Consider the following 56,244-nt stretch of genomic DNA (forward strand, 5'->3'; position numbering starts at 1 on the left):
GCCGCGCTGGTCTGCGTCGAGAGCGAGGACCTCCACACGCTCGCGACGGCGCTGCTCGCGCGCGAGCTGCGTCCCGGTCTCCGGGTGGTCGTGCAGCTGCGCAACGCCGCGGTCGGCCGCGCTCTCGGTGACGTCGGGGTCGCCGTCCTCGACGTGGCCGGGCTGGCCGCGCCCTCCATCGTCGAGGCGTGCCTCCGCACCGGTTCGTGGACGCTCGCGCTCGGCGAGCTCGAGTTCCGCGTCGTCGAGACGGTGGTCCTCACCGACGGCACGCTGCGTGACCTGTACGGCGACCTCGCGCCGCTCGCGGTCGTGCGCGCCGACGACGGCCACGCCGCGCTGACCCCGGGCCGCGACACCGCGGTCCGCGCCGGCGACAGCATCGTGGTCGTCGGCACGCCGGAGGAGGTGGCGGCCGCCGGCCTCGGGGCACGCCGACGTGCTCGCGCGGAGCCAGCCGTCCCTGCCTTCGTCGGCGCGCGAGCGCCGCGCCCGCCCCGACCCCCGGGAGCGCGCCGCTCGCTGGTGCGCGACCTGGTCGCCGACGTCGACCGCAGGATCAAGCTCGCGCTGGTGGCCCTCGTGGGGCTCGTCGGGGTGTCGATGGCCGTGCTCCTGGTCGGCTACGAGGAGCCGTCGGGCCGCCGGATGTCGCCGATCGACGCGCTCTACTTCACGGTCGAGACCATCGGGACGGTCGGGTTCGGCGACTTCTACTTCCGCGACCAGCACGCCTGGCTCCGGATCTGGGCGATCTGCCTGATGCTCGTCGGCGCGACCCTCGCCACGGTCTTCTTCGCGCTCCTCACGAACGCCCTGATCGGCCGGCGTCTCGAGGAGACCCTCGGGCGACGCCGGATCACCGGGCTCGACGACCACGTGATCGTCATCGGCTCCGGGTCGATCGGCGTCGCGGTCGTCGACGGTCTCCGCGCGGCCGGTGTCGAGGTCGTGGTCGTGGAGGCCGACGACGGCAACCGCTTCCTCGACCACCTCCGCCGGAGCAAGGTGCCGGTGGTCGTCGGCGACGCGACCCTGCCCGAGACCCTCTCCACCCTCCACCTCGAGACGGCGCGCGCGATCGCCGTCCTGACCAGCGACGACCTCGCCAACATCGAGACGGGCCTGGCCGTCCGCGACCTGCTCGGCGACCGCTGGACCGACGTACCCGTCGCCCTCCGGCTCTTCGACCGCCGGCTGGCGAGCACGGTCGCCGGCAGCTTCGACTTCCGCTTCGTCCGGTCACCGGCCGCCCTCGCCGCCCCGTGGTTCGTCGGCGCCGCCCTCGGCCTCGACGTCATCGACACGTTCTACGTCGGCGACCTCCCGATGCTCGTCGCCCGGCTCACCATCCCCGAGAAGAGCGGGCTCGACGGGCTCGCGATGCGCGACCTCGAGGCCCGGATCCTCGTGGTCTCCCTGGTCCGCAGCAACGGCGCGGCCGAGCACCCGCCGCGGCGCGACACCCGTTTCGCCGCCGGCGACGTGGCCTACCTGGTCGGGCCGCACGAGGAGCTGCTCCAGCTGTTGCGCACCGACGCGCTCGCTCCGGCCGCCCTCTCGACGACCCTGGACGCCTGACCTCTGCTTGGATCTGCTCATGAGGCGAGCGGTGCAGGGGATGCTGGTGGCGGCGATCGTGATCGACATCGCCTACTGGTCGATCTGGTTCACCGACCGCGACGTGCTCGCCAGTGAGCACCGGCAGGCCTACTACGAGTTCGAGAACGCCTTCCCGCTCGCCGACCTGTGGCTCGGCATCGCCTGCGTGATGGCGCTGGTCACCCTGACCCGGCGTACGCCGATGGCGCTCTTCTGGCTGATCGCCGCGGGCTCGTCGGGCATGTACCTCTTCGGCATGGACTTCCTCTACGACCTCGAGCACGGCATCTTCTGGTCCGGGGGCGGTGGGGCCGTCGAGGCCTGCATCGTCTTCATCACCCTGGTGTTCTCGGTGACCGCGCTGCGCTACGGCTGGACCCGGCGCTCGGAGCTGCTCGGCGGTTAGGTCCGCAGGGGAGACTGGTCGGATGGACTCCACCCGCACGACCCTGCTCGAGAAGAAGACCGAGCTCGAGGACCAGATGGCCGTGCTCGAGGCGCCCCCGGGTGAGCGCGGTGAGATCTCCTTCGGCAAGCGCGTCGGCGAAGGCACCTCCATCGCGGTCGACCGGCTCTCCCAGGTCGCGGTGCACGACAAGCTCCAGATCACCATGGCCGACGTCGAGCGGGCGCTGGTCAAGGTCGACGAGGGCACGTACGGCGTCTGCGACGTCTGCGAGCAGCCGATCGGCGACGCCCGGCTCGAGGCGCTGCCGTGGGCGACCCTGTGCGTGGAGGACGCGGGCAAACGCTGATTCGTGGGCGCCGCCGTACGCCCGTAGACTCGCCGCCCGTGGCACTCACCATCGGCATCGTCGGACTCCCCAACGCGGGCAAGTCCACCCTCTTCAACGCCCTGACCAAGAACGACGTCCTCGCGGCGAACTACCCGTTCGCGACCATCGAGCCGAACGTCGGTGTCGTCGGCGTCCCGGACGACCGGCTGCCGAAGCTCGCGGAGATCTTCGGCTCCGCCAAGATCCTCCCCGCGACCGTCGAGTTCGTCGACATCGCCGGCATCGTGAAGGGCGCCTCGGCGGGTGAGGGCCTGGGCAACAAGTTCCTCTCCCACATCCGCGAGGCCTCCGCGATCTGCCAGGTGACCCGGGTCTTCCGCGACGAGGACGTCACCCACGTCGACGGTGAGGTCAACCCCGGCTCCGACATCTCCACGATCCAGACCGAGCTGATCCTGGCCGACCTGCAGACCGTCGAGAACGCCCTGCCCCGGTTGGAGAAGGAAGCCAAGATCAAGAAGGAGACGGCGCCCAAGGCGGCCGCCGTCCGTGAGGCGCTCGAGGCGCTCGAGGCCGGTACGCCGATCATCGCGACGAAGATCGACCGGGCCCTGATCCGGGAGCTGTCGCTGCTGACCGCCAAGCCGTTCATCTACGTCTTCAACTGCGACAACGACGAGCTGTCCGACGAGACCCTGCTCCAGCAGATGCGCGACCTGGTCGCCCCTGCCGAGGCGATCTTCCTGGACGCGAAGTTCGAGTCCGAGCTCGTCGAGCTCGACGACGACGCCGAGGCCCGCGAGATGCTCGCCGAGATGGGCATCACCGAGCCGGGCCTGGAGACGCTCGCCCGTGTCGGATTCGACACCCTGGGCCTGCAGACCTACCTCACGGCAGGTCCCAAGGAGACCCGGGCCTGGACGATCCCGAAGGGCGCCACCGCCCCCGAGGCCGCCGGTGTGATCCACACCGACTTCCAGCGCGGCTTCATCAAGGCCGAGATCGTCTCCTTCGACGACCTGGTCGCGCTGGGCTCCATGCAGAAGGCCAAGGAGGCCGGCAAGGTCCGCATGGAGGGCAAGGACTACGTGATGGTCGACGGCGACGTGGTGGAGTTCCGCTTCAACGTCTGAGGCGCTGCGCGCTTGCGCGGGCGCGACGGGCGGCTCGAAACCTGACCCTGCTGAAGGAGCGCCGTGACAGCCGACTGGGAGTTCACGGACGCCTGGGTCTTCGCGGCGATCGCGGTCTACGCCCGCCCGTGCTCCCTGCTCGAGCTGATCGGGTCGGCCGACTGGATCAACCACGCCGTCGTGCTGCAGGACGAGCTCGAGAGCGCCCTCGGCAAGCTCACGGCGTCTGAGCTGGTCCGCGTCTACGAGGACTGGACGTTCGAGCTCACCGACGACGGCGCCAGCCTCTGGTCCGGGGGAGTGCGGGACCTGCAGTCCCAGCTCCAGGTGGTCCTCGACCGCCTGACGCTCATCGAGCCCCTCCGGACGACGGTGCGGGTCCCTCTCGGCGTGATGACTGCGGCGCTGGAGGAGTACCGACGCGACTGATCACGTGACGTTCGCCTGGCGTTCCGGCGCCCGTGGGGAGGCGTTGCGACGAGGACCCGAACGTACGGCCTGGATCTCGGAGCCACGCCGATCGAAGGACCCTCCCTTGTCACGTCTTCGTCACTCGCTGAGCGCTGCGCTGGCAGGCGCCCTCGGCGCTGTCGCGCTCGTCGCCCTCGCGCCCGCCGCGCACGCGGCCACCGATCCGAACTGGTCGGACATCGTGATCAACGAGATCACCTCGGAGAACGGCGGCAGCGGCTACGCGCCGCTCGCCGGCGCCGCGAGCGGGGCCAAGGACGACCTCGTCGAGCTCTACAACAAGGGCACGCACGACGTCAGCCTCGCGGGCTGGAAGCAGATCGACAGCGGTGCCGCTGGCTCGGCGACCGTCTTCTCGGCGGGGCTCTACGTGGACGGCGTCCTCGCCACGACCATCCCCGCTGGTGGGTACGGCGTCTTCTCGTCGGGCTCGGGCCTCAGCAGCGGCGGCGATGCCGTCAAGATCTACACCCCCGACGGCGACCTGGTGGACTCGCTGACCTACCTCGCCGGCCAGGCGGGCGAGGACCTCCCCAACACCGCGGCATCCGCCGGCTACCACGCGCTCGCCGCCTGCCCGGACGGCAGCAACAGCTTCCTCGAGGTGCCGACCCCGAGCTTCGGCGGCTCCAACGCCACGGCCTGCACGAACGGCATCACGCCCGTGGGGAGCGCTGCGCCGGAGGCCCCGTGCCAGACGGAGAACGGCGGCACCGCGCCGGGCACCGTCCCGGCCGGGGTCGTGACGTGGCCCGGCGGGCAGACGCCCGCGACGGCCGACGCCCAGTGCGCGTGGGTGACGACCGCCTCGGGCCAGGACCTGAGCGGTCTCGCCTTCGACCCGACCGACGCGAACGTCCTCTACGGCGTCAAGAACAAGAACCACGTCTTCCGCCTGGTGAGGTCGAGCGGCAGCTGGGTCAAGGACACCGCCAACGGCTGGTCGGCGGGCAAGGACCTGTTCTTCCCCGGCGGCACCGGCCTGCCGGACACCGAGGGCCTCACGGTCGGTCCGGACGGCGCGCTCTACGTCACGACCGAGCGCGACAACGCGGCCTCGGGCGTCCCGCTCGACTCGATCCTGAGGTTCGACCCGACCTCGACCGACGCCTCGCTGACGGCCACCGACAAGTGGGACCTGACCGCGTCCCTCGGCCTCGACCCGAGCACCGACGCCAACCTGGGCTTCGAGGGCGTCACCTTCGTGCCCGACAGCTTCCTGGTCGCGTCCGGCTTCAAGACCGATGGCGGGACTCCGTACGACCCGGCCGCGTACCCCGCCAAGGCCCTCGCCGGCCTGTTCTTCGGCGCCGTCGAGAAGACCGGGCACCTGCGGGCCTACGTCCTCAACACCGACCACACCTACGTCCAGCTCGCCGACGTCGACACCGGGATGGCCGGTGTCATGGACGCGCAGTACGACGCGGACCTGGGCCGGATCTGGGCCCACTGCGACAACACCTGCGGCAACGCGACCACGCTGCTCGAGATCGGCAGTGACGGGCACTTCGCTCGCGACCGCTCGTACAGCACGCCGACCAACCTGCCCAACTACAACCTCGAGGGCTTCGCCGTCGCGCCGGTCTCGACGGCGATCGGCGGCACCCGCGAGGTCCTGTGGACCGACGACGGCAACCGGTTCGGCCACTCGCTGTGGAGCGGCACGGTCGACGTCGCCCTGGGGCTTTCCCAGACGAGGACGCCGGACCCGACGATCAGCGGCACGCCGGTGTTCGGCAACGTCCTGACCGCGAACGTCGGCACGTGGGACCCCGGGGTCACGACGCACTACGCGTGGAAGGACGGCAGCACGGTGCTGGCCACCGACCGCCCGCTGACGCTCGACGACCCCGCGTTGGCCGGCAGGACGGTCACGCTCGCGGTCACCGGCACCAGGCCTGGGTTCACCGACGCGACCACGACCGCGACGGCGGCGATCGGCGGCGCTGTGCTCAGCGGCCCGACGCCGGTCATCGTCGGCACGCCCGGGTTCGGGCAGACCCTGACCGCCGACGTCGGGAGCTGGGGCGCCGGGGTCACCACGCACTACGTGTGGCGGACGAGCGGCGGCACGGTCCTGGCGACCGACGGTCCCGTGACGCTGACCGACCCGGCACTCGTCGGCAAGACGATCACGCTCTCGGTCACCGGCACCAAGCCCGGCTACCAGGCCGCCACCACGACGGCCTCGGCCCTCGTCGCCGGAGCAACGCTGACGGCGCCGACGCCCACGGTCAGCGGTACGCCGAAGGTCGGCCAGACCCTCTCCGTGGCTGCCGGCAGCTGGGGTCCGGGCACCGTGCAGCTCACCTACGCGTGGCTCGCCGACGGCCTGCCGATCCCCGGCGCCACCGGGACCACCCTGGATCTCGGCATCGACCAGGTCGGCTCGTCGATCACCGTCCGGGTCACCGGCGCGGAGGCCGGGTACGTGACCAGGACCGTCGCCTCTGCTCCGACCGCCGAGGTCAGGCGCGGCACGATCACGACGTCGAAGCCGACGATCGAGGGCGCCGCCAAGGTGGGCAAGAAGCTCACCGCCGACGCGGGCGACTGGAGCGCCGACGGGGCACCCGTGACGCTCACCTACAGGTGGTACGCCGCTGGCAAGCTGCTCGACGCCGACGGGTCGAAGCTGAAGCTGACCAAGGCCCTCCAGGGCATGAAGATCAAGGTCAAGGTCATCGGCACCGCAGACGGCTACACCAAGGCCACGGAGACCTCGGCGGAGACCGCGAAGGTCAGGTGACACCGGGTTCCAGGGGGCCGTGCCACGATCGGGGCATGGCCCTCTGGAACGACCGGATCCTGCCCCGAGTCATCGACCGGTCCCTGTCGACCGGCGACGTGATGAAGGAGCGCGGGCGCGTCTGCGCCGCGCTGCGTGGGCGGGTCATCGAGATCGGCTTCGGGTCGGGCCTCAACGTCGAGAAGTACCCCGACGCGGTCGAGTCGGTCAGCGCCGTCGAGCCGTCCGACGAGGCCTGGCGCCTGTCGGCCGCACGGCGGGAGGCGTCCCGCGTCCCGATCACGCGGTCCCAGCTCGACGGCCAGTCGCTCGACCAACCCGACGGCTCGTACGACGCCGCGCTCTCGACGTACACGCTCTGCACGATCCCCGATGCGGCGCTCGCGCTGCGAGAGCTGCGCCGGGTGCTGAGGCCGGGCGGCGTGCTGGTCTTCCTCGAGCACGGTCTGGCGCCCGAGCCCGGGGTCGCGCGCTGGCAGCACCGGCTGGACCCGGTGCAGCGGAGGGTCGCGGGTGGCTGCCACCTGTCGCGCGACATCCCGGCCCTGGTCACCTCCGCCGGGTTCGAGATCACCGGCCTCGAGCAGCGCTACCTGCCGGGGCCGAGGCTCGGGCGGCCGTGGACCTACGGGTACGGCGGCAGCGCGGTCCGCGACTGACGGATCAGGCGGCGTCGGAGCCGAGGATCTCCAGGCGGACCCGGGCCCAGGTGCTGGCGCGTGCGTGGTCGCTGACCTGGGCGGGGCCGGCGGTGCGGAGCTCCTGCTCGGCGCGGGCGCGCCACGCCGCTCCGTGGGCGCCGGACCGGCACGCGCGGAAGTCGTCGAGCCAGCCGGCGACCCAGTCCTGGGTGTCGACGGAAGTGGTCATGCCCGTCCTATCGGCCGGGTCGAGCCGGTCTTGACCCGTTGCGGCACGATGGCCTCATGACTTCCACTTCGCCTGCCTACCAGAGTGTGAACCCGGCGACCGGAGAGGTGCTCGAGACCTTCGACCCGTCGACCGATGCCGAGGTCGAGGCCGCCCTCGCTGCGAGCCACGCCGCCTACCTCACGTGGCGCGACGTCCCGATCGAGAAGCGTGCCGAGGTCGTGACCCGGATCGGTGAGCTCTTCGTCGAGCGGGCCGACGCCCTCGCGGAGCTCGCGACCAAGGAGATGGGCAAGCCGCTCGCCGAGGCGGGCGAGGAGGCGGCGTTCTGCGGCGACATCTTCGGCTACTTCGCCGACGAGGGTCCGACCCTGGCGGCGGACCAGCCGATCAAGACCTTCTCCGGCGGCCGCGCCGTGGTCCAGAAGCTCCCGATCGGTCCGCTCCTCGGGATCATGCCGTGGAACTACCCCTTCTACCAGGTGGCCCGGTTCGCGGCGCCCAACCTGATGCTGGGCAACACGATCGTGCTCAAGCACGCCGAGTCCGTGCCGGCCTGTGCGCTGGCGATCGAGCAGATCTTCAAGGACGCGGGGCTGCCCGAGGGTGCCTACATCAACCTGTTCGCGACCCACGAGCAGATCGAGACGGTCATCGGCGACGCGCGGATCGCCGGCGTCTCGCTCACCGGCTCCGAACGCGCCGGCAAGGTCGTCGCGGCGCTCGCCGGCCAGAACCTCAAGAAGTGCGTCCTCGAGCTCGGCGGTTCCGACCCGTACGTCGTCCTCGACACCGCCGATGTCGAGGCTGCGGCCGACACCGCGTGGGACACCCGGATCAGCAACACCGGCCAGGCGTGCAACTCCAACAAGCGGATGATCGTGATGGACGACGTCTTCGACGGCTTCGTATCGCGACTGACCGAGCGCGCCAAGGACCTGCGCCCCGGCGACCCGATGGCGGGGGAGGACGGCACGTTCGCTCCGCTCTCGTCGCGCGCGGCCGCCGAACGCCTGAACGAGCAGGTGCAGGACGCGGTCGCCAAGGGCGCCACGCTCCACGCCGGCGGCGTGCTCGGCGACGGCCCGGCGGCGTACTACTCCCCGGCGGTGCTGACCGGTATCACCAAGGAGATGCGGGCGTACGCCGAGGAGCTCTTCGGTCCGGTCGCGGTCGTCTACTCCGTCTCCGACGACGACCAGGCGCTCGAGCTGGCCAACGACACCGTCTACGGGCTCGGCGGCGCGGTGTTCAGCACCGACGAGGCCCGGGCGGAGCGGCTCGCCCAGCGGCTCGAGGTCGGCATGTCCAACGTCAACACTCCTGCCGGTGAGGGCGCGGAGGTGCCGTTCGGCGGCGTGAAGCGCAGCGGCTTCGGGCGCGAGCTCGGCCCGCTCGGCATGGACGAGTTCGTCAACAAGCGGATGTTCTACATCGGCGACCCGGAGTAGTCGCCATCCCCGAGACAGCGGAGCTCGTGGTCGTCGGGAGCGTCAACGTCGATCGAAGGATCGGCGTGCCGACGCTCCCGGCGCCCGGCGAGACCGTGCTCGCCACGACCGTCGAGCAGCTTAGCGGTGGCAAGGGCGCCAACCAGGCGGTCGCGTCGGCCCGGCTGGGACGCCGTACGGCGATCGTGGGTGCGGTCGGCGACGACGAGCACGGCGGGTGGCTGCGCGACCGGTTGACGGACGAGGGCGTGGACACCGAGCACCTGCTCGTGGTGCCTGGCGAGTCCGGCGTCGCCCTGGTGTTCGTCGACCCGGCGGGCGAGAACAGCATCGTCGTCACCCCGGGCGCCAACGCCGGTCTGACCGCGACCGCGGTCGGCACCGCCGCGGACGTGCTGAGGAGCGCCGCCGCCGTGCTGGTGCAGTGCGAGATCCCGGTGGCCGCGGTCGCGGAGGCGGTGCGGCTCGCGGGCGGACTGGTCGTGCTCAACCCGGCGCCGGCCGTCTCGCTGCCCGACGACCTCTGGGCCCGCGTCGACGTGGTGGTGCCCAACCGCGGCGAGCTCGCGCTGCTGACCGGTCTCGACCCCGATGCCGACCTGGTGACGATGGCGCGGGCGCTGCCCTGCGACCGCGTGGTCGTCACCCTCGGAGGTGACGGCGCCCTGGTGGTCGACGGCGACCACGTCGAGGCCGTCCCCGCGCCGGTCGTCGAGGTCGTCGACACGACCGGCGCCGGCGACTGCTTCTGCGCGGCGCTCGCCGATGCGCTCGTGGGCGGCGCGTCGCTCGTCGAGGGGACCCGGCGGGCCGTCGAGGCCGCGGCCCTCAGCGTGCAGCGGGTCGGGGCCCAGCCCCGGTAGTCAGCCCAGCGCCTCGATCAGAGGACGTGCGTCGGGAGCGTCCTCGGGTGCCTGGAGGATGACCGTGTCCGCACCCGCCGCGGCGAGCTCGTCGATCCACTCGCCGACGTGGTCGAGGCCCGTGCGCGGGTCGACCTCGGTGTAGGCGTAGACCAGGGACTCCGTGCCGACCAGCTCCCGTGCCCGGCGTACGACGGCGGGGTCGACGACCGAGTCCAGCACGATCCCGTCCGAGACCTCGCCCGCGAGCCGGATCGTGCGCTCGCCACGACCCCCGAGCAGCAGCCGCGGTGGTGTCGCCGGTGGCCAGTCGAGGGCGACGCGATCGAGACGGACGTAGCGACCGTCGGTGTCGACCGTCTCCCCGGCGAGCAGCGCCCGGACCGCGGTGGTGTGCTCGCGGAGCAGGGTCATCGGTGACTCGACGGCCGCGCCCACCTGGGCCATCCACTCCTGGACGCCGTGGCCGAGCGCCACGGTGAACCGGTCGGGAAAGGCCCGGGCCAGGGTGGCGATCTCCATCGCCGCGAGCGCCGGGTTGCGGAAGGGCACCGGCAGCAGCCCGACGGCGACGTGCAGGCGCGAGGACCAGGAGAGCGCGAGGGCGGCTGCGGTCAGCCCACCCTCGAGGAAGCAGTCCTCCCACAGCCAGAGCTCGGCGACGCCGGCCGCGTCGGCCAGCTCCACCACCGCCCGGAGCTCCTCGGGCGGGGACTGCGGACGGAAGATCACGCCGGTCGTGGTCACGGAGCCACGGTCTCACGGCGACGAATGCGCTGCCGGACGGGCGGGTACGACGCACGACGGCCCTGATCCGCCGTACCCGCATCGAGGAGGTCACGTGACCACCGTGAGCGAACCCCGCCAGCCCCTCACCAGCGACCAGCGCAACGCCTTCACCGCGGCCCTGCTCGGCTGGACGATGGACGCCTTCGACTACTTCATCGTCGTCCTCGTCTACGCCGACATCGCGGCCGACTTCGGCATCTCGAAGGAGAAGGTGGCGTTCCTGACGACGGCGACGCTGCTGATGCGCCCGGTCGGCGCCCTGATCTTCGGCATGTGGGCCGACCGGGTCGGTCGCCGGATCCCGCTGATCGTCGACGTCTGCTTCTACTCGACGGTCGGCTTCCTCTGCGCCTTCGCGCCGAACTTCACCGTGCTGATCCTGCTCCGCTTCCTCTACGGCATCGGCATGGGCGGCGAGTGGGGCCTCGGTGCCGCGCTGGCGATGGAGAAGATCCCGACCGCTCGACGCGGCTTCTTCTCGGGCGTGCTCCAGCAGGGCTACGCGCTCGGCTACCTGCTCGCAGCCGTGTCCTACCTGGTGATCAGCGAGGTCTTCGACCTGTCCTGGCGCTACCTCTTCGCGCTGTCGATCGTCCCCGCTCTGATCAGCCTGCTGATCCGGACCCGGGTCCAGGAGTCGGAGGCCTGGGAGGAGAGCCGCGAGCAGATGAAGGTCACCCAGACCAGCGTCCGCGACGTCTTCCTCAACGCCAAGATCGTGCGCCGCTTCCTCTACCTGATCGTCCTGATGACGGCGTTCAACTGGATGAGCCACGGCACCCAGGACGTCTACCCGACCTTCCTCAAGGCGACCGACTCCGGCGGCGCCGGGCTGAGCGAGCACACCGCGCTGCTGATCGCGGTCGTCTACAACATCGGCGCGATCATCGGCGGGCTCACCTTCGGTGGGCTCTCCGAGCGCTTCGGCCGCCGCTACACGATCGCCTTCTGCGCCCTGCTGGCGCTGCCGATCGTGCCGCTCTTCGCCTTCTCCACCACCGCCGCGATGCTGTGCCTCGGGTCGTTCCTCATGCAGCTCTGCGTCCAGGGCGCGTGGGGGGTGATCCCGGCGCACCTGACCGAGATGTCCCCGGACGCCATCCGCGGCTTCTACCCCGGGGTGACCTACCAGCTCGGCAACGTCCTCGCCGCTCTGAACCTGCCGATCCAGGAGCACCTGGCGGCCTCGCACGGCTACCCGTTCGCGCTCACGGTCACGATCGTGCCGGTGCTGGTCGTGGTCGCGGTCGTCGTCCTGGTGGGCCAGGAGGCCAAGGGAGTGGAGTTCGGGAAGGCCCCGGCGGAAGCGCGCGCGACGACCTGAGCCCGGACCTATCCTGGGCACGTGCCCATGAGCCTCACGTCGATCCACCGCTACCCGGTCAAGTCCTGCCGGGGCGAGTCGGTGGAGACGGCGTACGTCGAGCCCTGGGGGCTGGCCGGCGACCGGCGCTGGATGGTCGTCGACGAGGACGGCGTCGCGATCACCGCCCGCGAGGTCAACCGGATGGTGCTGATCAACCCGGAGATCACGCCAGCCGGACTGGTCGTCACCGCTCCCGACCTGCCCGCGCTGACCGTCGCGACCCCGGACCCCGGCGTCCAGCTGCCCGTCGAGCTGTGGGACTCCCGCGTCACCGCGGCGACCGTCGACGGCGAGGCGGACGCGTGGTTCAGCAAGGCGATAGGACGGCCGGTCCGGCTGGTCCACTTCGACGACCCCACCCGGCGGTCGACCAGTCCCGGCTTCGGTGACGCCGACGACGTCGTGTCGTTCGCCGACGGCTACCCGCTGCTGCTCGCCACCGAGGCGTCCCTCGACGCGCTCAACGACGCGATCGTCGCGGCCTCGCAGGGCGCGCACGAGCCGCTGCCGATGACCCGCTTCCGCCCCAACGTCGTGGTCCGTGGCGCCGAGGCGTGGGTCGAGGACGACTGGCGACGGATCCGGATCGGCGACGCGACGTTCCGCGCGGTCAAGGGCTGTGCGCGCTGCGTGATGACGACGATCGACCCGGAGACCGCCGAGCGCGAGAAGGAGCCGATCGCGTCCCTCGCGCGCATCCGGCGCTGGGACGGCGCGACCTGGTTCGCGATCAACCTGGTGCCCGACACGGTCGACGTCACGATCCGGGTCGGCGACGAGGTCGAGGTGCTCGAGGCCGTCGCGCCCGGTGCCGGTCCCGTGCGCCCGGTCAAGCAGCCCCGTTAGTCAGCGGCTCAGGACGCGACGATGTCGGGGTCCGGCCCGTCGGCGCGGGCGGCGAGGCGGGCGCGGTTCTCGGCCCGGCGGTCCACGAACTTGGTCGCCTGGGCGTCGAGCGCCTCGAGGAACGCGGCGAGCTCGTCGCGGGCCTGCTCGCCCTCGGGTCCGAAGCTCCGGTCGAGCACTCCCCAGTGGCGCAGCACCGGCATGATCACGTCGTCGTGGTGCAGGCGCAGGTCGTAGATGCCGGCCTTGGCGATCATCATCGAGCTGCGGCGGAAGCCGGCCATCGTGGCGCCCGGCATCTCGAAGCCGATGACCTCCTTCGCGATCGCCTGCATCGTCGCGTCGGGCGCGATCTCCAGCGCCGCCGAGACGATGTTGCGGTAGAAGACCATGTGGAGGTTCTCGTCCTTCGAGATCCGGGCGAGCATCCGGTCGGCGATCGGGTCGCCGGTCACCTTGCCGGTGTTGCGGTGGGACACCCGGGTGGCGAGCTCCTGGAAGGACACGTAGGCGACCGCCTCCAGGGCGGTCTTGTCGCCGGAGTCGTAGCCCGACGTCATGTAGTCCATCCGCGCCCGCTCGAGCTCGACGGGGTCGACGCCGCGGGTGACGACGAGGTAGTCGCGCATCGCGATGCCGTGCCGGTTCTCCTCCGCCGTCCAGCGCCCGACCCACGTGCCCCACGCGCCGTCGCGACCGAAGCGCGTGGCGATCTCGCGGTGGTACGACGGGAGGTTGTCCTCGGTCAGCAGGTTGGTGAACATCGCGGCCTTGGCCGTCTCGGAGAGCTGCGACTGCTCGGGCTCCCAGTCGACGCCGCCGAGCATCGCGAAGTCCCTGCCCTGGCTCCACGGCACGTAGTCGTGCGGGTGCCACTCCTGGGCCAGCGAGAGGTGCCGGTCGAGGTTCTCGGCGACCGTGGGCTCCAGGTCCTCGAGCAGGTTGCGCGGTGTCCCGGTCATGGCAGCTCCCTCGGTCGTCGTACCCTCGGCTCAGACACTAGGGCAAGCACCTGTGAACCGGCTTCTACACTCGTCGACCATGACGACCTCGCTGCGGCCCGGCATCCGCGCCCTCGACCGGTTGATGAAGTCCACCCCGAGCTTCTCGGTCGCCCGGATGACCGCGGAGCAGCTCGAGAAGGCACAGACGACGGCCATCCCCGACGGCGGTGCGGCCGACCTGTTCCTGGGCCGGCTCCAGAAGGGCGTGGCGGTCCGGAAGGCGACGTTCCCGGCCCGCCACGGTGATCTGCCGCTGCGGATCTACACCCCCGAGTCGTGGTCGCGCAGCCCGCGGCCCGTCATCGTGAACTTCCATGGCGGCGGCTTCGTGCTCGGGAGCGCCCGGCAGTGCGACTGGTTCTGCAGCATCGTCGCGAAGGACCTCGACGCCGTGGTCGTGTCCGTCGACTATCGGCTCGCGCCGACGCACAAGTTCCCGGCCGGCGTGGAGGACTGCTACGACGCCCTGCTGTGGACCGCCGAGCACGCGGCGGACCTCGGCGGGGACCCGGGACGCATCGGCGTCATGGGCGACAGCGCCGGAGGCAACCTCGCGGCGGTCGTCTCGATCCTGGCCCGCGACGAGGCCGGTCCGTCGATCGGCCACCAGGCGCTGATCTACCCGGTCACCGACGTGACCGGGACGATGGAGGAGGACCCGTCGTACGTCGCCAACGTCCGCGGCATCGTGCTCTCCAATGACGACATGCGCGTCTTCGGCGAGCACTACGTGAGCGAGGACGCCGACCCGACCGACTTCCGCCTGTCGCCGATCTGCGCGGACCTGAAGGGCCTGCCGCCGGCCGTCGTGGTCGTCGCCGGCCTCGACCCGCTCCACGACAGCGGGGTGCGCTACGCGCAGGCCCTCGCGGACGCCGGCAACGAGGTCACCGTCGAGGACTTCCACCTCATGCCGCACGGGTTCGTGAGCTTCCCGTACTTCTGCCGCAGCGCACGTCCGGCGATGGACGCGGTCGTCGCGTCCCAGCGCAACGCGCTCTACTGACCGGACGCCGGTTCCGGTGCGTGCGCCGGTACGACGGCCAGCGCGACGACCGCGAGCAGTGCCGCGGCCGCGAACACGTAGAAGCCCCACGGGTAGGCGATCCCGGCGGTGACGAGCGCGCCGGTGATCGAGGGCCCGACGATGGCGCCCACCCGACCGATCCCGGCCGCGAGACCGAGCGCGGTGCCCTTGAGGTAGTCGGGGTAGAGGTGGCCGACGAAGGCGTAGACCAACACCTGGGCGCTGAACACGAAGATGCCGGTGACGAGCACGGCGATGTAGACCAGCAGCGTGCTCTCGAGCTTGATCGACAGCAGCGCGAGGCAGGCGGCAGCGATCCCGAACCACAGGAGCACGGTCGGCTTGTTGCCCCGCGCGTCGGAGAGCCGCCCGGCGACCAGCAGGCCGGTGACGGCGCCGACGTTGAGCACCAGCAGCAGCGTCGTACCCGCGTTGATGGAGTAGCCCGCCTCACCCATGATCTTCGGCAGCCACGTGTTGAGGCCGTAGACGAGCAGCAGCCCCATGAACGACGCGACCCACAGGCCGAGGCTGATCCGCAGGTAGGAGCCGCGCAGGACGTCTGCGGCCCGGCTCGGTGTGCGCGTCTCCGGTGCTTCCTCGCGCGAGCGCAGGTAGGACTCCGACTCGGGGAGCTTGAACCAGAAGACCGGCAGGAAGAGCAGGCCGGCGACCCCGCCGATGACGAACATCGCCTCCCAGCCCCACGCGTCGATCACCCACAGCGCGAGCAGCGCGGTGAGGACGGCGCCCACGTGGTAGCCGGTCATCACCCGGGTCATCGCGCTGCTGTTGCGCGACGCCGGCGCGTGCTCGGACATGAAGGCGAGCGCGATCGGGAGGCAGGCGCCCATGCCCAGGCCGGCCAGGAAGCGCAGCGTGGTGAAGGTGCCGACGCTCGGTGCGAACGCGACCGCGATCGTCAGCACGGAGAACCACGCCACGCAGGCGATCAGCGTGCGGCGGCGACCGAAGGCATCCGTCACCGGGCCGATCCCGGCGGCACCGATGCCGACGCCGACCAGGCCGAGCGTGGCCGCGGTCGTCAGGGAGGCGTCGGTGAACCCGAGGTCGCCGGACTTGCTGATGACCGGGATGACCGCGCCGATGACGACGAGGTCGAAGCCCTCGAGCGCGACCGCGAGCCAGCAGAGCACGATCGGCCAGTGTCCGGTGGCGGACGGCGACCGGCGTCGTGCGGTCGTGGTGGAGGAGGTGGTGGGGGCGGACATGTGAAGCCTTTCCCGAGAGGTTGCCCTCACGGTCTCCCGGACGAGACGGCCCTCACACCGAAACCTTCCACTGACCGGAAGTCCCCGCCCGCAGGTCGAGCGCCGCGGCCACGGGGACGCGGCCCTGGCAGCGGACCACCTCGGGAACCGGCCGAGGCCGAGACCTTCGCGATCACGAGGTGACCGGTGGGTAACCTGAGTCACAACGACCGCGACAGCCATGGAAGGATCACCGCCGTGGAATCCAGTGACGTGATCGTGGTGGGTGCCGGTCTGGCCGGTCTGGCGGCGGCGGCGGAGGTCGCCGATGCGGGCAAGCGGGTGCTGCTGCTCGACCAGGAGCCGGAGCAGTCGCTCGGCGGCCAGGCCTTCTGGAGCCTCGGTGGCCTCTTCTTCGTCGACAGTCCCGAGCAGCGCCGGATGGGCGTCAAGGACTCACGTGACCTGGCCATGCAGGACTGGCTCGGCAGCGCGCAGTTCGACCGCGAGGAGGACCGGTGGCCGCGCCGCTGGGCCGAGGCGTACGTCGACTTCGCGTCCGGTGAGAAGCGCGCCTGGCTGCGCGACATGGGCCTGCGGGTCTTCCCGATCGTCGGCTGGGCCGAGCGTGGCGACGGCCGTGCCGATGGGCACGGCAACTCCGTGCCGCGCTTCCACATCACCTGGGGCACCGGCCCCGGCGTCGTGGCGCCGTTCGAGCGCCGGGTGCGTGAGCACGCGGCCAGCGGCCTGCTGACCTTCGGGTTCCGCCACCGGGTCGACGACCTCGTCATCGAGGACGGCGCCGTGGTCGGCGTACGCGGCAAGGTGCTCGAGCCCAGCGCGATCGAGCGCGGCCAGGCGAGCAGCCGGGTCGAGGTCGCCGACTTCGACCTGCGGGCGCAGGCCGTGATCGTCACCAGCGGTGGCATCGGCGGCAACCACGACCTGGTCCGCAAGACCTGGCCGGCCCGGCTCGGCACCCCGCCGAAGACGATGGTCGCCGGGGTCCCGGCGCACGTCGACGGCCGGATGCTCGGCATCACCGAGGCCGCCGGCGCGCGGGTGATCAACCCCGACCGGATGTGGCACTACGTCGAGGGCATCCGCAACTGGGACCCGATCTGGGACAACCACGGCATCCGGATCCTCCCCGGCCCGTCGTCGCTGTGGCTCGACGCGACCGGCAAGCGCCTGCCCGCGCCGTACTTCCCGGGCTTCGACACCCTCGGCACGCTGACCCACCTGCGGACGACGGGCTACGACTACTCGTGGTTCGTGCTGACCCAGAAGATCATCGAGAAGGAGTTCGCGCTGTCGGGCTCCGAGCAGAACCCCGACCTCACCGGCAAGGACATCAAGCTCCTGCTGTCGCGGGTGAAGAAGGGTGCGCCCGGTCCGATCGAGGCGTTCAAGCAGCACGGCGAGGACTTCGTCGTCGCCGACGACCTCACCGACCTGGTGAAGGGCATGAACGAGGTCGGCGACAAGCCCCTGATCGTCGAGGCCGAGCTGCGCGAGCTGATCGAGGCGCGCGACCGCGAGATCGACAACACGTTCACCAAGGACGCCCAGGTCACCGCGATCCGCGGTGCTCGGACCTACCGCGGCGACAAGCTGATCCGGGTCGCCACCCCGCACAAGCTGCTCGACCCGAAGGCCGGCCCGCTCATCGCCGTACGCCTCAACGTGCTGACCCGCAAGACCCTCGGCGGCCTCGAGACCGACCTCGACGGGCGCTGCCTGACCTCCGACGGCACGCCCCTGCCGGGGCTCTACGCCGCGGGCGAGGTCAACGGCTTCGGCGGTGGCGGGATGATGGGCTACAACGCCCTGGAGGGCACGTTCCTCGGCGGCTGCCTCTTCTCCGGTCGCACGGCCGGACGCGCGGCCGCCAAGGCCGTCTGACGTTCAATCGAGACTTCCGTCGGTTGAATCGAGAGTTTCGACCGACGGAAGTCTCGATTGAACTGACGGAAGTCTCGATTCGACCGTCAGTGCGCGCCGGTGAGGTTGAGCCCGACCACGCCGGCGACGATCAGGGCCAGCGACGCGGCCTTCACCCAGGTCAGCGACTCGCCGAGGAAGACCAGACCGACGACGGCGACCAGCGCGGTGCCGGCGCCCGCCCAGATCGCGTAGGTGATCGAGACCGGCATGCTCCGCACGATGACCGTCAGCAGCCAGATCGAGCTGGCGTAGCCGGAGACCACGAGCACCGTCCAGCCGAGCGAGGTGAAGCCCTCGGTCCGTGGGAGCAGGGCGGTGGCGACGACCTCGACGACGATGGCGATGCCGAGGAGCACTGCGGTGAGCACGGTTCTGGTCCTTCCGGGACGTATGTAGCAGTCGCTACGTATGGCTCCAATGTAGCACTCGCTACGCTAGCCCCATGAATCGTCGGGACGAGCTGCTGGACCTGGTCACCGACCACGTCCTCGAGCACGGCCTGATCGGCCTCACGCTCCGGCCGGTGGCCGCCGCGATCGGCACCAGCGACCGGATGCTGATCTACCACTTCGACAACCGCGACGCGCTCGTCTCCGCGGTCGTCGCCCGGACCAACGAGCGTGCGATCGCGGCGGTGGCGGCGCTGCCGTCGGCCCGGTCGGTGCGCGCGGGTGTCAACGCGCTGTGGGCGGCGTACCAGACGGAGCCGCTCAACGGCTGCCTCGACGTCTACTGCCAGGCCGCCGCGACCGGACTGCTGGGCGAGGAGCCCTACCTGTCCGACGCGCGGGCGAGCAACGCGCGCTGGTCCGCCAACCTCCAGGACTACCTGGTCCGCTGCGGTGCGCCTCCCCGTCGCGTACGACGGATCGTGACGCTGGTCGACTCGGCCCTCTACGGCTTCCACCTCGACCTCGCGACCGACCGGCCCGAGTGGCTGGCTGTCGGCGTCGACGACCTCGCTCGCGCCGCTCAGTCCTTGGCTGGCTGACGCATCACTCAGCCCAGCGCTGCGCTGGCCGCGCGCAGGTCGGCGAGGGCGGCGAGGGCGTACGGCGCGAGCTGGTCGTCGTCGCCGTGATCGGACTCGGACCACGCGGAGAAGCCGCGCGAGAACGCGAGGACGCCCAGCTCGGCGGCGAGGCGCGCGACCGGCTCGGCCACCCCGCGCGCGACCAGCGCGGCGGTCATCGCGGCGGCGAGGCCGACCTCCTTGAGGATGCTGCGCTCCTGGAGCTCGGCGCTGGCGGCGATCGCCGCCTTGATCCGCGGGCCGAGCTCCCGGTTGACCGGGCCCATCTCGCCCGACGCCCGTTCGAGACCGACGGCGACCGCCTCGAGCGGGCTGGCGCCCTCGGGAGCGTCGGTGATGCCCTCGGACAGCAGGCGGCTGAGCGTCTCCTGGCCGGCCGCCAGGAGCTCGCGCTTGTCGGGGAAGTGGCGGAAGAACGTGCTCTTCGTGATCCCGGCGCGCTCCGCGATCTGGGCGACCGTCGTGGCGTCGTACCCCTGCTCGGTGAACAGGTCGAGGCCGGCCAGGACGATCCGCTCCCGCGCGTCTGGTGCCCACCGTGCCATGCGACCATCGTAGGCGATGGGACTGTTGTCCCGTCACCTGCTACGGTGATGGGACAAAGGTCCCATCACTCTCAGGAGATCCCCATGCATGTCTTCGTCACCGGCGGCACCGGTCTGGTCGGCTCCGCTGTCGTCGCCGAGCTCATCGGCAACGGCCACACCGTCCTCGCGCTCGTCCGGTCTGATGCGTCTGCCCGCACCGCTGAGGCAGCGGGCGCCGAGACCCTCCGAGGCAGCCTGGCCGACCTCGACGCCGTGCGCGCCGGGGCCGCCCGGTCCGACGGCGTGGTCCACCTCGCCTTCGGCAACGACTTCAGCAGTGCCGAGGCCGTCGCCCGGTCGGTCGCGGAGGAGACGGCCGCGCTCACCGCGCTGGCTGAGGAGCTGCTCGGCAGCGACCGACCGCTCGTCACTGTCTCGGGTACGCCGTGGGTGCCCGGTCGGCTCTCGACCGAGGAGGACCCGCTCCCGACCGACGGCCCGGTCGGCGGTCGCGGCCGCACCGTCATGGCGATCCTGGACCTCGCGTCACGTGGCGTCCGCAGCGCGGCCATCCGGCTGCCGCGCACCGTCCACCGCGACGGTGACGGAGGCTTCGCCGGGCTGCTGACGGCGATGGCCCGCCAGAGCGGCGTCTCGGGCTACCCCGGGGACGGCCTGCAGCGCTGGCCGGCCGTGCACGCCCTCGACGCAGCCGTCCTCTTCCGACTCGCCCTCGAGGGCGCCCCGGCCGGTTCGTCGTGGCACGCCGTGGCCGACGAGGGGGATGCCGTGCGCGACATCGCCGAGGTCGTCGGTCGCCGGCTCGGGCTGCCGGTGCAGTCGCTCCCGGAGGAGAGCTTCGGTCCGCTCGGCGCGATCTTCGCGACCGACCAGCCGTCCTCCAGCGTCCGCACCCGGGCCACGCTCGGGTGGGAGCCGACGCACCCGAGCCTGCTGGAGGACCTGGAGAACATCCGGGCCTGAGGCGCGGCCCGGGTGACCTGCCCGAAACACGGCCCGTCCACAATGACGCCCGTGAACGACCGACTCGCCGCCATCCACCCGGACCGCATGCACCTGGGGCTGATGCTCGCCCTGACCTTCACCACCGGGATCGTCGACGCGGTGGGCTACCTCGGCCTGGACCGGGTCTTCACCGGCAACATGACCGGCAACGTCGTCATCCTCGGCATGGCGCTCGTCGGCGCCGACGACCTGCCGATCCTGGGTCCCGCCCTGGCCCTGCTCGGCTTCATGGCCGGCGCGGCGCTGGGCGGCCGCGTGCTCCGCAGGTCCGACAAGGCGTGGACCGGCCTGACCACCTGGCTCTTCCTGGGCGTGGGGATCGTGACGATCGCGCTCGCCGTCGTGCTCACCATCGTGGGCGAGGACCCCTCGCGCCCGGTCGGCATCACCGTGACCACGTTGCTGGGCGCGGCGATGGGCACGCAGGCCGCGACCGCGCGGTTCATCGCGGTCAAGGACGTCACCACGGTCGTGGTCACGTCGACCATCACCGGTCTCGCCGCCGACTCGGTGCTCGGCGGCGGCAAGGGCGGCGGGAGCGTACGCCGGGCCTCGGCCGTCGTCCTGATCCTCGCCGGCGCCGCGATCGGTGCCGCGCTGCTGCGCTGGCACCTCGGCGCCGGGCTGCTGCTGGCCGGCGTGATCATCCTCGCGACGGTGGCCCTCGGCGCGCTGCACGCGCGGGCCCACACCGGCGCACCTGCGACCGGCTAGGTCACGAAACGGTCACGAGGAGGTCACGCCAGGTCTCAGCGCTTGCCGGCGTCCGGGCCGAAGCGCGAGAGGAAGAACCCCTCGCACGCCTGGGCGACCATGTAGAGCAGGACCGAGGCGAGCGTGATGAGCACGACGAGCGCCCAGAGCTTGTCGTACTGGTAGAGCGCGAGCGAGGTGTTCACCGCCTTGCCAGCGCTGTCCGTGCTGGTGAAGGTCTCGGCGATCAGGGCCCCCGTGATCGCGCCGGGGACCGAGATCCGGATCGCGGCGAAGATCGACGGGAGCGCGGTCGGGTAGGCGACCCGGAACAGGACGTCGCGCGGCGACCCGCCGTACACCTGCACCACGTCGCGCATCTGCGGCGTCACCGAGCGCAGCCCGAAGGCGATCGTGACCAGGGCGGGGAAGAGCACGACGATGCCGCTCATCACCGCGACGGTGGCGAACCCGTTGCCGAACAGCAGCGTGATGATCGGGGCGAGCGCCACGAGCGGCACGGTGCGCACCAGCATCACGCCCGGCATGGTCGCCGCCTCGATGCCCTTGGACAGCACCATGCTGGTGGCGAGGAGGACGGCCGCCGTCAGGCCGGCGACGAAGCCGATGCCGGCGTCGAGGAGGGTCTGCTTCAGCGGACCCAGGACGTCGCTGCGGTTCTGGGCTGCGTCGGGGTCGGTGAAGAGCCAGGCGAAGACGTCCTGCGGGTAGCGGACCACCAGGTCGCTGACGTCGGACAGGTGCAGCGCCACCACCCAGAGGACGAGCGTCAGCGCGATGACGAAGACGAAGTTCAGGACGGGGCGGCCGATCAGGCGTACGGCGGTCACGAGGCGACCCCCTTCGACCACGGGGCGACCCAGCGGCCGGCCAGCCCGATGAGCGCGTAGGCCAGCCCGGACACCAGCGCGCAGGCGATGCCCAGCGACCAGGCCAGGGCGGTCTCCCGGTTGTTCTGGCTCAGGATGAGGGACGGGCCGACCCCGATCTCGAGGTGCCGGTCGAAGTACTCGCCGAGCAGGGCGCCGAGGAACGCCGCCGGAGCCGCGATCTGCAGCGTCGTGAAGAGCGCGGGGAGGGCGGAGACGAGCCGGACCCGGAAGAACTGCTGCACCCGACCCCCGCCGTACACGGAGACCACGTCGAGCGTCGCGTCGTCGGCGGACCGGAAGCCGAGGATCGCCCCGACCACGGTCGTGAAGATGACGGACAGGGCCGCGAGGTCGATCGCGGTCTGCGAGGTCCCGCCCGGCTCGGGGAGGTCGTGCACGATCACCAGGATCGGCGCGAGCACCACGATCGGGAGGCAGTAGGTGATGACCGCGAACTGCATGACCACGCGCTCGATCGGGGGCACGATCAGCACCAGCATGGCGAGGACCAGCGCGAAGCTCACGCCGACCAGGTAGCCCTTCGCGGCCTCGCGCAGGGTGATCGCGAAGATGTCCCAGTAGTAGTGGAGGCCACGCTCGCGGAAGACGTCGATCACGTCGAGGGGCGAGGGCACCTGCTTCGGTGTGAAGAACAGAGCGGCGAGCAGCCACCACAGGCCGATCGTCACCACCACACCGACGGTGCCGAGCAGGATCGAGTGCCGCCGCTCGGCGCTCAGGCCGACCGCCATCAGTCCGCCGCCGGTGCGTCGCCGAAGAGCAGCTGCGAGGCGTGGTCGTGCAGGGCGTGGAACTCCGGCGTCCGCATCATGTCGGGGGTGCGGGGGCGCGGGAGGTCGACCTGGATGACCTCCTTGATCCGACCGGGGCGCGCGCTCATCACGGCGACCTGGTCGGAGAGAAAGATCGCCTCGGAGATGCCGTGCGTGACCATCAGGGTGGTCGCCGGCTTCTCGGTCCAGATCCGCAGCAGCTCGAGGTTGAGCCGCTGCCGGGTCATGTCGTCGAGGGCGCCGAAGGGCTCGTCGAGGAGCAGCACCGAGGGCTTCACGACCAGGGACCGGGCGATCGACACGCGCTGGCGCATGCCGCCGGAGAGCTGGGCGGGCTTGGCCTTCTCGAAACCCTCGAGTCCCACCAGCTTGATGAGCTCGCGGACCAGCGCCTCGTCGGGCTTGGTGCGCGACACCTGGAACGGCAGCCGGATGTTGGACTCCACGGAGCGCCAGGGGAGCAGGGCCGAGTCCTGGAAGGCGATCCCGAGCTCGTGGTCACGGCGCAGCTCGGACGGGATCTTGCCCTCGACGATCGCGGTCCCGCTGGTCGCGGTCTCCAGGCCGGCGAGGATCCGCAGGATCGTGGACTTGCCGCAACCGGACGGCCCCAGCAGCGACAGGAACGTGCCCTTGTCGGTGTAGAGGGTGGTGTCCTGGAGGGCCTCCACCGTGGTGCGGCCGACCGTGAAGGTCTTGGACAGCTTGTCGATCCTGACGCCGGTGCCGGAACTTTCCGACACCGGCGTCAGGGATTCGTGGTGCGTCACGAGTACGTCGTACCTCAGCCCTTGAGTTCCGGGTTCTCGGCGTAGACCTCGTTGACGAGCGAGTTGTCGAAGAGGTCCTCGGCGGAGATGTCGATCCCGGCGGCCTTGATGGACGTGATGTTGTCCGCGATCATCTGGTCGCTCATCGTGAAGAGGCCGTTGGCGTCGGTCTCGTCGCTCTTGACCAGGGCCTCGCACTGCTCGGTCGCCTGCTCGACCTCCTTGTCCAGCTCGAGCGGCGGGTCGATGTCCTTGCCGTACTTGTTGACCGCGAGCTCCGCTCCGGCCTTGTAGCCGGCGTCGCCGTCGCAGGCGTCGGTCCAGCCCTGGATCTCCGCCTTGAGGAAGGCCTTCACCTCGTCGGGGTTGTTCTTGATCATGTCGTCCGTCGTGATCACGGTCTCGGCGACGAACGGCAGGCCGTTGTCGGCGAAGGGCAGGTCGACGGTGTCGAAGCCGTCACCCTTGACCAGCAGCGACTCGTTGGTCAGGTAGGCGACCAGGCCGTCGATCTTGCCGTCCTCGAGCGGGGAGATGTCGAACGAGTTCGGCACGATCGTCAGGCAGGACGGGTCGATCCCGTTGGCGCTGAGGAACGCGTTGAAGAGGCTGAGGTTGGGGTCCTGCACACCGATCTTCTTGCCGCACAGGTCGGCCGGCGTCGCGATGTTGCCGACGTCGCCGAGCGACAGGATGCTGAACGGGTTCTTCTGGTACGTCGCGCCGACGATCTTGAGCGGGAAGCCCGAGTTGGCGACCGCGGCCGCGGTGGAGACCGCGTTGCTCAGGCCGAACTCGGCCTTGCCGGTCGCGACGATCTCCTCCTGGGCGACCGGGCCGGCCAGCAGGTTGACCGTGCCGAAGCCGGCGTCCTTGTAGTAGCCGGAGTCGTCCGCGATGAACTCGCCGGCGAACTCGGAGTTCTTGATCCAGGACAGCTGCACGCTGATGTCGCCGAAGTCGGCTGCGCCACCGCTCGCGCTGCTGCTGCTCTCGGTGTCGGACGCGTCGCCGCCGTCGCTGTCGGAGCCGCACGCGGCCAACGCGAAGACGGACACCGCAAGCACGGCGGTCAGGCGGAGCGCGGTGCGCTTGCCCCCTCGGAACGACAGGGTCATATGGGTTCTCCTAGGTAGAGCGCGCCGGGATTCCCTCCCCGATCGCGGAACACGGGTCCGAGACGGACCGAACGTAGGAGCGTCACGTTGCGGGTCTTCGCGGGCGACGTTTCGACCGCGTTAAAACGCTCGTTTCAGCGACCGACTTCTCAGTACGCCGTGCGGTCGGCCTTGCCGAGCCAGGCGTCGAACGGCGCGAACGCGTCGTCGTGCCGGGCGCCCTCGACCGCGGTCGGCCAGGTCGCGCGGTCGCGGGCGAAGAGCTCGTAGAACTCGCGGTCGTCGAAGCCGCCCCGGGCGGCGTCGTGGCGATCGGCGGCGTAGACCACGCGGTCGAGCCGCGCCCACAGCGAGGCCGAGACGCAGAGCGGGCAGGGCTCGCAGGAGGCGTAGAGCACGCACCCCGCCAGGGAGAAGTCGCCGAGCTCGGCACACGCCGTACGGATCGCCTGCACCTCGGCGTGGGCCGTGGGGTCGAGGTCGCGGGTGACCCGGTTCTGCCCGGTCGCGACCAGCTCGCCGCGCTTCACGACCACCGCGCCGAAGGGGCCGCCGCCGGCGTGCACGTTGGCGACCGCCAGCTCGACGGCGTGGGAGAGCCAGGTCTGCTCGCTGGGGTTCATGGCTGCTCCTCGGGGGTGGTGTCCGAAACAGTCGTTGCGAGTCGCCACAGCCGGTCGCGGCTCATCGGCAGCTCGTGGGGGCGTACGCCGAGGGCGTCGCGGACGGCGTTCGCGATCGCCGGCGCCACCGGGTTGTACGGCGCCTCGCTCATCGACTTCGCGCCGCGCGGACCCAGCTCGTCGTACGTGTCCGCGAAGAGCACCTCGGTCGGCGGGACGTCCGCGATCTGGGGGACCCGGTAGTGCCGGAACGTGCTCGTGAGCACCACGCCGTCGCGCACCAGGATCTCCTCCTGCAGCGAGCTCCCGAGCGCCTGCGCGACGCCGCCCTCGACCTGGCCCCGCAGCTGCTCGGGGTTGATCACCCGGCCCGCGTCGACGGCCTGCACCGACTTCAGGACCCGCAGCTCACCGGTCTCCCGGTCGACCGCGACCCGGACGCCGTGCACGTTGAACGCCACCGACCGCGGCGTCCCGCTGTGCCGCCCGGTGCGGCTCAGCGGCGGTGCCTCACCGGCGTCCAGCGCCGCGCGCACCTGACGCGCAGCGTCCGTGACGGCCATGCCGGCGACCACCGAGCCGGTGGAGCCGAAGGCGCCGGTGTCGTACGCCGCCGCGTCGGTGTCGGAGGAGTGCAGCCGGATGCGTGCCGGGTCGACGCCGAGCTCCTCGGCGACCAGCTGGACGTGGACCGTCGCCGAGCCGTTGCCGAACTCGGCGCTGCCGACGCCGATCGTGACGGTGCCGTCGACGGCGACGCTCACCGTCGCCTCGCTGTGGTGGCCGCGGGGCGGGATGGTGGCGATCATCGCCGCGGCCAGGCCCTCGCCGACGGCCCATCGGCTGCCGGCGGGTGCCGGGGTGTCGTCGGCCGCGAGCGCCGCCTCGACGAGGTCGAGGCACTGGTCGAGGCCGTAGCTGCCGTAGACGAGGTCGGTGTCGGGATCGCCGTTGACCACGAACGGGTCGCCGGGGCGGACGACGTTGCGGCGCCGCAGCTCGGCGGGGGAGAGCCCGAGCTCGCGCGCCAGGTCGTCGAGCGCCGACTCGATCCCGAAGATCACCTGACCGAGCCCGTAGCCGCGGAACGCTCCTGACGGCACGTGGTTGGTGTAGACGGCCTCGCCGTCGACCCGCTTGTTGGCGCAGCGGTAGAGGGCGACCGACTCGTGGCAGCCGTGGAAGAGCACGCCGACGGAGTGGTTGCCGTAGGCGCCCGCGTCGCTGAGCACGTCGACCACGAGCGCGGTCAGCACGCCGTCCGCGTCCGCGCCCGCGGTGACGGAGATCCGCATCGGGTGCCGGCTCGGCACCATCGTGAACTGCTGCTCGCGGGTCAGCTCGAGCTGCACCGGCTGCCGCAGCCTCAGCACGGCGAGCGCGACCAGGTCCTCGACGAGCATCTCCTGCTTGCCGCCGAAGCCACCGCCGACGCGTGCGGCGATGACCCGCACCCGGTCCTCGGGCAGCCCCAGGACGTGGGCCAGCTCGGCGCGCACGAGGAACGGCACCTGGGTGCTCGCCCGGATCACCAGGCGCCCGTCCTCGTCGAGCCAGCCGCGGGCACCGTGGGTCTCGAGCGACGCGTGCGTGACCCGTGGCGTGCGCCAGGTGCCGGACACGGTGGCGGCTGCGACCGCCAGCCCGGCGGCGACGTCGCCGACCTCGCCGTGGGTCTGGGCGACGACGTTGCGGCCCGGCTCGGAGATCCGACTGTCGTCGGCGGGCTTGTCACCGTGCAGCAGGGGTGCGCCGGCGCTGCGGGCGAGCTCGGGGTCGAAGACGGCAGGAAGCACGTCGTACTCCACCTCGACCAGGGCGGCGGCTCGCTGTGCCTCGGCGACGGACTCGGCGACGACGGCGGCGACGCGTTGGCCGCGGAAGCGCACGACGTCGTCGAGCATCCGGGTGTCGTCGGGGTCGTCGAGGCGGCTCTCGTGGCGGGCCGTGGAGTAGAGGACGTCGGGGGCGTCGCGGTGCGTGAGGACGAGGCGTACGCCGGGGGCGGCCTCCGCGCGGCTGGTGTCGATGCGGGTGATCCGCGCGTGGGCGTGGGGGCTCTGGACGATCGCCATGTGCAGGACGCCGGTGGTGGGCAGGTCGAGGGTGTAGCCCTCGGTGCCGGTCACGACGCGGGTCGCCGCAGGTGCACCGAGGGAGGCACCGAACGCCGCTCCGTCCGCGGTCGCCGGACCCACGTTGACCGTGCCGGCCAGCGCGTCGCGGATCGAGCGGTAGCCCGTGCAGCGGCAGAGGTTGCCCTTGAAGCAGCGCTCGACGTCGGCGCCCTCGGGTGCGGCCGCGGCGGTCATGATGAAGCCGGCCGTGCAGAAGCCGCACTGGAAGCCGGCGGCGTCGGCGAACGCGCGCTGCACGGGGTGCGGGTCGTCCGGGGTGCCGAGCCCCGCCAGCGTGGTGACCTCGTGGTCGATCGCGCGCAGGGCGGGGTAGAGGCAGGAGTGCACGGGCGCCCCGTCGACGTGCACGGTGCAGGCGCCGCAGTCGCCCGCGTCGCACCCCTTCTTCACGTCGAGCCGGCCGGCCTCGCGCAGGTAGGTGCGCAGGCACTGGCCGGCGGCCGGGACCGTGCCCACCTCCTCACCGTTGACCCTCATCGCGCACCGCTCGGGTCGGCGGTGGGAGATCCACCTTCTGTCGCCTCGAGAAGGTGGAGAAACCACCGCCGGACGGGCTCGTCGCCGGACGGCGGTGGGAGATCCACCTTCTGGCGGCTGGACAGGGTGGAGGGGCCACCGCCGACCCGGAGTGGCCGCCTCATCCGGCCAGCTCCGCACGGACCTCGCGGGCGAGCAGCCCGGTGACGTGGGCCCGCCAGTCCGGGGCGCCGTGCGGGTCGTCGTACCAGCAGTCGACCGCCGCCAGCCCGGCGTCGAGGTCGTCGGCGTCGAGCACCACGGGGCGGGTCGTCGCCGCCGTGACGGTGATCGTCGACCCGCAGCCCACGACCACGGAGGCGGCCCGGCCCAGCGGTGTGAGCGCGATCCGGCGGAACGCGGTGGGCGCGGCCATCGACGTGAGAGGTACGTCGACCGCGCGGACCACCTCACCCGGCGCGAGCGAGGTCAGCCCGGCACCTCGGACGAACTCGGTGACCGGCTCCCGACGCTCGGCACCGTCCGGCGTCCAGATCACCACGTCGCCACCCAGACCGGCGGTCAGCGAGATCACCGCGCCGGCGGGGAGCGCGAGGCACAGGTTGCCGCCGACGGTCGCGACGCGCTGGACCTTCCACGACATCAGCAACGAGTCGGCGCACTGCCGCGCCAGCTCGGCGGCCGCACCCCAGGGCGCGGCGGTCATCGTCTCGATCGTGCAGGTCCCCCCGATCCGGAGCACGTCGTCGAGCAGCTCCCAGTCGGCCCAGCCCATCGTGGCCAGGTCGACCAGCCCGGTGGTCTCGGGCTGCGGCTCGGAGAAGAGCCAGGTGCCGCCGGCGAGCAGCGTCTCGCCAGGGGCGAGGACGAGGTCGGCGCGGGTCCAGGCGGGACGCATCCCGGTGACGGAGACGAGGTCCATCACTCGACCTCGGCCAGGCGGGTGTAGGTGCCGCTGATGTCGGCGACCCGCTCGCGGGCGGGCCGTCCGAGCGCTGAGAGCACGCCGTCGGAGACGACGCTGACCACGCTCATCGCCGCGGCGTAGCTGTCGAAGGCGAGGGTGCTGTCGACCGGGCACTCCAGCCAGTACGCCGCATCCGTGGCGTGGATGCGGCCCGTCGGGTCGGAGACCAGCACGACCGTCGCGCCGGTGCGACCCGCCTCGCGCAGGAAGTCGCCGAAGCGGGCCGGTCGGCGCCGGAACCCGACCACCACGACCGCGTCGCCCGGCGCGAGGTCGGCCAGCTCCTCACCGACCACCTGGCCGGGCAGCGGGGCGATCCGGACGTCGGTGCGCGCGTGCACCAGCTGCTGGCGCAGGTGGAGCGCGACCGGGTGGCTGTTGCGCCAGCCGACGACGAGGACCCGGCGAGACCGGGCGAGGACGTCGACGACGGCGGGGATCACCGGGCTGTCGAGCGCCTGTCCCAGCGACTCCTGCTCGTGGGCGAGGTGCGCGAGCAGGCTCGGCGCCCCGTCGACCCGACGCGGCTCGCCGGCGGACCGCAGCCCGCGGAGGTGGTCGCGCACCTCGTCGAAGTCGGCGAAGCCGAGGCTGCGGAAGAGCCGGCTCATCGTGGCCTTCGAGACCCCGGCCAGCCCGGCCAGCTCGGCGGAGCGGTAGGTCGCGAGGTCGTCGAGGTGCTCGAGCAGCGTCTCCGCGGCCTTGCGCTCCTGCGGGGAGAGGTCGACGTACCTCTCCGCGATCCGCTCGTCGATCCGCTGGCTCATCGAACCACCCGAGCCTCGACCTGGGCGGCGACGGCGAGCACCGCGGCCTCGAGGGCGTCGAGCCCAGCGGCGACGTCGAGCTCCTGGACGTCCTCGGCCGGGTGGTGGCTGATCCCGTCGAAGCAGCGCAGGAAGAGCATACCGACGTCGGTGGTCAGGCCGATCGCCATCGCGTCGTGCCCGGCCCGGCTCCAGAGCCCCGTCGGGTCGTCGTCGCCGGTGCTGCGGATGCCGTCCTGCACGGCCCGCTGGAGCCACGGAGCGCACGGCACGGCCGGGGCGTTGTGCGTCTCGCGGACCTCCAGCCGGACGCCGCGGGCGGCGCAGAGCTCCTCGATCTCGGCCCGCATCGAGTCCCACATCTCGTCGCGCTCGGCGTCGGTGGCGGCCCGCAGGTCGAGGCTGAAGTCGGCCCGCCCCGGGATCACGTTGACCGCGCCGGGTTGGACCTCGATCCGGCCGACGGTGGCGATGCAGTGGGAGGCACGGGCCCGCCGCTCGATCGCGACGATGGCCTCGCTGGCGCCGACCAGGGCGTCGCGGCGGCGGGGGTACGGCGTGCCTCCGGCGTGCCGGGCCTCACCGACCACCGACAGCCGGAAGCGGCGCGCGCCGGCGATCGTGGTGACGTAGCCGAGCGAGCGGTCCGCGGCCTCGAGCTGCGGTCCCTGCTCGATGTGGGCCTCGAGGTAGCCGACCAGCTCGTCGGAGCCGCGCGCCGCGCCGCCGACCGCGCGCGGGTCGAGCCCGAAGGTCAGGAACGCCTGGTGCAGCGTGATGCCGTCGCGGTCGCGGAGGTCCCACCAGTCCTCCTCCCACGCACCGGCCACCGCGCGGCTGCCGAGCAGGGCGGTGCCGAAGCGGGTGCCCTCCTCGTCGCTGAAGCCGATCAGCTCCAGGGCGAAGGGGAGGTCGTCGACCCGGTCGCCGAGTCGCTCGGCGACCGCGATCGCCATGACCACGCCGAGCATCCCGTCGAAGCTGCCGGCGTCGGGGACGGTGTCGAGGTGTGACCCGACCAGCAGTGCGGGGAGTCCCGGGGTGCGTCCTTCTCGCCGGCCGCACACGTTGCCCGCGGCGTCCTGCCAGCTGCGCAGCCCGGCCTGCTCCATCCAGCGACCGGTCACGGCGTTGGCGCTGGCGTGCTCGCGCGACAGGTAGACCCGCTCGAGCTGCGGCGGGGTCGCGGTGAAGCGGTCGAGCTCGGCGCAACGGTCGAGCACCTCGCGGGCCGTCGTCATCCGGCGTACACCTCGCTCGCGGCGTCGACGCCTCCGCTGGTGCGCAAGACCTGCTCGAGCGCGTCGAGCGTGGTGAGCACGGCGTCCTCGCGGGCGTTGTAGCCCATCGTGCCGATCCGCCAGACCTTGCCGTGCAAGGGCCCGAACGACGTCCCGATCTCGATGCCGAAGTCGTCAAGCAACGCGGCTCGGGTGGCGTCGCCGTCGAGGTGGGCGGGGATCTCGACCGCCACGACGTTGTGCATCTTGTGCGCGACGTCGCCGAAGACGCCGAGCCCCAGGCCGCGTACGCCGGCCAGCATCGCCCGGCCGTGGAGCTCGTGCCGCGCGACGGCCCGGTCGAGGCCCTCCTCGACCAGCAGCCGCGCGCACTCGCGGGCGCCGTACAGCATGGTCGTGGCCTCGGTATGGTGGTTGAGCCGGCGCGGACCCCAGTAGTCCATGATCTGCGCGAGGTCCAGGTAGTTGCTGGCGATCCGCTCCCCGAGCGCCGGGTCGCCGTCCTCACGGATGCCGGCCTCGATGTGCTTGCGAGCGTCGATGACGGTGGCCGCGCGATCGGAGATGGTGATCGGTGCGCTGCCGGACGGCCCGCCGAGGCACTTCTGCAGGCCGGCGGTCGCGATGTCGATGCCCCACGCGTCGGTCTCGAACTCGTTGCCACCCAGGGACGCCGTGGCGTCGCAGTAGAGGAGCACGTCGTGGCGACGGCAGATCTCGCCGATGTCGGCGAGCGGCTGGCACATCGTCGTCGACGTGTCGCCCTGGACGATCGCGAGCACCTTCGGTCGTACCCGTCGTACGGCGTCCTCGACCGCCTCCGGCTCGAAGACCTCGCCCCACGGCACCTCGATCGTGTGCACCTCGGCGCGGCAGCGCTCGGCGATCTCCTGCAGCAGGTGGCCGAACCGCCCGAAGACCGGTACCAGCACGCGGTCGCCCGGCTCGAGCAGCGACACCAGGGCCGCCTCGATGCCCGCGCGCGACGTGCCGTCGACGAGGAACGTCTGGTCGTTGCCGGTGCGGAACACCTCGCGGTAGAGCGCCATGGTCTCGTTCATGGTCGCGGTCATCCACGGGTCGTACTGACCCACCAGCGGAGCCGACATCGCCTGCAGCACGCGGGGGTCGGCGGTGATCGGGCCGGGGCCCATCAGCAGCCGCGGCGGCGGGTCGATCGGGCCGAGCTTCATGCGGACCTCCGCTCGTCCGATCGGTGTGAAGCCTGCCCGGCGGTGAGCAGGCAACCGTTTTCGAGCGTTGCCGGGTGGGATTCGGTTGCTGGCGCACCGCCGGCCCGCATCGACCGCTTCATGCGGACCTCCTCAGCTGACGGCCCCAGCCGTGGTCGGTGTGCTCGACGTCGAGGGCGTTGCCGCGGACGACGGTGCGGACGACGCGGCCGCCGTAGCGGAGACCGTCGTACGCCGAGATCGGGTTGCGGTGCGCGAGCCGGGTGGCCTCGATGCGGAACTCGACGCCGGTGTCGTAGACGGCGAGGTCGGCGTCGGCGCCGACGGCGATCCGGCCCTTGTCGCGCAGGCCGACGAGGTCGGCGGTGTTGGTGGACATCCAGCGACTGACCTGCTCGACGCCGATGCCGCGGCGGCGGGCCTCCTGGGCGACCGCGCTGAAGCCGACCTGCAGACCCGAGACGCCGCCCCACGCCTGCTGGAGGTCGCCGTCGCCACGGTCCTTCTCCTCGGCGGTGGCAGGGGAGTGGTCGCTGACGACCATGTCGATCAGCCCGGCGCGCAGCGCCTGCCAGAGCTCCTCGCGGTTGCCGGCGTCGCGGATCGGCGGGCAGCACTTGAACTGCGAGGCGCCGTCGGGGACGGTCTCGGCCGCGAAGCAGAGGTAGTGGGGACAGGTCTCGACGCTCACGCGCAGGCCCTCCGACTTCGCGTCGGCGATCTGGTCGAGAGCGCGCGCACTGGAGAGGTGGAGGATGTGCACCCGGGCGCCGGTCTCGCGGGCACCGTCGAGCACCTGGCGGATCGCGGTCGTCTCGGCCTCGTCCGGCCGCGACATGAGGAAGTCGCGGTAGGCCCGGCTCGGCGGCGCCGGAGCGCTCGCGAGGACGCGGGCGTCCTCGGCGTGCACGATCATCAGCCCGTCGAACCGCGCGATCTCGACCAGCGCGGCCAGGAACTCCTCGGGGTCCAGCGGCGGGAACTCGTCGACACCGCTCGGCGCCAGGAAGCACTTGAAGCCGAACACCCCGGCCTCCCACAGCGGCAGCAGGTCGGCGCGGTTGCCGGGCACCGCCCCGCCCCAGAACCCGACGTCGACCATCAGCTCCCCGAGCGCCGCCTCCTGCTTGACCCGGAGCCCCTCGATCGTCGTGGTCGGTGGGATCGAGTTGAGCGGCATGTCGACCAACGTGGTCGCGCCGCCGAGCGCCGCCGCCTCGGTCGCGGAGACGAAGCCCTCCCACTCGGTGCGACCGGGCTCGTTGATGTGCACGTGGGTGTCGACGATCCCGGGGACGACGTACGCCGCGTCCGGCGCCCGCAGCACGACCCCGTCGACCTGGTGGTCGACGGCCTCGATCGATGCGATCCGGCCGTGCTCGATGACGAGCGTGGCCGGCTTGAGCTCCCCGTCGAGCAGCACCCGCTCGGCCTGGAGTGCGTCGATCCGCATCAGGCTCCCTCGCGCAGGACGGTCGCCTCGATCAGCCCGTAGGGGCGGTCGGCCGCGAAGAAGACCTCGCCCGGGTTGTCGAGCCCGAAGGGCGCGAGGTCGACGAGGAAGTGGTGCTTGTTGGGGCAGGAGATGTGGATCCGCGCGATCTCCGGCACCGTGTCGAGCGCCGCTACGCCCATGGCGTGGATGGTCTGCTGGAGCGCCAGGCTGTGGGTCGAGGCGAAGGCGTCGAGCATCGCCGCGCGGACGGCCTCGTAGGCCGCGTCGTACGACGCAGGCGTGCCGGCGTACTCCCAGGTCGCGGTCACGCTGGTCGCCAGGATCCGGTCGTCGGTCTCGGCCAGGGTCGTGTAGCCGTCGCGCGGGAAGCCGTGGAACTCGCTGCCGGTCGACTTGAGCACGACCAGGTCGGTGAGCCCGGCGCTGACGGTGGTCGCGTCGCCGGCGGTCTCGACGAGCGCGGTGCGGGTCTCCTGCGCGTTGCGGACGAACGAGTGTCCGTTGGCAGGCAGCCGTTGCCAGGAGTACTGCTCCGCGCTCAACCAGGTCCCGCTGACCCACGGCTGCACGCGCCAGTGACCGGCGAGCGTCAGCAGGAAGTCCTCGGGCGATGCGACGCCGTGCTCGCGAGCCAGGGCGTAGACGGTGTTCTTCTGGGTGTCGGTCGCGTGGACGTGAGCGTTGTCGCCCTCGGTGTACGCCGTCTCGAAGTCGCCGCGCAGCTGGGTCGTCACGTTGAGGTCGTGCAGCACGTGCTGGTCGCTGTCCCGGTCGACCTTGACCACCCGCACCTCCGCCTTGCCGTGCTGGAGGTCCGTGAGTGTGTACGGCATCAGGACCCCTTGTAGGTCGTGTAGGAGTACGGGCTGAGCAGCAGCGCCACGTGGAGGTGCGACTGCTCGGGGTCGACCGCGAAGGACACCGCGACCTCGGGGTAGAAGGTGTCGCGGTCGGCCGCGAAGAAGTAGGCGCCGGTGTCGAAGTGCAGGACGTGGGTGCCCTCGCCGAGCTCGAGGTCGAACGCGACCCGGCCGTCCGCATCGGTGCGCGCCGCGGTCATCTGCCGGCCCTGCGGGTCGAAGAGCGTGACCGCAAGTGCTGCTGCAGGGACCCCGAGCGCGGCGTCCAGGGCGTGGGTGGAGAGCGTGGTCATGACAGGAGTCCTTCCAGGCGGAGCAGGGCGATCTCGCGCAGCTGACCCGCGGTCACGGCGATCTCGGTGTCCGGGTCGTTGGTCAGCCGCTCCTCCAGCAACGCCAGGATCTCCTCGGCGCTGCGGCCGGCGGCACGGACCAGGTAGATCCGGTCGAAGCGCTGCTCGTACGCCGCGTTGCCCTCGGCCAGGCGTCGCTGCACCTCCGCGTCGTGCGGGTCGACCCCGGACTGCTCGCCCTGCGACAACGCCGCGCTGGCGCCGGCGCCGGTGTGGCGCTCCCCGATCCGTGGGTGGTCCGCGAGCGCCTTCTCGACCTCGGCCGGCGACCAGCTCCGGGCCTGGAGATCGGCGACCGCGAGCACGTCGGCCACCGCGTCGTACGGCCGACCGGCGACGAGCGCGCCGACCCACGAGTCGATGTCGACGCACGGGCGCAGGGCCGTATCGGCCTCCGCAGCGGTCATCGCGTTGAACTCCTCCAGGCGCACTGTGCCTCCTCCGGGCGTGACACTAGGGATCCGATGTAAAGCAGGACCGAAACAACCGTTTCAGAGACGTTACGTCTGGTCCTCAGCCCAGGTCGATGGCCAGCTGCAACAGGTCCCGATCGCGGCCGGGAGCGGCGAGCAGGCAGACGCCCGCGGGCAGCCCGGTGCGGGTGGTGCGCGGGATGCTCACGGCCGGCAGCCCGGCGATCCCGGCGAGGCAGGTCAGCGACATGGTCGCGTCGCGCACGGCCTGCAGACCCTCGCCGATCACGGGTGCGACCGAGGACGCCGACGGCAGCACGACGATCCGGTCGCCGACGAGCTCGCGGATCCGCTCGCGCGCCTGCGCGACGAGGCGTCCCGCGACGGCCGCCCGGGCGTCGTCGATCAGCGATGCGGCCTCGAACCGACCTCGCACGTCCGCACCGAGGGTGTCGAGCCGTGTGGTCAGCCACGAGCCGCGCTCGCGCCAGGCCTCCCACGCCTGCAGGGTCTGGAAGGCCGAGAGCCACCCGGGCAGCTCGCCGAGGTCCCAGGTCTCGCGCATCGCCCCGGCCTCGGTCGCGAGCCCGTCGACGACAGCGACGACGTCGTCCTCGGCCAGGCCGGTCAGGGCGGGAACCGTGACCAGGTCGCCCGATCCGGTGACCTTGCGAGGAGGCAGCAGCACGTCGCCGACCGCCGCGAGCAGCCGCGCGTCGCGGGTCAGCCAGCCGACGGCGTCGAAGCTCGGCGACAGGGCGAGCAGCCGGTCGCGGGGCACGACGTCGTGCGTCGTACGGATCCCGTAGAGGCCCTGGTACGACGCCGGCACGCGGATCGAGCCGCCCGTGTCGGTGCCGAGGCCGACCGTCGCGTGGCCGAGCGAGACCGCGCTCGCGGAACCGGACGTCGAGCCGCCGGAGATCCGGTGCGGGGCCTTCGGGTTCGGCGGGGTGCCCGAGTGGGCGTTGGTGCCGGCGAGCGAGTAGGCGAATTCGTCGGTGCGCGCGATCCCACGCACGGACGCGCCGGCGTCGAGCAGCGTCTGCACGACCCAGGCCGAGACCGGCTCGATCGGTGCCTCGGCCAGCCAGGTGGGGTTGCCGGCACCGACCGGGTGGCCGGCCACGGCGTAGAGGTCCTTGACCGCGACGCTCTCCCCGTCGAGCGAGCCGTGGCCCGACGGGGGCAGCAGTGGATCGCCGACCACGCGCCAGATCCGGGTGTCGAGCGCGGGCCCGGGGACGGCCACGTGTGCGGCGGTGACGACCCAGCCGTCCGGCGTACGCACCCAGAGCTGGGTCTGCTGACCGCGACCGCCGCGCTCGAGCTCGGTCACCGCGACGACCAGCGCGTGGTCGTCGTCGATCGTCTGCACGTGGGTCTGCACGATCCGTCGCTTCGGCGCGCCGCCGCGCGACCCGCGGAAGGCGCTGATCTGGTCGTGGCCGACCAGCAGCCCCTGCGCGTCGCCGCGCAGGGTCGTCGGTCCCGGGGCGAAGAGCCGGTCGAGGGTCACGAGGTCGTCGGACATCAGCGCCCGCTCGTAGTCCCAGAACGCCTCGACCAGTCCGTCGGGCACCGGTGCTTGGGTCACGCGAAGTCCGACTTCCGGATGCGCGCGTGCACGCCCTTCACCACGTCGACCACCTGGGAGATGTTGAAGTCGGTGGCCGCGGAGAGATACGCGTAGGCGAGGCGCTCGTCCATGCCGAACCTCGCCTGCAGCAGGGCGATCGCTGCGCGCACGCAGTTCTGCACGGCGACGTCGAGGTCCTCGTCCATGCCGGTGGGGACGAGGTGGTCCGTGGTCTCGGCGAGCGGGCCGGCGAGCTCGCCGAAGCGGCGTACGGCGTCCTCGCGCGGCACCACGTCGAGGCGGACCGTGGCCTGCAACGACGCCTCCATCGCGGTCAGCGACACCTCTCCGTCTCCTTGTGCGAAGTGCGGGTCGCCGACGAAGGCCAGCGCCCCCTCGACCTGCACCGGGAGGTAGAGCGTCGCCCCGACGGTGAGCAGGTTGATGTCGATGTTGCCACCGTGCGGCCCCGGGGGCACGGAGTGCGGTCGCGCGCGGCCCGGCACGGCGACGCCCATGATCCCGAGGAACGGTGCGAGCGGGAACCGCACCGTGGGCTCGGCGCCGGGCGTCAGCGGCAGCAGCCCGTGGGTGCCGTCGGCGCTGACCGACGCGAAGGCGCTGAAGACCTCGCCGTCGCGGGGGTACTCCCCGGGCAGCGCGCCCTTGCCGTGGCGGTTGGAGATCACGCCGTACGGCACCCGGGGGAGCGTCTCGACCACGGTCATCGCCAGCAGGTCCCCCGGCCGTGCTCCCTCGACGCGCACCGGCCGGCTCACGACGTGGGGACCGTCGACCCCGAACGTGCGGGGGTACTCGCTCGCCGCCAGGGCGATCGCGTCGTCGAGCACCTCCACGCCGTACGGCGCGAAGAACGCCTCGGGGTCGCGGCCCTGGTCCTCGAGGATCCCCTCGTGGCTGATCGTGTCGAAGGTGACCGCGGTCCCGGGCTCGACGCTCAGCACCGGGTGGTCGGCCGCGCAGGGCAGTCGGCCCCACAGCACCAGGTCCGGTGTGGAAGGCAGGTACGCCGCGCCGCTCATGCGGAGCGACGCTAGGCAACGGTTGTTTCAGGGATGTTCCCTGCGGTGGTTGAGGAAGGACGAAGTCCTGTCTCGAAACCCCCGCAGCCCACCCAGCGCGTCAGATGAAGGCGAGCGCCAGCAGCACGGCACCGACGAGCACGGCACCGGTCGTCAGGATGCCGAGGTTGAACGCCGGGAGCGGCTGGTGCGTGCGCATCGCCCGCTCGACCCGCGCCCACCGGACGAGCGCAAGGGCCGTGGTCAGCCCGCCGAAGAGGACCAGCAGGACGGCGAGGGTCGTGCGCAGCCACTGCGACTCGGGCAGCCCGAGCGCGTGCAGGGCGACGCCGCCGGCCAGCATCGCGAGCGCGGTCCGCACCCAGGCGAGGAAGGTGCGCTCGTTGGCGAGGGAGAAGCGGGGGTCTGGCTCGTCCCCCACGTCGTAGACCCATCGCGGGTGCCGGTCGGTCATGGCGTCACCCTAGGGTCTAGGGGTGCACGAGTTCGACAGGCAGACCGCGGTCCAGCGCCAGGACGACACCTCCTACACGGCCGACATCTCCGAGGGCTGGGTGGTCGGCGGCGGCGTCAACGGGGGCTACCTGCTCGCCGTGATCGGTACGGCGCTGAAGGAGACCCTCCCCGCGAAGCCCGACCCGCTGTCGGTGTCGGCCTACTACCTCGCGGCGGGCGTGCCCGGGCCGGCGACCATCGACGTCGACGTGCTCCGCGAGGGCGGCAGCGTCGCGACCGCGTCCGCCCAGCTGCGGCAGGACGGCACGACCAAGATCACCGCGCTCGCGACGTATGGCGACCTGGACCGGCTCGGCGACGACGTCCGCACGACGGCCGAGGAGCCGCACCTCCCGCCGCCCGACGAGTGCATCCGCAACACGATGTCGCCCGAGGAGGTCCTCGCGATCGCCCCGATGATGGGCCGCTTCGACATGCGCTTCCACCCCGACCACGCCGGCTGGGCGGTCGGGCAGCCGAGCGGGCGCGGCGAGATCTCGGCCTGGTTCCGGCTGACCGACGGTCGCGAGCCCGACCCCGTCGAGCTGCTGATGGTCGTCGACGCGCTGCCGCCTGTGACCTTCGACCTCGGGCTGATGGGCTGGGCGCCGACCCTCGAGCTGACCGCCCACGTGCGCGCCAAGCCCGCGCCGGGCTGGCTCAAGGTCCGCCACGCCACCCGCAACATGGCGGGCGGGATGTTCGAGGAGGACTGCGAGGTCTGGGACTCCGCGGGCCGTCTGGTCGCGCAGAGCCGTCAGCTCGCGCGCCAGCCTCGACCGATCAGCTAGAGACGGCAGGAACGTCGGCGTCGCGGATCGCGGCGCCCTGGTCGACCCACCACTGCGCGCCGCGTTGGGTCTCGGCGTCCTCGGAGTCGGCGAGCGTCTTGATCTCCGGGGAGCCGGCCATGCCGAGGGCGAAGAGGGTCGCGTGCCGCTCCAAGGTCCGGGCGTGGTCGAGCCTGCCGGCGATCTCGGCGCCCTGCTCGTCGGTGACGGGACCGCCGAGGCCGACCGTGACCAGTGCGCGGGAGCGGATCGACGGCCGCGTCTCGACCACGGCGCGGCGTACGACCTCGTCGCGGCGCCCGCCGTCGCCGACCCGCATCAGCACGGTCCAGGCGCGGGCGGCGATCAGGTCGTTGTCGTCGGCGGCCACCGTGAGGAGCCGCCGCGCGGCCGCCGGAGCGTACGGCGACGCCGCGATCAGCAGGGCGGCGTGGTGGCGGCGCGCCTTGTGGGAGTGGAGCAGCGCCTCGCGGAGCAGCCGGCGCAGCATCAGGTCCGGCTCGGGGGCGACGTGGGCCGGGGTGTCGGCCTGGATCGCGGGCGCGAGATCGGCGACCAGGGAGGCGGCGCGAGCCGGGGAGACCAGCTCGCCGTTGCGGCGGGCCTCGACGAGCTGGGCGTAGGCGCGGCGGGTGCGGAGGGCGTGCGACACCCCTTCCCAGGAGTGGTCCGGCAGCCGGACCGCGAGGTCGAAGGCGTCCAGCCGGCCGTCGAGCGACTCACCACGACGCAGCGCGCCGATGACGTGGGACTCGAGCCGGGGGAGCGCGGACTCGTCGAAGTGCCCACGAGCCAGCTTGGTCGCGGCCACCGAGGAGGCGGCGCGGCGGAGGTAGCGGTTGTCGCTGTCGGCCGACAGCATCCGCAGCGTCAGCGCGGCGGCCGCCGGGTCGGGCACCTCGCTGAGGAGGTTGAGCACAGGGGCCACGACCTGGGTGTCGGGGTTGGTCACGAAGTGGCCGACCGCCATGGTGAGGTGGCGCCGGGCGTTGGGGTGGCGGATGAAGGCGGCCGCGGACTCGTAGCGACGTACGTAGCCGGGACCGACCGCCGACCCGAGCTCGGTCACCAGCCGCTGGCACAGCCGGGTCCAGTCCTGCTCGCGCAGGAAGACGCGGTCGAACCGGCCGAAGTGGTCGGCGAGCCGCAGCCAGTCCGCGCCGGTCGCCTCGCCCGCGTCAGCGAGGTCGAGCAGCCGGTTGAGCTCGTGGTCGGGCATCTCGTCGTCGCGCAACGCGTTCTCGCGGGGGGTCGGACCGGTGCCGAAGGCCCGTCGCAGCCCGGCCGCCACCGAGACCAGTGAGCTCTCGGGCAGACCGAGCACGCTCTCGTACGTCGCTGCCACCCGCGCGGGCAACGGCTGGAGGCCGGACTCCCACCGCGAAACGCGCGAGTTGTCGACGGGAATGCCGCGGTCCTTGAGGGCGGCGATGAAGCCGTCGCGGCGGGCCAGGCTCGGGTCGGAGCCGAGGACCCGGGCGGTCGTGACAAGCCATGCGATGCGCTGGTCGCACCCCACCTGCCCGGATGAGAGGGTGTGTGGATCCTCGGGGAGTCGCTGCGGACGGCCACGGCGCCGTGCGCCGTCGCCCTGAGCGTGTGCGACTGTCATGCATCCCCCGATGGGTCGGCAGTCTTATAGGTCCTCCCGAGCTCTCGGTAACCATTTATTGCAGGTTTGGAACCGACCCGCAAGAAACGCCACGTGACCCGGACCTCATCCCCTAGGCTGCCGCTCGGCGCTGGAGATCCGTCTCCATGCCCGACACGAGGCTCTCGGGCCTCATGTAAGGAGCGGGGACACACTTGCCCCGCTCATTCACTCCGGAAGGAAATTCAGCATGATTAGCAGCGGCACTAAGCGGGGACTGGCGGCAGCCGCCGTCTCCGCCATGGCGGTAGCGGGTCTCCCGTTCCTCGCCTCCTCGGCCTCGGCAGCCGTCGACCCGGCGATGCAGCTGGCCTACGTGGGCCCGACCCGCGACGCCGGCACCTACGGCGGTCTCGTCATCGTCAAGGTGAAGGGCATCTCGTCGTCCGAGCTCGCCACCCACACGAAGGTCGCTGGTTCGAACCTCACCAGCTCGGCCTCGAACGGCAACCAGACGATTGGCAGCCCGACTCTCGTCGGCTTCGAGTCTGATGACGCCACCAACCGCTTCGGCGGTGCGGACGGTTGGGACGAGGCGTACTACATCGTTCCCGTCGACACCACCAGCGTTGGCGACTCGTTCGCGTACGCCCTGTACGACGACGTTGACGGCAACGGCACGGCGGGCACCCCGGACGTCGACACCAACGACCAGCGCGTGCAGGTGACCGGCAAGACCACCGGCGCACCGACCTCGATGGCGATCTCGCCGGCGAAGCAGACCGCGCCTGAGGGCATCGACAGTGGCGACTACACCCTCACGCTCAAGGACAGCAGCGGTAACGTAACCCAGTTGTCCGGTACCGAGGCTGTGGCTCTCAGCGGCTCGGGTGGCACCACGATCACCGAGACCGAGGACAACGCCACCGACAACAGCACCATCACCGGTCCTGAGGCGCTCAACGGCACGGCGACTTTTACCGCCAACAACGCCGACGCCGACCTCTACACGATCACGGCTGCGGCCTCTGGCTTCACGTCCGCCAACGCCACCGCGCAGCTCGACGTCACCGCTGCGGCCACCGGAATCTCGGAGTCGCAGATCGACATCGTCACCGGCAAGGACGCGTGGGACGGCTTCGGCGGTGGCCCGAACTACACCCTCGGCGACACCGTTCCGGTTCGCGTGGACCAGCAGTCCGTCACGGTCAACTTCAAGACGACCGCGGCGAACGCCGGCAAGACGGTCATCGTGAACGTCAGCGGCAACGGCGGCGACGTCACCTTCGGTGGCAAGGACACAAAGTCGTTCACGACGGTTCTGGACAGCAACGGCGCGGGCTCGATCACCATCACCCCTGACGCCGGGACTATCTCGACCAACGACTGGATGGACATCACCAGCCCGTCGGTCGCTGGCGGCGACATCGCCTGGATCCAGTGGCAGAACCCGTCCCTGGACGACGTCGTGACCAACGCCGACACGTACGTGTCGGCCTACGGTGGCTCGGTGTCTGTCACGGCCAAGGCCGTGGACCAGTTCGGTGACCCGATCTCTGGTGTCTACCTCGCTGTTCGCCGCACCGGCGGCGCCAACGAAGACGCAGCCCCCGGCGCCAAGAAGGCCACCGGTGCGGACGGTACGGCGACGTTCACGCTGACCGACTCCAAGGCAACGGCCGCGTCGCACAACCCCGACGTCATCACCATCTACAGCTACAGCGACCCGAACGCCGCCCCCGGCAACTGGGACGACAGCTGGAGTGGTGGGCAGGTCGTGTACACGGCCGACGGTATGGGTGCCGACTACACCCTGTACAACGACGCCTTCAACACCGAGGCAGCCGCGTACGACCCGTCGCTCAACCCGATCCTCCCGCTCACGGACGCTGACGCGAACCTGGCGACCGAGTACAACCAGATCGGCATCTCGGGCGGCACGCCCGGCGCGCCGGTCTCCGTCTCGGCCACCAACGGTGCGCTGATCCTCAAGAACGGCGAGGAGCTGCTCAAGGACGCGTCCGCTTCGGACACGGGCACGATCGGTGACAGCTTCTACGTCATCGGCACCAAGACCGGCCTCACCACGGTCACGGTCACCAGCGGCGGCCGCACCAAGACGACCACCATGCTCGTCAAGGCTGCGACCAACAACCTGTCCACCGCGCGCAACGTCTCCGTGACCGGTCCCGACCGGATCCTCGGCGGCGACACCTCGACGTTCGTGGTCACGGTCACCGATGCCTTCGGCAACCCGGTCCCGAACCGCAGCGTCAACGACCTCGCCATCTCGGTGACGGGTCCGGCCAGCCTGCAGGACAGCGACACCGCGACCGACGCAAATGGCCAGCTGAAGCTGACCGTCCGCGCGGACAACGACGCTGACTCGCCCATTGGAGTCCGCGTGCGGGCTCTCGTCGACGGTGACCAGTTCGGTGCCCTGGAGAACAACAAGCTCGGTACCGACGCTGCTGGTGCGAACACTGCGCCTGGCCTCACCGCCTCGGTGCAGAACGCGCTCGTCAGCGTCACCGACGTCGTCAACATCGCGGCCCTGCAGAAGGCCGTGGATGATGCACAGGCTGCTGTGGATCTCGCTCAGAACAACCTCGACAACGCCAAGGGTGACCTGAGCGTTGCGAAGACTGAGCAGAAGGTTGCCAAGAAGGACGTCAAGCAGGCCAAGAAGGCTCTCAAGAAGGCGAAGAAGCACCACAAGGGTGTCGACAACGCCAAGAAGAACCTGAACGAGGCCAAGGGCGCCAAGCAGATCGCTGACTCCAAGGTGAAGGCGGCCCAGAAGAAGGTCGACAACGCCAAGGAGACCCTGGCTGCCAAGCAGGCCGACCTGGCTGCTGCTCAGAAGGCCCTCGAGGACGCTCAGAGCGACAGCTGATTCCGCTCGGGCGTGAGCCCACGGGATCACCTGTAGTTCCCTGACGAGGGAGGCCCCCGGACTTCGGTCCGGGGGACCTCCCGGGTCACAGTCTTCAAGTCTCAGATCTTCACGGGCGGGCTCTCAGCCAGATGAGTGACTGTCTGGGGGCCCCGCTCTTCCGGGGGCGCTGCTCCCGCAACCCCCGTGTTGCACAACTGAACAACAAAGTCGGGACACACAGACGCGGTCCGGGCCATTCTCTGTTTGCCGCTGCGCGAGAATGGTCCGGACCGCCTGTCTCACCCTAGGGCATCGAGTTCGATGATCTAGGCAACCGAGTGCCACTTCGTGGCACTCGGTTTTGCGCTTGGATGGGGCCCTATGAAGCCCTCCGCGACCGCTGCCGTCGTCGGCGCTGCCATCGTCCGCGACGGCCGCGTGCTGGCGGCGCGACGTACGTCCCCGCCGGAGAGCGCCGGACGCTGGGAGTTCCCCGGCGGCAAGGTCGAGTCGGGCGAGACATCCGATGCAGCCCTGGTGCGCGAGATCCGTGAGGAGCTCGGGTGCATGGTCGCGATCGACGGGTGGTTGCCCGGCGCGGTCGCCATCGGCGGCAGCTACTCGCTGACCGTCGCGGTGGCGCGGATCGTCGCCGGTGACCCATCACCGCACGAGCACGACGCGGTGCGCTGGCTCGCCGCCGACGAGCTGGACGACGTCGACTGGCTCGACGCTGACCGGCCGTTCCTCGCCCACCTCGACCTGGGATGATCGAGCAGTGCGAGGCATCTTCTTCGACGAGGACGACGCCCGGGCCGTCGTCGCCCGGCTGACGGTGGACGGCTACGACGCGCACGCCACGCGCGAGAGGCTCGCGGGCGAGGACGACGACGAGGACCACCCGTGGGCGGTGCTGAGTGATGCGCCCGCCCTGGTGCTCGAGCTCCTCGTCGAGGAGTACGACGGGTGGCTCGACGCTGGGGATCTCGACAGGCTCGATCAGCGAGATGTTGCCCCGCTCGAACTTCCTACCGAGCCGCGGAAGATCAAGCGGCTCTAGGTGGTTGAGGTCGACGTATGGCTGCGGGGGTTTCGAGACAGGCGCTAGCGCGCCTTCCTCAACCACCGGTGGCCGCGACCCCGACCCTAGGATTCCCTCATGACGTCTGACCAGCGCCTCCTGCTCGTCCACGCCCACCCCGACGACGAGTGCATCGGCAACGGGGCGACGATGGCCAAGTACGTCGCCGAGGGCCGGCACGTCACGTTGGTGACCTGCACGGCAGGGGAGATGGGCGAGATCCTGGTCCCCGAGCTCGAGCACCTCGCGGCCGACAAGGAGGACCGCCTCGGCGAGCACCGCAAGGGCGAGATCGCCGACGCGATGAAGATCCTCGGCGTCACCGACCACCGGTGGCTCGGCGGCTTCGGCCGCTTCCGCGACTCCGGCATGAAGTGGCACGAGGACGGCTACGCGATCGCAGCCGACGACGTGCACGACAACGCCTTCGCGAAGGCCGACCTGACGGTCGCCGCCGACGAGCTCGTCCAGATCATCCGCGAGGTGCAGCCGCAGGTGCTCGCGACGTACGACCCGTTCGGCGGCTACGGCCACCCGGACCACATCCAGGCCCACCGGGTCGCCATGTACGCCGCTCAGCTCGCCGCTGTGCCGTCCTACCGCAAGGACCTGGGCGCGCCGTGGGAGATCGCGAAGATCTACTGGAACGCGATGTCCGAGAGCCGGATGCGCGCCGGCCTGCGGGCGCTGCGCGACGCCGGTGACTCCACCAGCTTCGAGGGCATGGACCCCGACGGGCAGCTGCCGCCGTTCGTCACCGCCGACGAGAACCTCGCCGCCGCGATCGACGCCCAGGACCACGTCGAGCAGAAGCTCGACGCGCTGCGTGCCTACCCGACCCAGGTCACGACCGACGGGCCGTTCTTCGCGCTCTCCAACAACGTCGGCACCACCGCCTGGGGCATCGAGTACTACCGGATCGTCAAGGGCGAGCTCGGCCCCCTCGGCGAGGACGGGCTCGAGACCGACCTCTTCGCCGGGCTCTGAGCCGGGACCGGTGAAGTACGTCGCGGCCCTCGGCCTGCTGGTCGTCGGGGCCGGGACGGCGATCGCCTCGGTCGCGCTCCACGAGCTGGTCTGGGGCTTCGTCCTCATGGCAGCGACGACGGCCGTCACGGTGCGCGCGCTCCGGCCCGGACTGCTGCGGCTCGCCTTCGTGGTCGGCTGGGTCGCGACGGTCGGGTGGCTCACCGTGCCGCGCCCGGAGGGCGACTACCTCATCTCCCAGGACTGGCAGGGCTACGCGCTGCTCGCCCTCGGCCTGGTGATTCTCGTCGTCGGGGTCGCGACCATCCCACGACCGACACCAGCCTCTCCCTAGGATGACCGCGTGACCCAGCAGCGCGAGTCCGAGGGCGGCAAGGTCGTCCTGCTGATGTTGGGCGGCTTGCTGCTCCTGCTCGCGGCCGGGTACGCCGCGGCGTACTTCCTCGCCGGCGACAAGGTCCCGCGAGGTACGACGATCGCCGGTGTCGAGGTGGGCGGGATGACCCAGGCCCAGGCCCGGTCCGCGCTCGAGGACGGTCTGGCCGCGCGGGTCGACCGGCCGGTCACCGTCGTGCGCGACGGGCAGACCACGACGATCACACCGGCAGATGCCGGGCTGTCGGTCGACTACGACGCCTCGGTCGCCGATGCCGGCGGGGAGGCGAGCTGGGAGCCCGGCCGGCTGTGGACCTACTTCACGGGCGGCGACGACCGCGACGCGGTCGTCGACGTCGACGAGCCGACGTTCGACGCGGCCCTGGACACCCTGTCCGACCAGGTCGGCACGGAACCTCGGGACGGCGCCGTGAAGTTCAAGGACGGTCAGGTCGTCACCGTCGCGGCCCGTCCCGGTGAGGGCTTCGACCCCGAGGCCGCGCGGACGGCGATCCTGGACGCCTACCTGGCCGAGGACGCCGAGGACCTGGAGCTCCCGGTCGTCGCCACCCAGCCAGACATCGACGACGCCGCGGTGCAGGCCGCGGTCGACGACTTCGCCAACCCGGCGCTGTCCGGGCCGGTCACGCTGGTGTTCGGCGACTCGCCGGTGCAGCTCGCGCCCCGGGACTACGCCGACGTGCTGGCGATGCGGGCCGAGGGCGGCCAGCTCGTGCCCGACCTGGACGCCGACGCGCTCGCCGACCTGGTCGACGAGGGCGTCAGCGACAGCGGCAAGCCGGTCGACGCCACGGTCGCACTGGTGCGTGGCAAGCCGAAGGTCGTCCCGGCCAAGCCGGGCGTCACCTACGACCCGGCCGACGTCGAGGACGCGTTCCTCGAGCTGGTGACCAGGCCCGAGGGCGAGCGGGAGATGCAGGTCGAGGCCACGGTCGACGAGCCGGAGTTCACGACGGCCGACGCGAAGGCCCTCGGCATCACGGAGCAGGTCTCGACGTTCACGACCTACTACCCCTACGCGGAGTACCGCAACATCAACATCGGCCGTGCCGCCGAGATCGTCGACGGCACCGTCCTCAAGCCCGGCGACACCTTCTCGCTCAACGACATCGTCGGCGAGCGCACCCGCGAGAACGGCTTCACCGAGGGCTTCATCATCAGCAACGGGATCTTCGCCGAGGACCTCGGCGGCGGCGTCTCGCAGATGGCGACCACGACCTTCAACGCGATGTTCTTCGCGGGCCTCGAGGACGTCGAGCACAAGCCGCACTCGTTCTACATCGACCGCTACCCCGTCGGCCGGGAGGCCACCGTGGCCTGGGGATCCGTCGACCTGCGTTTCAAGGACGACACGCCGTACGGCGTCCTCATCTCGGCGCACGTCACGCCGGCCACGCCATCCACCCAGGGCGTCGTGACCGTCTCGATGTACTCCACCAAGGTCTGGGACATCACGAGCACGACCTCCGACCGCTACAACTTCCGGGCGCCCGCGACCCGCACGCTGACGACGGCCAGCTGCTACCCCAACACCGGGTACGACGGCTTCGACGTCGACGTGACCCGCACCTTCCGCAAGCACGGGTCCGACACGGTCGACCACACCGAGAAGATGCACACGAGCTACACCGCCGCCGACACGGTGATCTGCAAGCCGCCCTCCGGTGGTTGAGGGGTCTCGATACGCCGCCTCGTTCCTCGGCGGCTACTCGACCAACGAAGCTCGTTGGTCGAGTAGCGAGCGCCAGCGAGCGTATCGAGACCCCACCACCGAGCCGTGACTGCGGTCACGACCGCTCGTTGACGGGGCATGCGACTGATCCTCGGTGCCCTGCTCGTGTCGTTCCTCGCGACCCTCGGCCTGACCGCGCCGGCGCACGCGCTGCCGGTGCCGCTGCCGACCTCGCCGTTCGGCCAGCCCACGGGCGCCAACGACTGGAGCTGCGAGCCGACCGCCGCGCGACCGGAGCCGGTGATCCTCGTGCACGGCACCTTCGGCGACAAGAAGAGCCTGCTCGACGACCTCTCCTCGGCGATCGTCGACGAGGGCTTCTGCGTCTTCTCCCTCGACTACGGCAACCGCGGCACCGGCGACATCGTCGAGTCCGCCCGACAGCTCCAGGCGTTCACCGAGAAGGTCCTCGCGGCGACCGGGGCCACGAAGGTCTCGATGGTCGGTCACTCGCAGGGCGGGATGATGCCGCGCTACTACATCAAGTTCCTCGGCGGCGACGCCGTCGTCGACGACCTGGTCGGGCTCTCCCCGTCCAACCACGGCACCGAGATCGTCGGCAGCCCCGACGACCCGTGGACCGGTCTCGTCTGCCCGGCGTGCAGCCAGCAGGCCGCGGGCTCGGCGTTCCTGACCAAGCTCAACGCCGGCGACGAGACGCCCGGCGACGTGAGCTACACCCAGATCAGCACGAAGTACGACGAGGTCGTCGTGCCCTACACGTCGGCGTTCCTGGCCGACGGCCCGCGCACCACCAACGTCACGATCCAGGACTCCTGCCCGACCGACACGGCCGAGCACATCCGCATCCCGACGAGCCGCACCGCCATCCAGTGGGCACTCGACGCGCTGACGCACGACGGACCCGCGCGCCCGGACTTCGTGCCCTCCTGCGGCGCCGGCCTGCCGGGCGCCTGAAGCGTCCTTCCGGGACACTCAGGCATCGCGGACCGGAGGATCGGGTAGTGGCGAGGAATGCGCGCACTCACGGTGGAGCCAGGGACAGCCGGATCCGTGACTGTGGAGGACGCGCCGGAACCTGAACCTCAGGACGGGGATCTGGTCGTCAGTGGTCTCGCGATCGGGGTCTGCGGAACCGACCGGGAGATCGCCGGCGGACACTACGGCTGGGCACCGCCGGGACGCGAGCGGCTCGTCCTCGGCCACGAGTCGCTGGGGCGGGTCCGTCAAGCACCCGAGGGAAGCGGCTTCTCGCCCGGCGACCTCGTCGCGGGCGTGGTACGACGACCCGACCCGGAGCCCTGCGGCGCCTGCGCCCACGGCGAGTGGGACATGTGCCGCAATGGTCGCTACACCGAGCGCGGCATCAAGGAGCTCGACGGTTACGGCAGCGAGACCTGGACGGTGTCCTCAGCGTTCGCCGTGAAGGTGGCCTCGCAGCTCGGTCTGGCCGGGGTGCTGACCGAGCCGACCAGCGTGGTCGCCAAGGCCTGGGAGCAGGTCGACCGCGTCGGCGGCCGCGCCTGGTTCGAGCCGGAGACGGTGCTCGTCACCGGTGCCGGCCCGATCGGGCTCCTCGCCGCGATGATCGGGGTGCAGCGCGGGCTCGACGTACATGTGCTCGACCGGGTGACCGACGGGCCCAAGCCCGACCTCGTCCACGATCTCGGCGCGACCTACCACCACACCGACGTCGGTGACGTCGTCCGACGGACCCGCGCGGACGTCGTGATCGAGGCGACCGGTGTCGGACAGGTCATCGTCGACGCCATCGGTGCGACCGGGTCCTACGGCATCGTCTGCCTGACCGGGGTGTCATCGCGAGGTCATCGCCTGCGCATCGACGCCGGCGGGCTCAACCGCGAGATCGTGCTCGACAACGCCGCGGTGGTCGGCTCCGTCAACGCCAACCTGCGCCACTATCGAGCTGCAGCCGACGCGCTCGACGGTGCCGACCAGGCCTGGTTGCGGCGGCTGATCACCACCACCGTCCCGCTGGAGGATGCGGCGTCGGTGTTCGGCGGGTCGTCGGACCACGACGTCAAGGTCGTCATCACCCTCGGTGAGGAGTAGCGCCCATGCCTGTGTGGTTGGAAGCCGGGCTCTGGGGCCTGCTCGCCGGAGGCGCACTGGTGGTGGGCGCGCTCGTCGCCTGGTTCGTCGCGGTGCCACGCGTCATCGTCGCCTCGGTGATGGCGTTCGGGGCCGGTGTGCTGATCTCGGCGCTGGCCTTCGACCTCGTCGACGAGGCGGAGACCACCGGTGGCCTGACGCCTACCGTCCTCGGGTTCCTCGCCGGCGCGCTCGTGTACGTCGCCGCGAACGTCGTCCTGGCCCGACGCGGCGCCCGCCACCGGAAGCGGTCCGGCAGCGAGCAGCCGTCCGAGGACGAGCAGCAGGGCAGTGGCGCCGCCATCGCCATCGGGGCGCTCCTCGACGGCATCCCGGAGTCCGTGGTCCTCGGCCTGTCCCTTCTCGGCGGCGGTGGGGTCGGCATCCCGGTGCTGGCGGCGATCTTCATCTCCAACCTGCCCGAAGGTCTGTCCAGCGCCGCTGGCATGAAGCGCAAGGGCAGGAGTGCTGCCTATGTGTTCGGTGTCTGGGGCGGCATCGCCGTCGTCAGCGGACTCGCCGGTCTGCTCGGGTGTCTTCTGCTGCAGGGTGCCTCGACGACCACGATCGCCGCGATCACCGCCGTCGCCGCCGGCGCGATCTTGACCATGATCGCCGACACGATGATCCCGGAGGCCTTCGAGCGCACGCACCTCTACTCCGGCCTGATCGCGACCGTCGGGTTCCTCAGTGCATTCACCATCTCGCGTGCCGGCTGACCGCACCCTCGGCGAGCGCGGTGGCCAGCGGGGGCGCGACCGGAAGCCGCGGGAACAGCGTGGCCTGGTAGGCGTGGTAGACGTCCGGCTTGCCCGCCCAGGTGCCGGCCGCGGGCTGGTTGTCCGGGCCGAGCTCGTGGTGCCAGGAGCCGCCAACCCGGTCGACCAGGTAGCGCTCGGCGTACGACCACCACACCGCGTGGCAGACGGCGTACGCCCGGTCCCCGGTCACCGTGTGCAGCGTCGACGCGGCGGCCAGCGCCTCCGTGACGACCCAGTGCATCCGCTGACGCACGACCGGCGTGCCGTCCCAGTCGACGGTGTAGACGAAGCCCGCCGCACCATCGACCGCCCACCCCTCGCGGATGCCCGCGTCGAAGAGCGCCTGGGCGTCGTGGAGCATCCAGTCGGGCGCTGCGTCGCCGAGCCCCGCACGCAGTGAGAGCGTCAGCCGGGCCCACTCGAACCAGTGGCCGATCGTCGCGCCGTACGGACGGAACGGGTGCGCCGGCTCGTCGCGGTGGTAGTCGGGCAGCGGTGTCCAGGACGCGTCGAAGTGCTCGGGGATCCGCCAGTCGTTCGACCGCGCGAAGCCGTGCACGACCCGGCTGACGATCCGCTCGGCGCGCGCGGTGTCGCCGACGGCGAGCAGCGCCTCGACGGTGTGCATGTTGGCGTTGACGCCGCGGTAGTCGTCCAGCGTCGACCAGGACTCGTCCCACTCCTCGACGACCATCCCGGCGTCGTCGTCCCAGAAGTGGGTGTCGAGCACCCGCAACGCCTCGGCGAGCAGCTCGTCCGCACCAGGTCGCCCCGCAGCCGCGGCAGAGGACGCGGCGAGCACCACGAACGCGTGCTCGTACGCCGTCTTGCTGCGCGTCACGGGGCCGTCGGGACCGACCGCGGCGTACCACCCGCCGTGGACCGGGTCCCGGAAGCGACCCTTCAGCGCGGCCACCCCGTGGTCGACCAGCGCGGCCGCCCACGGCTCGCCCTGCAGGTGGGCGAGGGCGAAGACGTGCGTCATCCGGCAGCTGATCCACAGCTCCACCGGACGATCGAGCTGGGGCACCCCGTCATCGCCCAGCCAGGCGAACCCGCCGTCGGGGTGCACGGATCCGCGCGCGAAGGACAAGAGGCGCGCGCCTTCGTCGTCGAGTCTCACGGGAGCAATCATGCACGCGGGTAGCGTGCGGCCCGTGGTCGTCCACTTCCGCCTCACGTCGCCGTCGAACCTCACCGATCGCGTCACGCACGTGCTGCTGGACCGCGCGTGGATCACCAACGTCACCCTCGACCAGGGCGCGTGCCTGCAGCCGGTCGGTGACCTGGTCGAGTGCGACGTCGCTCGCGAGAAGGCCGGCGACGTGCTGACCGAGCTGCAGGGCCTCGGTCTCGCCTCGGTGGGGGGCATCGTCATCACCACGCCGACCGGTGCGCCCTTCGACGCCGCCGACCGGCTCGAGGCCTCGGCGCCCGGCCATCCGGACGACGCGGTGATCTGGGAGGCGGTCGAGGCGCAGGCGGAGGCCGGCGCCATCCCCACGGTGTCCTTCCACGTCTTCCTCGTCCTCGCCGTGGCCCTGGCCGCCGTCGCGGTCATCACCGACTCCGCCGTGCTCGTGGTCGGCGCGATGGTCGTCGGTCCGGAGTACAGCGCGGTCGCGGCGGCCAGCGCCGGCATCGCGCTGGCGCGCTGGGGGCTGACGGCGCGCGGGCTGCGCCTGCTGGTCCTCTCCTTCGCGTTCTCGATCGCGGTGGTCGCCGTCCTCTCGCTGCTGGCGCGCGCCTTCGGCATGGTGGGCGTCGACGAGATCACCCGACCGCGGCCGAACACGGGCTTCATCTGGCACCCGGACCAGTGGTCGTTCGTGATCGCCCTGATCGCCGGCGCCGCCGGCGCCCTCGCACTGGCCCTGTCGAAGACCGCGACCCTGGTCGGCGTCTTCATCAGCGTCACCACGGTCCCTGCCGCCGGCAACCTGGCGCTCGGCCTGGCCTTCTGGGAGCGCACCGAGATCATCGGCTCCGCCGAGCAGCTGGCCATCAACATCTGCGGGATGGTCGTCGCGGGGGCGGTCGTGCTGCTCCTGATGCGCTGGTGCTGGCCGCAGGTGATGGCGGTCTCGGAGCGGTTCTTCGGGCGTCAGGCAGACCTGGGTCGGTCCGGCGACAGGTAGCGGTAGGCGTGGTGGGTGACGAAGCCCAGTCGCTCGTAGAGCGCCAGCGCCGCGGTGTTGTCGGCGAGCACCTGGAGGTAGGCCGTGGTCGCACCGCGTTCCGCGCCCCACTCGAGCAGGGCCGCCATCACCGCCAGCCCGAGCCCCTGACGGCGGTGCTCCGGGGCGACCTCGATGCCCCGGAAGCCCACCCAGTCGCGGTCGTACGCCGCGATCCCGCTGGCCCGGTCGCCCAGTCGCACCGTCACGAGGTCGCCGTCCTCGTCGTACGAGGCCTCCTCGGGGACCGACAGGCCGCGCAGCGCCTGGGAGACCGAGGCGATCTGGAAGAGCGTGTCCGCATCGTGGCTCTCCGCCACCCAGCCGTGCGAGCGGAAGAGCGCGTCCTCGGCCGAGTCGGGCAGCACGGCGGCGATCGGCCGGCCGGTGCGCTCGGCGTACCACCCGACGACGGCGTCGTAGTCGCCCGCGACGCCGGAGGGGTTCATCGCCAGCACCGAGTTGGCCCGCCGGGCCGTCGCGGTGGGGGAGTGCCGCAGCGTCCAGTCGCCCAGCGGCTCGGTCACGAGGTCGGGGAAGAGCGCCAGCCCGCGGGTCTGCGCCTCGGTCGGGCTGACCCGGTGCCGGATCGAGGGACGCGGTGGCACCGGCTTGCCGGACACGATGTCCGCGAGCGCGATCTCGACCGGCGGCCCGGTCTCGGGCTGGACGACGCAGGTCTCGCTACCCCACGCCGTGCACACGCCGAGGAGGTCGGTGAGGGCGGGTCCGCCGCTGGGTCCGGTCTCGCCGCGGACGACCCGACGGACCACTACGCGCTGTCCCACCACGTGCGGTCCCAATGTGTGGGCGTTCACATACTGGGGGTCTGCCGACTGTGCCACGGTCGGGATACTAGGCTGTGCGAAGCATCCGCACCCGTGAGCTTCAGGAGGAACCGGTGACCTACGTCATCTCCCAGCCGTGCGTCGACCTCAAGGACCGCGCGTGTGTTGATGAGTGCCCGGTCGACTGCATCTACGAGGGCAAGCGGATGCTCTACATCCACCCCGACGAGTGCGTCGACTGCGGTGCCTGCGAGCCGGTCTGCCCCGTCGAGGCGATCTTCTACGAGGACGACGTGCCGGAGGAGTCGAAGGGCTACTACGACGCCAACGTCCACTTCTTCGACGACCTCGGCTCGCCCGGTGGCGCCGCCAAGATGGGCGAGATCGACCACGACCACCCGATGATCGCCGCGCTGCCTCCTCAGGAGACCGAGCACTGAGCAGCAAGGTCTCCGCGCGGCTCCCGGACTTTCCCTGGGACCGCTTGGTCGACCACGCTGAACGCGCCCGGGCGCACCCCGACGGCATCGTCGACCTCTCGGTCGGTACGCCCGTCGACCCCACGCCTGCACTGGTGCAGCGCGCGCTCGCCGACGCGGCGGACTCGCCCGGCTACCCGCTCACGGTCGGCCGCGTCGAGACCCGGCAGGCGTGCATCGACTGGCTGGAGCGACGCCACGGCGTCACCGGTCTCGGTCTCGGCGGCGTGCTGCCGGTGATCGGCTCCAAGGAGCTGATCGCCTCGATGCCCGGACACCTCGGCCTGGGTGCGGGCGACCTGATCGTCTACCCCGAGCTCGCCTACCCGACCTACGAGGTCGGGGCCGTCCTCGCCGGTGCCCGCGGGGTCGCCACCGACTCGCTCACGTCGCTGGGGCCGGAGACGCCCGCGCTGCTGTGGCTGAACTCGCCGTCCAACCCGACCGGCCGGGTGCTGCCGCCCGAGCACCTGAAGAAGGTCGTCGACTGGTGCCGCGAGCGCGGCACGGTCCTGGTCTCCGACGAGTGCTATCTCGAGTGCGCCTGGGAGGCGACGCCGGTCTCGGTGCTGCACCCGTCGGTGAGCGGTGGCTCCCACGAGGGCATCCTCGCCGTCCACTCGCTGTCGAAGCGTTCCAACCTCGCGGGCTACCGCACCGCCTTCGTGGCCGGCGACCCGGCTCTGGTGGGCGAGCTGCTCGCCGTACGCAAGAACCTCGGCCTGCAGATGCCCGGCCCTCAGCAGGTCGCGATGGTCGCCGCCCTCGACGACGACGACCACGTCGTCGAGCAGCACGCGCGCTACGCCGCCCGCCGGGCCAAGCTCCGGGAGGCGTTGGAGTCCGCGGGCTTCCGGATCGACCACTCGGAGGCGTCGCTCTACCTGTGGGCGACGCGCGACGAGGACTGCTGGGCGACGGTGTCCTGGTTGGCCGAGCGCGGCATCCTCGTGGCGCCCGGCGAGTTCTACGGCAGGGCCGGCGCTCGCCACGTCCGGGTGGCGTTCACGGCCACCGACGAGCGGGTCGACGCTGCGCTCACCCGGCTCGCCGGCTGAGGATCCGCTCCACCGACCGGATCCGGTCGTGTCCGCCCCACCCGGTCCCGACGTCGTGTCCGTGGCCGCCGTTGATGACGTCGTCCTGGTCGGACCCGAAGACCCGGTCGTCGCCGCCGCGCGCATAGATCCGGACCGGGTCCGAGAAGAAGCCAGCGCTGATCTCGTCGTCACCGTCGGTGCCGTAGACGGTCCAGAGGTCGCCGCCGGGCGATGCGACGTTCTCGAAGTCGTAGAACGGCACCGAGACGTGGTTGTCGCCGTACGTCGCGCGCAGCCGGTCCGCCGCCATGTCGATCGTCCCGGTGACGTGCCGCTGGTAGCGGCCGTGGTCGTCGTCGAAGCTGAGGCCGGCGAGGTAGTCGTGCCCCTTGCCCGCCGAGAGGACCTGGTCGTGGGCCGGCACGATCTCGTCGTTGATGCCGTCGCGGCCCCGGTTGCCGTAGGACCGGTCGGCGCCCTCGCCCGCCTGGATCAGGTCGTTGCCCGAGCCGCCGCGCAGCAGGTCGTCGCCCGCGCTGCCGTTGACGGTGTCGTCTCCCGAGCCGCCGACGAGCGTGTTGTGCGATCGGTCCGGCTCCTCCTGGTAGTGGTCGGCGGCGTCGATCCAGTCGTCACCGCCGGCGCCGTCGATCCAGTCGGAACCGGCGCCGCCGTAGATGTTCTCCGGCTCGTCGGAGCCGACGACGGTGTCGGCGTACGCCGTGCCGGTGAAGGTCGCGACCGGACCGACGATGGTGTCGGTCTCGGGCTCCTCGTCGTTCTTGCTGGTGACGGTGCCGGCCGCGAGATCGGCGACCACACCGTCCGACGCGTGCGCCACGGTGACCGCGTCGACCGATCCCTCGTGGCGCGGGTCGGCGCCCGGCACCAGCGTGTCGTCGTCCGGGCCGCCGTCGAGGGTGTCGCCGTAGTAGACGTAGT

At 71.4% G+C, this 56,244-nt stretch carries 56 protein-coding genes (2 of these 56 only partly in view); 29 read left to right on the top strand and 27 right to left on the bottom strand.

What is annotated here, in order from left to right:
- From ABLE68_RS12965 to ABLE68_RS12995, 7 genes are all read left to right on the top strand, one after another.
- On the top strand, positions 1-1,581 hold the 3' portion of the coding sequence (locus ABLE68_RS12965; RefSeq protein ID WP_348871835.1) for an NAD-binding protein. It extends 234 nt beyond the left edge of the window; the window shows 1,581 of its 1,815 coding nt (coding positions 235-1,815); its start codon lies off the left edge, out of view; the stop codon is at positions 1,579-1,581.
- A 19-nt stretch (positions 1,582-1,600) separates the two neighbouring features.
- Positions 1,601-2,008, top strand: coding sequence for a hypothetical protein (locus ABLE68_RS12970; RefSeq protein WP_348871837.1), 408 nt, complete (start codon positions 1,601-1,603; stop codon positions 2,006-2,008).
- Positions 2,009-2,030: 22 nt separating this feature from the next.
- Positions 2,031-2,357, top strand: coding sequence for a TraR/DksA family transcriptional regulator (locus ABLE68_RS12975; protein WP_348871839.1), 327 nt, complete (start codon positions 2,031-2,033; stop codon positions 2,355-2,357).
- Positions 2,358-2,395: 38 nt separating this feature from the next.
- Positions 2,396-3,472: a redox-regulated ATPase YchF gene (gene ychF, locus ABLE68_RS12980; protein WP_348871841.1), complete on the top strand. Its 1,077-nt coding sequence runs from the start codon at positions 2,396-2,398 to the stop codon at positions 3,470-3,472.
- Positions 3,473-3,535: 63 nt separating this feature from the next.
- A complete protein-coding gene (locus ABLE68_RS12985) occupies positions 3,536-3,901 on the top strand; it encodes a hypothetical protein (protein ID WP_348871843.1) in 366 nt (121 codons plus the stop codon).
- Between the two features lie 106 nt (positions 3,902-4,007).
- Positions 4,008-6,692, top strand: a complete 2,685-nt coding sequence (locus ABLE68_RS12990; protein WP_348871845.1) for a lamin tail domain-containing protein — start codon at positions 4,008-4,010, stop codon at positions 6,690-6,692.
- Positions 6,693-6,727: 35 nt separating this feature from the next.
- Positions 6,728-7,351 carry a class I SAM-dependent methyltransferase gene (locus ABLE68_RS12995; RefSeq protein ID WP_348871846.1) on the top strand — a complete coding sequence of 208 codons (624 nt, stop codon included), beginning with the start codon at positions 6,728-6,730 and terminating at the stop codon, positions 7,349-7,351.
- Between the two features lie 4 nt (positions 7,352-7,355).
- Here ABLE68_RS12995 and ABLE68_RS13000 read toward each other — a convergent pair whose 3' ends face one another.
- Positions 7,356-7,562, bottom strand: coding sequence for a hypothetical protein (locus ABLE68_RS13000; protein WP_348871848.1), 207 nt, complete (start codon positions 7,560-7,562; stop codon positions 7,356-7,358).
- A gap of 56 nt (positions 7,563-7,618) precedes the next feature.
- Between ABLE68_RS13000 and ABLE68_RS13005 the strand changes: the two genes are divergently transcribed.
- Both ABLE68_RS13005 and ABLE68_RS13010 read left to right on the top strand, forming a co-directional pair.
- Positions 7,619-9,013, top strand: coding sequence for an NAD-dependent succinate-semialdehyde dehydrogenase (locus ABLE68_RS13005; protein ID WP_348871850.1), 1,395 nt, complete (start codon positions 7,619-7,621; stop codon positions 9,011-9,013).
- Between the two features lie 26 nt (positions 9,014-9,039).
- On the top strand, positions 9,040-9,876 hold the full coding sequence (locus tag ABLE68_RS13010; RefSeq protein WP_348871852.1) for a ribokinase: 837 nt from the start codon (positions 9,040-9,042) through the stop codon (positions 9,874-9,876).
- On the opposite strand, the gene ABLE68_RS13015 is transcribed toward ABLE68_RS13010, so the two are convergent.
- Positions 9,877-10,623: an LLM class flavin-dependent oxidoreductase gene (locus tag ABLE68_RS13015; protein WP_348871854.1), complete on the bottom strand. Its 747-nt coding sequence runs from the start codon at positions 10,621-10,623 to the stop codon at positions 9,877-9,879.
- A 94-nt stretch (positions 10,624-10,717) separates the two neighbouring features.
- Here ABLE68_RS13015 and ABLE68_RS13020 point away from each other — a divergent pair, with 94 nt between their 5' ends.
- Complete coding sequence (locus ABLE68_RS13020; protein ID WP_348871856.1) at positions 10,718-11,989, top strand: MFS transporter; 1,272 nt, start codon at positions 10,718-10,720, stop codon at positions 11,987-11,989.
- A gap of 27 nt (positions 11,990-12,016) precedes the next feature.
- Positions 12,017-12,877, top strand: a complete 861-nt coding sequence (locus tag ABLE68_RS13025) for an MOSC domain-containing protein (protein WP_348873271.1) — start codon at positions 12,017-12,019, stop codon at positions 12,875-12,877.
- Between the two features lie 8 nt (positions 12,878-12,885).
- Here ABLE68_RS13025 and ABLE68_RS13030 read toward each other — a convergent pair whose 3' ends face one another.
- Positions 12,886-13,839 carry an acyl-ACP desaturase gene (locus ABLE68_RS13030; protein WP_348871858.1) on the bottom strand — a complete coding sequence of 318 codons (954 nt, stop codon included), beginning with the start codon at positions 13,837-13,839 and terminating at the stop codon, positions 12,886-12,888.
- Positions 13,840-13,918: 79 nt separating this feature from the next.
- Here ABLE68_RS13030 and ABLE68_RS13035 point away from each other — a divergent pair, with 79 nt between their 5' ends.
- Positions 13,919-14,887 (top strand): alpha/beta hydrolase, encoded by a 969-nt coding sequence (locus ABLE68_RS13035; RefSeq protein ID WP_348871860.1) that lies wholly within the window; start codon positions 13,919-13,921, stop codon positions 14,885-14,887.
- On the opposite strand, the gene ABLE68_RS13040 is transcribed toward ABLE68_RS13035, so the two are convergent.
- Positions 14,881-16,140 carry an MFS transporter gene (locus ABLE68_RS13040; RefSeq protein ID WP_348871862.1) on the bottom strand — a complete coding sequence of 420 codons (1,260 nt, stop codon included), beginning with the start codon at positions 16,138-16,140 and terminating at the stop codon, positions 14,881-14,883. The genes ABLE68_RS13035 and ABLE68_RS13040 overlap by 7 nt on opposite strands.
- A gap of 237 nt (positions 16,141-16,377) precedes the next feature.
- On the opposite strand from ABLE68_RS13040, the gene ABLE68_RS13045 reads away from it, so the two are divergent.
- Positions 16,378-18,027 (top strand): FAD-binding dehydrogenase, encoded by a 1,650-nt coding sequence (locus ABLE68_RS13045; protein ID WP_348871864.1) that lies wholly within the window; start codon positions 16,378-16,380, stop codon positions 18,025-18,027.
- 86 nt (positions 18,028-18,113) lie between these two features.
- Here ABLE68_RS13045 and ABLE68_RS13050 read toward each other — a convergent pair whose 3' ends face one another.
- Entirely contained in the window at positions 18,114-18,437 is a 324-nt protein-coding gene (locus ABLE68_RS13050) for a DMT family transporter (protein ID WP_348871865.1), read from the bottom strand.
- Between the two features lie 74 nt (positions 18,438-18,511).
- On the opposite strand from ABLE68_RS13050, the gene ABLE68_RS13055 reads away from it, so the two are divergent.
- A complete protein-coding gene (locus tag ABLE68_RS13055) occupies positions 18,512-19,060 on the top strand; it encodes a TetR family transcriptional regulator (RefSeq protein WP_348871866.1) in 549 nt (182 codons plus the stop codon).
- A gap of 8 nt (positions 19,061-19,068) precedes the next feature.
- Here ABLE68_RS13055 and ABLE68_RS13060 read toward each other — a convergent pair whose 3' ends face one another.
- Positions 19,069-19,647, bottom strand: a complete 579-nt coding sequence (locus ABLE68_RS13060; protein ID WP_348871867.1) for a TetR/AcrR family transcriptional regulator — start codon at positions 19,645-19,647, stop codon at positions 19,069-19,071.
- A gap of 84 nt (positions 19,648-19,731) precedes the next feature.
- On the opposite strand from ABLE68_RS13060, the gene ABLE68_RS13065 reads away from it, so the two are divergent.
- Together ABLE68_RS13065 and ABLE68_RS13070 are read left to right on the top strand one after the other, a co-directional pair.
- On the top strand, positions 19,732-20,613 hold the full coding sequence (locus ABLE68_RS13065) for an SDR family oxidoreductase (protein WP_348871869.1): 882 nt from the start codon (positions 19,732-19,734) through the stop codon (positions 20,611-20,613).
- Positions 20,614-20,664: 51 nt separating this feature from the next.
- Positions 20,665-21,369: a YoaK family protein gene (locus tag ABLE68_RS13070; RefSeq protein ID WP_348871870.1), complete on the top strand. Its 705-nt coding sequence runs from the start codon at positions 20,665-20,667 to the stop codon at positions 21,367-21,369.
- Between the two features lie 35 nt (positions 21,370-21,404).
- Here the strand turns inward: ABLE68_RS13070 and ABLE68_RS13075 are convergent, their stop codons facing one another.
- The 17 genes from ABLE68_RS13075 to ABLE68_RS13155 form a co-directional block, all read right to left on the bottom strand.
- Positions 21,405-22,199 carry an ABC transporter permease gene (locus tag ABLE68_RS13075; protein ID WP_348871871.1) on the bottom strand — a complete coding sequence of 265 codons (795 nt, stop codon included), beginning with the start codon at positions 22,197-22,199 and terminating at the stop codon, positions 21,405-21,407.
- Positions 22,196-22,993, bottom strand: a complete 798-nt coding sequence (locus ABLE68_RS13080) for an ABC transporter permease (protein ID WP_348871872.1) — start codon at positions 22,991-22,993, stop codon at positions 22,196-22,198. Before ABLE68_RS13080 ends, ABLE68_RS13075 begins: the two co-directional genes overlap by 4 nt.
- A complete protein-coding gene (locus tag ABLE68_RS13085; protein WP_348871874.1) occupies positions 22,993-23,805 on the bottom strand; it encodes an ABC transporter ATP-binding protein in 813 nt (270 codons plus the stop codon). The genes ABLE68_RS13080 and ABLE68_RS13085 overlap by 1 nt, the downstream gene beginning before the upstream one ends.
- Before the next feature lie 14 nt (positions 23,806-23,819).
- Complete coding sequence (locus ABLE68_RS13090; protein ID WP_348871876.1) at positions 23,820-24,923, bottom strand: ABC transporter substrate-binding protein; 1,104 nt, start codon at positions 24,921-24,923, stop codon at positions 23,820-23,822.
- A gap of 149 nt (positions 24,924-25,072) precedes the next feature.
- Complete coding sequence (locus tag ABLE68_RS13095) at positions 25,073-25,546, bottom strand: nucleoside deaminase (RefSeq protein WP_348871877.1); 474 nt, start codon at positions 25,544-25,546, stop codon at positions 25,073-25,075.
- Positions 25,543-28,161: a molybdopterin-dependent oxidoreductase gene (locus tag ABLE68_RS13100; protein WP_348871878.1), complete on the bottom strand. Its 2,619-nt coding sequence runs from the start codon at positions 28,159-28,161 to the stop codon at positions 25,543-25,545. Before ABLE68_RS13100 ends, ABLE68_RS13095 begins: the two co-directional genes overlap by 4 nt.
- A 160-nt stretch (positions 28,162-28,321) precedes the next feature.
- On the bottom strand, positions 28,322-29,083 hold the full coding sequence (locus tag ABLE68_RS13105; RefSeq protein WP_348871880.1) for an FAD binding domain-containing protein: 762 nt from the start codon (positions 29,081-29,083) through the stop codon (positions 28,322-28,324).
- Entirely contained in the window at positions 29,083-29,895 is an 813-nt protein-coding gene (locus ABLE68_RS13110) for a MurR/RpiR family transcriptional regulator (protein ID WP_348871882.1), read from the bottom strand. Before ABLE68_RS13110 ends, ABLE68_RS13105 begins: the two co-directional genes overlap by 1 nt.
- Positions 29,892-31,136 carry an allantoate amidohydrolase gene (locus ABLE68_RS13115; protein WP_348871883.1) on the bottom strand — a complete coding sequence of 415 codons (1,245 nt, stop codon included), beginning with the start codon at positions 31,134-31,136 and terminating at the stop codon, positions 29,892-29,894. Before ABLE68_RS13115 ends, ABLE68_RS13110 begins: the two co-directional genes overlap by 4 nt.
- Entirely contained in the window at positions 31,133-32,329 is a 1,197-nt protein-coding gene (locus ABLE68_RS13120) for a pyridoxal-phosphate-dependent aminotransferase family protein (protein ID WP_348871884.1), read from the bottom strand. Before ABLE68_RS13120 ends, ABLE68_RS13115 begins: the two co-directional genes overlap by 4 nt.
- A 118-nt stretch (positions 32,330-32,447) precedes the next feature.
- Positions 32,448-33,782, bottom strand: coding sequence for an allantoinase AllB (allB, locus tag ABLE68_RS13125; RefSeq protein ID WP_348871885.1), 1,335 nt, complete (start codon positions 33,780-33,782; stop codon positions 32,448-32,450).
- Positions 33,782-34,618: a factor-independent urate hydroxylase gene (gene pucL / locus ABLE68_RS13130; protein WP_348871887.1), complete on the bottom strand. Its 837-nt coding sequence runs from the start codon at positions 34,616-34,618 to the stop codon at positions 33,782-33,784. Before pucL ends, allB begins: the two co-directional genes overlap by 1 nt.
- Positions 34,618-34,938 carry a hydroxyisourate hydrolase gene (gene uraH, locus ABLE68_RS13135; RefSeq protein ID WP_348871888.1) on the bottom strand — a complete coding sequence of 107 codons (321 nt, stop codon included), beginning with the start codon at positions 34,936-34,938 and terminating at the stop codon, positions 34,618-34,620. The genes pucL and uraH overlap by 1 nt, the downstream gene beginning before the upstream one ends.
- Entirely contained in the window at positions 34,935-35,429 is a 495-nt protein-coding gene (uraD, locus tag ABLE68_RS13140; RefSeq protein ID WP_348871890.1) for a 2-oxo-4-hydroxy-4-carboxy-5-ureidoimidazoline decarboxylase, read from the bottom strand. Before uraD ends, uraH begins: the two co-directional genes overlap by 4 nt.
- A gap of 82 nt (positions 35,430-35,511) precedes the next feature.
- On the bottom strand, positions 35,512-37,008 hold the full coding sequence (locus ABLE68_RS13145; protein WP_348871891.1) for an AtzH-like domain-containing protein: 1,497 nt from the start codon (positions 37,006-37,008) through the stop codon (positions 35,512-35,514).
- The gene (locus tag ABLE68_RS13150) at positions 37,005-38,033 is read right to left on the bottom strand and encodes an acetamidase/formamidase family protein (RefSeq protein ID WP_348871892.1); all 1,029 of its coding nucleotides are present in this window, start codon (positions 38,031-38,033) and stop codon (positions 37,005-37,007) included. The genes ABLE68_RS13145 and ABLE68_RS13150 overlap by 4 nt, the downstream gene beginning before the upstream one ends.
- Before the next feature lie 100 nt (positions 38,034-38,133).
- Positions 38,134-38,487, bottom strand: coding sequence for a YidH family protein (locus ABLE68_RS13155; RefSeq protein WP_348871893.1), 354 nt, complete (start codon positions 38,485-38,487; stop codon positions 38,134-38,136).
- Between the two features lie 22 nt (positions 38,488-38,509).
- On the opposite strand from ABLE68_RS13155, the gene ABLE68_RS13160 reads away from it, so the two are divergent.
- Positions 38,510-39,319: a thioesterase family protein gene (locus ABLE68_RS13160; protein ID WP_348871894.1), complete on the top strand. Its 810-nt coding sequence runs from the start codon at positions 38,510-38,512 to the stop codon at positions 39,317-39,319.
- On the opposite strand, the gene ABLE68_RS13165 is transcribed toward ABLE68_RS13160, so the two are convergent.
- The gene (locus tag ABLE68_RS13165) at positions 39,312-40,931 is read right to left on the bottom strand and encodes a hypothetical protein (protein WP_348871895.1); all 1,620 of its coding nucleotides are present in this window, start codon (positions 40,929-40,931) and stop codon (positions 39,312-39,314) included. The two genes, ABLE68_RS13160 and ABLE68_RS13165, sit on opposite strands and share 8 nt — an antisense overlap.
- Before the next feature lie 229 nt (positions 40,932-41,160).
- On the opposite strand from ABLE68_RS13165, the gene ABLE68_RS13170 reads away from it, so the two are divergent.
- The 9 genes from ABLE68_RS13170 to ABLE68_RS13210 all read left to right on the top strand — a co-directional run bounded on the left by ABLE68_RS13170 (position 41,161) and on the right by ABLE68_RS13210 (position 50,776).
- Positions 41,161-43,806: an Ig-like domain-containing protein gene (locus ABLE68_RS13170; protein WP_348871897.1), complete on the top strand. Its 2,646-nt coding sequence runs from the start codon at positions 41,161-41,163 to the stop codon at positions 43,804-43,806.
- A 363-nt stretch (positions 43,807-44,169) separates the two neighbouring features.
- Positions 44,170-44,559 carry a (deoxy)nucleoside triphosphate pyrophosphohydrolase gene (locus tag ABLE68_RS13175; RefSeq protein ID WP_348871898.1) on the top strand — a complete coding sequence of 130 codons (390 nt, stop codon included), beginning with the start codon at positions 44,170-44,172 and terminating at the stop codon, positions 44,557-44,559.
- 7 nt (positions 44,560-44,566) lie between these two features.
- On the top strand, positions 44,567-44,848 hold the full coding sequence (locus ABLE68_RS13180; RefSeq protein WP_348871899.1) for a hypothetical protein: 282 nt from the start codon (positions 44,567-44,569) through the stop codon (positions 44,846-44,848).
- 99 nt (positions 44,849-44,947) lie between these two features.
- A complete protein-coding gene (gene mshB / locus ABLE68_RS13185) occupies positions 44,948-45,856 on the top strand; it encodes an N-acetyl-1-D-myo-inositol-2-amino-2-deoxy-alpha-D-glucopyranoside deacetylase (RefSeq protein WP_348871901.1) in 909 nt (302 codons plus the stop codon).
- 10 nt (positions 45,857-45,866) lie between these two features.
- Positions 45,867-46,190, top strand: a complete 324-nt coding sequence (locus tag ABLE68_RS13190; RefSeq protein ID WP_348871902.1) for a hypothetical protein — start codon at positions 45,867-45,869, stop codon at positions 46,188-46,190.
- A 9-nt stretch (positions 46,191-46,199) separates the two neighbouring features.
- Positions 46,200-47,924 (top strand): VanW family protein, encoded by a 1,725-nt coding sequence (locus ABLE68_RS13195; protein WP_348871904.1) that lies wholly within the window; start codon positions 46,200-46,202, stop codon positions 47,922-47,924.
- Between the two features lie 138 nt (positions 47,925-48,062).
- Positions 48,063-48,902: a lipase family alpha/beta hydrolase gene (locus ABLE68_RS13200; RefSeq protein WP_348871905.1), complete on the top strand. Its 840-nt coding sequence runs from the start codon at positions 48,063-48,065 to the stop codon at positions 48,900-48,902.
- A 96-nt stretch (positions 48,903-48,998) separates the two neighbouring features.
- Entirely contained in the window at positions 48,999-50,018 is a 1,020-nt protein-coding gene (locus ABLE68_RS13205) for a glucose 1-dehydrogenase (protein WP_348871907.1), read from the top strand.
- A 5-nt stretch (positions 50,019-50,023) separates the two neighbouring features.
- Complete coding sequence (locus tag ABLE68_RS13210; protein ID WP_348871908.1) at positions 50,024-50,776, top strand: ZIP family metal transporter; 753 nt, start codon at positions 50,024-50,026, stop codon at positions 50,774-50,776.
- Here the strand turns inward: ABLE68_RS13210 and ABLE68_RS13215 are convergent.
- Positions 50,754-51,941, bottom strand: a complete 1,188-nt coding sequence (locus tag ABLE68_RS13215; protein ID WP_348871909.1) for an AGE family epimerase/isomerase — start codon at positions 51,939-51,941, stop codon at positions 50,754-50,756. The two genes, ABLE68_RS13210 and ABLE68_RS13215, sit on opposite strands and share 23 nt — an antisense overlap.
- 34 nt (positions 51,942-51,975) lie before the next feature.
- On the opposite strand from ABLE68_RS13215, the gene ABLE68_RS13220 reads away from it, so the two are divergent.
- Positions 51,976-52,956, top strand: a complete 981-nt coding sequence (locus tag ABLE68_RS13220) for a DUF389 domain-containing protein (RefSeq protein WP_348871910.1) — start codon at positions 51,976-51,978, stop codon at positions 52,954-52,956.
- On the opposite strand, the gene ABLE68_RS13225 is transcribed toward ABLE68_RS13220, so the two are convergent.
- Positions 52,923-53,783: a GNAT family N-acetyltransferase gene (locus ABLE68_RS13225; RefSeq protein WP_348871912.1), complete on the bottom strand. Its 861-nt coding sequence runs from the start codon at positions 53,781-53,783 to the stop codon at positions 52,923-52,925. The genes ABLE68_RS13220 and ABLE68_RS13225 overlap by 34 nt on opposite strands.
- A 113-nt stretch (positions 53,784-53,896) precedes the next feature.
- On the opposite strand from ABLE68_RS13225, the gene fdxA reads away from it, so the two are divergent.
- On the top strand, positions 53,897-54,223 hold the full coding sequence (fdxA, locus tag ABLE68_RS13230; RefSeq protein WP_348871913.1) for a ferredoxin: 327 nt from the start codon (positions 53,897-53,899) through the stop codon (positions 54,221-54,223).
- Between the two features lie 44 nt (positions 54,224-54,267).
- A complete protein-coding gene (gene dapC, locus ABLE68_RS13235; protein WP_348871914.1) occupies positions 54,268-55,320 on the top strand; it encodes a succinyldiaminopimelate transaminase in 1,053 nt (350 codons plus the stop codon).
- On the opposite strand, the gene ABLE68_RS13240 is transcribed toward dapC, so the two are convergent.
- Positions 55,301-56,244 carry the 3' portion of a calcium-binding protein gene (locus ABLE68_RS13240; RefSeq protein ID WP_348871916.1) on the bottom strand. 307 nt of this gene lie beyond the right edge of the window, so only the last 944 of its 1,251 coding nucleotides appear in the window; its start codon lies beyond the right edge, outside the window; the stop codon is at positions 55,301-55,303. The genes dapC and ABLE68_RS13240 overlap by 20 nt on opposite strands.

Source organism: Nocardioides pollutisoli (genome assembly GCF_040045055.1).
Taxonomy (GTDB): domain Bacteria; phylum Actinomycetota; class Actinomycetes; order Propionibacteriales; family Nocardioidaceae; genus Nocardioides; species Nocardioides tweenelious.

Coding starts and splice junctions, on each gene's coding strand:
- ABLE68_RS13090 (WP_348871876.1), bottom strand. CDS start 24,923: ATGACCCTGTCGTTCCGAGGGGGCAAGCGCACCGCGCTCCGCCTGACC.
- ABLE68_RS13170 (WP_348871897.1), top strand. CDS start 41,161: ATGATTAGCAGCGGCACTAAGCGGGGACTGGCGGCAGCCGCCGTCTCC.
- allB (WP_348871885.1), bottom strand. CDS start 33,782: ATGCGGATCGACGCACTCCAGGCCGAGCGGGTGCTGCTCGACGGGGAG.
- ABLE68_RS13080 (WP_348871872.1), bottom strand. CDS start 22,993: ATGGCGGTCGGCCTGAGCGCCGAGCGGCGGCACTCGATCCTGCTCGGC.
- mshB (WP_348871901.1), top strand. CDS start 44,948: ATGACGTCTGACCAGCGCCTCCTGCTCGTCCACGCCCACCCCGACGAC.
- ABLE68_RS12975 (WP_348871839.1), top strand. CDS start 2,031: ATGGACTCCACCCGCACGACCCTGCTCGAGAAGAAGACCGAGCTCGAG.
- ABLE68_RS13210 (WP_348871908.1), top strand. CDS start 50,024: ATGCCTGTGTGGTTGGAAGCCGGGCTCTGGGGCCTGCTCGCCGGAGGC.
- ABLE68_RS12995 (WP_348871846.1), top strand. CDS start 6,728: ATGGCCCTCTGGAACGACCGGATCCTGCCCCGAGTCATCGACCGGTCC.
- ABLE68_RS13100 (WP_348871878.1), bottom strand. CDS start 28,161: ATGAGGGTCAACGGTGAGGAGGTGGGCACGGTCCCGGCCGCCGGCCAG.
- ABLE68_RS13025 (WP_348873271.1), top strand. CDS start 12,017: ATGAGCCTCACGTCGATCCACCGCTACCCGGTCAAGTCCTGCCGGGGC.
- ABLE68_RS13055 (WP_348871866.1), top strand. CDS start 18,512: ATGAATCGTCGGGACGAGCTGCTGGACCTGGTCACCGACCACGTCCTC.
- ABLE68_RS12970 (WP_348871837.1), top strand. CDS start 1,601: ATGAGGCGAGCGGTGCAGGGGATGCTGGTGGCGGCGATCGTGATCGAC.
- ABLE68_RS13155 (WP_348871893.1), bottom strand. CDS start 38,487: ATGACCGACCGGCACCCGCGATGGGTCTACGACGTGGGGGACGAGCCA.
- ABLE68_RS13005 (WP_348871850.1), top strand. CDS start 7,619: ATGACTTCCACTTCGCCTGCCTACCAGAGTGTGAACCCGGCGACCGGA.
- ABLE68_RS13065 (WP_348871869.1), top strand. CDS start 19,732: ATGCATGTCTTCGTCACCGGCGGCACCGGTCTGGTCGGCTCCGCTGTC.
- ABLE68_RS13105 (WP_348871880.1), bottom strand. CDS start 29,083: ATGGACCTCGTCTCCGTCACCGGGATGCGTCCCGCCTGGACCCGCGCC.
- ABLE68_RS13030 (WP_348871858.1), bottom strand. CDS start 13,839: ATGACCGGGACACCGCGCAACCTGCTCGAGGACCTGGAGCCCACGGTC.
- ABLE68_RS13000 (WP_348871848.1), bottom strand. CDS start 7,562: ATGACCACTTCCGTCGACACCCAGGACTGGGTCGCCGGCTGGCTCGAC.
- ABLE68_RS13095 (WP_348871877.1), bottom strand. CDS start 25,546: ATGAACCCCAGCGAGCAGACCTGGCTCTCCCACGCCGTCGAGCTGGCG.
- ABLE68_RS13110 (WP_348871882.1), bottom strand. CDS start 29,895: ATGAGCCAGCGGATCGACGAGCGGATCGCGGAGAGGTACGTCGACCTC.
- ABLE68_RS13150 (WP_348871892.1), bottom strand. CDS start 38,033: ATGAGCGGCGCGGCGTACCTGCCTTCCACACCGGACCTGGTGCTGTGG.
- uraH (WP_348871888.1), bottom strand. CDS start 34,938: ATGACCACGCTCTCCACCCACGCCCTGGACGCCGCGCTCGGGGTCCCT.
- ABLE68_RS13040 (WP_348871862.1), bottom strand. CDS start 16,140: ATGTCCGCCCCCACCACCTCCTCCACCACGACCGCACGACGCCGGTCG.
- ABLE68_RS13035 (WP_348871860.1), top strand. CDS start 13,919: ATGACGACCTCGCTGCGGCCCGGCATCCGCGCCCTCGACCGGTTGATG.
- ABLE68_RS13060 (WP_348871867.1), bottom strand. CDS start 19,647: ATGGCACGGTGGGCACCAGACGCGCGGGAGCGGATCGTCCTGGCCGGC.
- ABLE68_RS13200 (WP_348871905.1), top strand. CDS start 48,063: ATGCGACTGATCCTCGGTGCCCTGCTCGTGTCGTTCCTCGCGACCCTC.
- ABLE68_RS13165 (WP_348871895.1), bottom strand. CDS start 40,931: ATGACAGTCGCACACGCTCAGGGCGACGGCGCACGGCGCCGTGGCCGT.
- ABLE68_RS13115 (WP_348871883.1), bottom strand. CDS start 31,136: ATGACGACGGCCCGCGAGGTGCTCGACCGTTGCGCCGAGCTCGACCGC.
- pucL (WP_348871887.1), bottom strand. CDS start 34,618: ATGCCGTACACACTCACGGACCTCCAGCACGGCAAGGCGGAGGTGCGG.
- ABLE68_RS13175 (WP_348871898.1), top strand. CDS start 44,170: ATGAAGCCCTCCGCGACCGCTGCCGTCGTCGGCGCTGCCATCGTCCGC.
- ABLE68_RS13120 (WP_348871884.1), bottom strand. CDS start 32,329: ATGAAGCTCGGCCCGATCGACCCGCCGCCGCGGCTGCTGATGGGCCCC.